Below are 47,123 nucleotides of genomic sequence, written 5' to 3'. Positions count from 1 at the left end.
TCACGCCCGTCGGCTTCAAGCGCAACTTCCTGACGCGGGATGGCGCCGATGGAACCCGCCGCCAAGCGGACCGAACCCTTCAGCCCGAACTCGGCCACACGCTGGTCCAGATGCGGTTTGTACGTCTCCAGCAGACGGGCAAGGTCCACCACCGCCAGGCTCCCGGAATAGGACATGCTGTAGCCGCACATGAGTTGCTTGAATACAGGGCAGTAACAATCCGGATACCAAGGCAGATCGACCGCCACGTCCCGCAGGTCATGGTTCTCCATCCAGTGAACGACAAGGCCGCCCACCGCTTCGGGCTCGCCGGCCCACGCAGTCAAAAGAGCCGAACCGGGAGTCTCTTTCATGACGATATGCCCGCCCTCATCGGGCCCGCCGGCGACGTAGACGGTCTGGTGCAGCCGCTGGTACTTGAGTCGCAGCGTCTCGCGACCGGCGACGGCCAGCTTGGGATTCCTGGCCGCCTGCCGCCAGAGCAGATCCCAGTCCTCATCGCTTTCGAGATCGGCGGTGCGAACGTTGGAAGCCTTGCCCTGGAGATTTTGGTAGCCCGGAGCGCGGCTGCCCAAGCCGAAGTGGAAACCGCACGCGGTCACCTCATAGCCCCACGTCATGTACCGCCGACGGTCGCCGCCCAGCCAACTCAACGCCATCCCGTCCGCGACCATGTCGGCCGTCGCCCGGTCCATCAGTGTGGCCATCAGTCCACGCCCGCGAAGGTCCGGTAACGCGCTGACGCCGCCGATACCCCTGACAACCACCGGCTGATCGCAGATCGAAACGGAAATCGGAAAAACGCCCACGCATCCGGCGATCCGGCCGCCAAGCCGAACCACATAGTTGTGCGACATGTCCCGATCGGTCGGGCGATAGAGGTCCGGGTACAACTCCTCGAAACGGGCGTGGTCCGGCGTCTTGCTCTGAAAACAGACCAGCAACATGTCCATCAACTCGTCGAAGTCGCTCTTGGCGGCTCGTTCAACCGTCAGCGTCTCAGCCATCAGCCGTCTCCTTGCATCGAGGGTCTGGCGGGTCATTCTACTGCCGCCCGCTCGCGACCGGAAATATAAATCCATGCACGCAACGGATCGGCCGAGTATAATAAGCGTAAGGCGGAAACGACAAGCGCACGGATGAACGGACCAATCGAAACCGGAGACCAGATGGTCGATTCGCCATCCTCCATCGAGCAGGCGTTCCAAGCCATCGACAGCCAGGGGCGGCGCGTGCGGCCCGGCTGCGTGCTGATCGACCCCGACCGGATCGACCGGCGCATCAATGACCTCGCCGCCCAGATCGCCGAGACCTACACCGGGCAGGGACAGGACGAACTGGTGATCGTCGCCATCATGACCGGCGCCATGGTGTTCCTGGCCGACCTGGTCCGGGCCATCCGTCGGCCCATCCGCATGGGCATCATGATCGTCACCAACTATCCGGGCGTAGCGACCAAAGCGGTCGGCCCGCAACTCGATTACGACCTGCGGATCGACATCACGGACAAGCACGTCCTGGTGATCGACGACATCCTCGACACCGGCGGGACGCTGGCTAAGGTGACCGAGCGGATCCGTTCGCGGTCGCCGCGGTCGGTCCGAACGTGCGTGTTGCTGGAAAAGGATATTCCGGACCCGCGGGCGATCGAGGCCGATTTCGTCGGATTTCGTGTGCCCAACGAGTTCGTGATCGGCTACGGCTTGGACTACGACGGGCTCTTCCGCAACTATCCGGGCATCGCCGTGCTGGAAAGCGCAGAGCATGAAGGCTGACCACGTCAATCACAGCAACGACACGCCGGCGATGGAACCGGCGGCCAGCGCTCAGGGAGCGGCCCAGGCTCCGCCCGTCGCGACCCTGGTCGGCGTGGTGCCCGAACGGCTGCTCGATGAGGGCGAGATCGTGATCCTCGCCGTCAAACCGTCGCTGTGGTTCATCCTGTTCTCATCGGTCAAGATGGTGCTGCTCGTGCTGGGCGGGTTGCTGTTGCTGTCTCTCGTCGAACCCTACACGGGCATCAGGCTGGCCCGCCGTCCGGTCTGCCAGGTCGCCGCGGCCCTGATCGTCATCCAGGTGACCGTCGCCTTCCTGCAATGGCTCAGCCGCCTCTACGTCCTGACCAACCGGCGCGTCATGCGGATCAAGGGCGTCTTCAACGTCGACGTCTTCGAATGCGGACTGACCCGCATTCAGAACACCTTCATGACCCTGGCCATCCACGAACGGTTTTTCGGCCTTGGCACCATCCAGTTCGCCACCGCCGGCACCGGCACCATCGAAGCCGCGTGGATCAACATCAACTCGCCTCTTGAGGTCCACGAAATGGTCCGACGGGCCATCAATCAGGCCAAACGCGGTCCCGGCAACGGCCTGTAAGAAGACTTCGAACCGCCGCCACGCGAGATCCACCCGTCCCGCATACAAAAAAAGCGCCGCCGGTTGTGCCGGCGGCGCCCCATGTGGAGACCCAATCCACTTGATGCAAATCTGTTCACTCCTCAGCCCGCGCGATCGCGATCACGGAACCAGCCGGTTGCGTCGTCGCGGCTGAGGCGGTATGCCCGACGTTCAGCAGCTTCGGACCGATGTAGTGCCGCACGAACCGGAAACTCGTCCCGTCCGTGTGGCCGCCGGCATAGTCCAACCGCTCGAACGCCGGGCACCACGGAATGTTGTTGATCTTCTCGCTGTAGAGGGCCTGGGCCTCGGACGAAGCCCCGCCCGGCGCCCGCATCCCCACCAATCCCGCCGGCTCCACGAGGTACTGACCGTCGATCGTCCCGGTCACCGGAATAAACCCGGTCAGCACCGCGTCGCGAGGCGAGTAGATCACGTGCACCTTGTCCCTCACGTGCGTGAGGGCCTTGCTCATGTCGTAGCCGCTCGAGAGGCTGCTGCCCAGCAGCACCATCGTATCGATCTGCATCGCGTCGGGCAGGCTCTCGACGGCCCAGGTCGCCACGCCGGTTCCCGCCGAAAGCCCGATCACGTAGACCGGCGCGTCGGGATACCGCTGCTTGTACTCCACAATCTTGCGGGTCAGGTCCTTGGCCCGAAGCCGGGCGTTGACCCGGATGAGCTGGTCGCCCAGCGGACCCGTGAATGTCGTCCAGATGATGTTCTCGACGTCGCCGCCGAACCCGGCCTGCCGAAGTCCCTGCACGACCGTCTCGTGTCCGAACCCCAGATTGCCCGCACCGTCGAGGTAGTACGCCTTGCCGAACTGCTCGAACTGCCTGGTCCGGCTCGCCGACTGGCACCCTGCCCCAACCACCATGACCAACACTGCTACCGCCAAGGCCTTCTTCATCGCTCGATCCCCTGGACATTGGAATGTGATGATTATAGTCCCGGTCTGGGTAAATGAAACCCAAATCCTCCGATGCTCCGGGCTCGGCCGCCAAAATGCCTCCCGCGGCCCTCATCGCAATCCTCCCGGTCGTCGCGCAGCCGGCAGCACAGGTGCCTCCCGTTGCCGGTTATAGGACCGTGGTCCCCTCCTTCGCAACCAACCGAAAGCCTCCCGACGGGCCTGAAACCCGCCGTCCGACTAAGTATACGTTATAAATGTCCGGGCTGTCGAACCGACTCGATTCGGAGGGGGCGGAGAAGGATACAGACAGGCTCACGAAACCTCCCTGCACCGATTCGACGGCGACTATCGCGCCCGCAGCGCGCCAATGCCCAGCCAAAGCCCAGCCAGCAGGACCGCCATCACCATCGTGCACGGGGCGGCGGGAGTGATCGGATCTTCAGAGGCGTTCGGATCGGTCGGCGGATCCTCGCCGCCCGACGATGGCGGCTCGGGACCTTGAAGGGTAGCCGTCAACGTGGTGGCAAACTCCTCACCGAACTTGACTGAAATGGTGAAATCGTTGGGGTAAACCGTGTAGTTCTCGCGCTCGGCGTGAAGCGTGTAGACGCCCGCTCCCAGATCGGTGAAGAGAAACTCGCCGCGGCCGTCGGTGAGCAACTGAAGCGAACCCGGCTCAAGCCGGATCGTCACGTCCTCGACGCCCTGGCCCGCGCCGTCGGTCACCACGCCGCTGATCCGACCGAGGTTCACGCTGCCGTAGACAAAATCCAGCTTGCGGTTCGCCGCCTCCACCAGGATCACCGTCTGACGGTCCGGCAGATCGCTGCGGTACGCGTGCACCGTCAAAACGCCGTGGTCCTGGTCGATCGGAACCGCGTAGCCGCCGGACGACGAGGTGACGGCGTAGTAGTCGCCGGTCTCCGGCTGAATCTCGACTCCCGCCAGGCCCTCCCCTTCGCTGTACATGCCGTTGCCGTCCTCGTCGCGATAGGCCACGCCCGTCACGAAGACAATCGTCGGATCGCCCAGGCCGAACTCCTGCGTCACCACCCACGGCCCGACGCTCGTACGCGGATCGTTCTCCGAGAACACCGACAGGCCCACCTCGCGAAAGTTCGTGTACTCCCCGAGGTTCAGCAAATTCTTGCGATGGCCCAGGTCGGGCACGCCCCAGTCGATCAGGAACGCCGCCTGTGTGTGGATCATGTTTTGGGCGTAGGCGAAGACATTCTCACCGGCCCGCGAATAGTCGTAGTCGACCGCGTCAAGCCGCTCGCCCAGCGTCGTGCCGTCGTGGTCCACGTGGCCCTGGTAGTCGTAGGTCGCCATATCCCGCGAGTGGGCCAGGGCGGCCTGGGCGAGTTGCCCGTTGAAGGCCAGCGGCGGCTGGGCCGCGTAGCCGGAAAAATCAGCAATCACCTCCTGCCTGTCGACGTTGAAGTTCTCCAGGGAGTTCTGGATGTATTCATCGTTGGAGTTCAGGAAGATCAGCGCATCGGCCTGAGGATTGGCCCGACCGCGATTCACCAACTCCAGAAGATACTGCTCCATGTCCGACGGATCGCCGTGATCGTAGACCGTCGTCGCCTTCAGCGGGGCATCCAAACGCATCGAAGGCGCCGGGTGGTCCCGGGAAATCGTCACCGCCGCCGGGGCGGCCGCGGTCAGGAGGGGCAAGACGATCAACAGCGATGGAACTCTGCGAAAACTGCGGTGCATTCGTCGATGACATCCTTTGGTTGATTATACGTTCGCCGGGCGACTCCGGATCGCGATTTCGCTCCGCCTAACCGTCCGCTAACAACTTCTGCTTACAATACTCCATCGATACACCCCGGATCAGCAGCGTCTTGCGAGGATTGTTCTGCCCGGAGATGACCTGGACCTCATTCTTGCCCAGCCCCAGCCGGTCGGCGAGGAACCGGGTCAGGGCCTGATTGGCTTTCCCTTTTTCGGGAGGTGCGCTGACCGCCACCTTCAGATCGTCGCCCAGCCGCCCGACGATCTTCGTCCGGGTCGATCCGGGAACGACCTTCACCCTCACCTCGACGCCGTCAGGAACTTCTTTGAACATGCGGAATGCGGCGGCCTCACCAATGCGGCTCATCTGACAACGCATCCATTCTAACCGCCCGCCCATTAACCGGCAAGCGGGCACAGCCGTCGAGGAGCGGCGACAAAAGCCTTCCGCCCGGTGTGGATGGGGAGATAAAATAGGACAAGAAGACAACGCCGTTGTGAAGGAGCACATGAATGGCACGACCAAAGCCGAGGCGAGGACTGATGGTGTTGGCGGTACTGCTGCTGGGACTCGCGGCGTCGCTGGTTCAGACCGGCTGTGCGAGAGTCCGCATCGAGCGGCAGGGCGAGGTCCGCATCAACTCCGAGGATGCACAGGACGACACTCGCGACGAATAGACGCCGATCGGTCCGCCGGGCCTCAACGGCCGAGTTGGCGGCTCTTTTGGGCGGCGGCCTTGACCGCCTCGACAAAAGCTCGTTTGACGCCGTCGGCTTCGAGCACCTCGAACGCCGCCTCGGTCGTGCCGCCCGGTGACGTGACTCGCCGGCGCAGTTCCTCCGGTTCGGCCTGGGTCTGGAGTACCATGCGCCCGGCGCCGAGGCACGTCTGCGCCGCCAACCGCACGGCTTCGCTGCGCGGCAGGCCCATGTCCACTCCCGCCTGGACCATCGCCTCGATCACGTAGAAGAAGTACGCCGGACCCGACCCGCTGACGGCGGTGATCGCGTCGATCCGACTCTCCGGCACGATCACGGTCAGACCGGAGGCGGCGAAGATGCGGCTGACCTGGGCCACGTGCTCGTCAGTGGCGGTCGCGCCCTTGACGATGGCGGTCATTCCGCAGCCGACGAACAGCGGCGTGTTCGGCATCACGCGGACAATCGGCGCCGACTTGCCCACGCCCGTCTGAATAAACGACGTGGAAAATCCCGCCGCGATCGAAACGATCAATTGATCGGACGAGACGCTCGAACGAATCTCGTCGAGCACCTCAGCGAACTGCTGGGGCTTGACCGCCAGGATCACCATGTCGCTCCCTGCGGTCACCGAGGCGTTGTCCTGGGCCAGCGACACCTTCAACTCGTCGCGGAAAACGCGCCGGCGCTTCTCCGACACGTCGTACGCCACGATCTGGTCGGCTTTGTGAACGCCCGCCTGGACCACCGCGCGGCAGATCGCCTCAGCCATGTTGCCCGCACCGACAAACCCGAGCCTAAACCTGCGCATCTCCGGCGGCCCTCACCGATTCCTGGGGTTGTTCCTGGATGTCCGCAACGGGCGGCTCCGCCGGTGCCTCGGCCGACGGCGACGCTGAGGCCTTCGGCTCGGACTTCGGCGGCTGCTTCTTGGCCTCGCCCGACTTCTTCGGAGGCGGAGCGGCCTTGGCCGGCACCAGAATCAAAACCATCCGCCGCCCTTCCAGACGGCTCTCCCGCTCCACCTTGCCCACGTCCTGAAGGCTCTCGGCGATCTCGCGAAAGATCTCGTGCCCGATGTTCTCGTGAAGCCGCTCCCGGCCTCGGAAGAGCATGGTGAACTGCACCTTGTGCCCTTCATCCAGGAACTGCCGGGCCCGATTGGTCTTGATCTCCTGATCGTGCCGGTCGGTCTTCGGCCGAATCCGAAGCTCCTTCAACTCGATCACGTGCTGTTTCTTTCGCGCCTCGTGCTCTTTCTTCTGCTGCTGATAACGGTACTTGTCGAAATCCAGGATTCGACAGACCGGGGGATTCTCCTTCGGCGCCACCTCCACCAGGTCCAGCCCGTCCTGCCGGGCGATCCGCAACGCCTCCTGGGTCGCAAGCACCCCCAATTGCTGCCCTTCAGCACCGATGACCCGAACGTTCGGGATTCGGATTTCCTCATTCACTCGCATCTTCTGGATAATGGTCAAATCCTCCGATTACACAATGGCCCGCCGACGCGGCAGACCGGTTGAACGTTCCCCACAACACCGAATTGAACCCGATGACCTGCGGTCATAATGCTTTCGTCTTGATCTCGTCGGTTACCGCGGCAACGAAGCCCTCCAGATCCTGCTGACCCACGTCGCCCGCCTTGCGCGACCGGACCGAGACCTGACCCGCCTCCTGCTCCCGCGCGCCCACGATCAGCATGTACGGCGCCTTCTGCATCGTCGCCCGCCGGATCTTGGCCCCGATCTTGTCGTCGGAGTCGTCCAGTTCGACCCGCACCGACGCATCGAACAGCCGCTGGTACACCTGCCGGCCGTACGCGTTGAACTTCTCGCTGACCGGCATCACCACCACCTGCACCGGTGCCAGCCAGATCGGAAACGCCCCGGCGTAGTGCTCGACCAGCCCGCCCACGAACCGTTCCATCGAGCCCAGCAGGGCCCGGTGGATCATCACCGGCACGTGCTCGCGGTTGTCGGCCCCGATGTACGTGCAGCCGAACCGACGCGGCAGGTTCAAATCCACCTGCACCGTCGGACCCTGCCATTCGCGACCGAGGCTGTCCACCAGCAGCATCTGTATCTTGGGTCCGTAAAATACTCCCCCGCCTTCCTCGACTCCATATGGTATTCTACGCTTATCGAGCACCGCCCGCAAAGCCGCCGTCGATTTTTCCCACTCCTCATCTGTCCCGATGCTCTTCTCCGGCCGCGTGGCCAGCTCGACCTTGTACTGGTAGCCGAAGGTCCGCATCATAAAATCTACAAATTCGTAGATCTTCTCGATCTCGTCGGTGAGCTGCTCCAGCGAGCAGAACACGTGGGCGTCGTCCTGGGTAAACCCGCGCACCCGAAGCATCCCGTGCAGCGTCCCGCTGGGCTCGTAGCGGTAGACCGTCCCCAGCTCGCAGTACCGCAGCGGCAGATCGCGGTAGCTTCGGGTCTGACTCTTGAATATCTCCAGGTGGCCCGGGCAATTCATCGGCTTGACCCGGAAGTTCTGCCCCTCGATGTCCATCGGTGAGTACATCATCTCGCCGTAGGCCTCCAGGTGCCCGGAGGTCTGGTAAATCCGCTCGTGGGCGATATGCGGGGTGTAAAGGATCTTATAGCCGTGCTTGATGTGCTCGTCGATCCAGAACCGCTCGATCGTCTGGCGAATGATCGCTCCATTCGGGTGCCAGAGGATCAGACCCGGCCCAACAAGATCGCTTATCGAATACAAATCAAGCTGCTTGCCAAGCACCCGATGGTCACGACGTTCAGCCTCCGCGATCCGCTCCAGATGCTTGTCCAGGTTCTCCTGCTCAAAATAGGCAACACCGTAAATCCTTGTCAGCATCTTATTTGCGGCATCACCCCGCCAGTAGGCCCCCGCCACGCTCAGCAGCTTGAAGACCTTGAGCATCGCGCTATGCGGTACGTGCGGACCGCGACACAGGTCGAGGAACTGGCCGTGCCGGTACAGGCTGACCTCACGAACCCCCTCGTTGCGGACCAGGTCATCGATCAACTCGACCTTATAGCCCTGTCCGATCTTCTCGAACTCAGCCTTGGCCTGATCGACCGGCACCTCGTGCCGCACGAAAGCCTCCCGCTTCTGGGCCAGCTTGTGCATCCGCTTTTCGATCTTGGCCAAGTCTTCCGTCCCGACCGGCTCGGGCAGATCGAAGTCGTAGTAAAAGCCGTACTTGAAATCCTCAATTAAGGCTGGACCAATCGTGTATTGGACCTTTTCGCCATAGAGATCGCGAACTGCCTGGGCCAGAAGGTGGGCCGTGCTGTGGCGCAGGATTTCCAGGGCCACCGGATCGCTGTCCGTGCCGAAGACCGGGCGGACCTCGCCGTCCCCGGGCGTCGGAGCGTTCAGGTCAACCACCCGGCCGTCGGTCTTCAGGCCGATCACCCGATCCGCAAGATCAGGACACTCTTCCTTCACGATTTCCACAATCTGGTCGGGCCCTTGGGCTTCGCGGACCCGCCCGTCGTCGAAACGCAGCTTTACCACTATTGGAACCTATCAAAAATGCTGTTGTCTGAACCTGTTTACGATATTATAACCTCATTGCGCGAGAAGACTCAAGCGCGGATTGCCGTAAAACTAAGGTTACTATACAGTTATTGAGGAAAGTGTCAATGTACAGGTACCTGGCGGCCCTGACCTTCGCGGTCGTGTTCAACGCCTCAGCCAACCTGCTGCTGAAGTTCGCCGCCCGCGACCTGCTGAGCGAAGGCCGTTTCTTTGATCGCGGAGCGCTTGCGGCGATCAAAACGGCTCTGTCCTCGCCAACGCTGCTGCTGGGTCTGATCCTCTTCGCCCTCAACGTGCCGCTCTACTTCTACGCCCTCGGACGGTTCAAGGTGTCGCTGGCCTATCCGATCATGATCGGCGGCGGTTTCGCTATCATTGTATCGGTTGCCTCCTTTTCGCGGCTGAACGAAAGGTTATCGCCCTGGCAGTGGCTGGGGGTGGGGCTGATCGTGCTCGGAGTGATCGTGGTGGCCCGGACGCTCGACTAGCGGCGAGGAGTTCTTGGCCGGTTGCGGACGCGAGGGTACAATGCGGCGCGGGCGAGCGCCTCGTCGCCGATCCATACTGACAAAGGAGTTGATTCGATGAAATACCGTCTGCTGGGAAATCTGCTGCTGGGCGTCTCGTCGATGCTGGGTCTGGCCGGCTGCACCGGCCTGGGCGGGGCGACCTCCGAGTTTCAGTCCGAGATGATCACGTTTCTGACCTCCGTCCTGGGCTCGACGGTAGTCTCGTTCCTGATCAGCGCGATCGCGCCCGCCCAGGGCCAGTAGGCGCGGTCCGGCGGACGCGCCCGCGCCGAAGCATCGTTGCGTCTCCAACAAAAACCGGCCCCGAAGCGGTTGACGCTTCGGGGCCTTGTCGTTGAGATCCTGATTTTTCGCAGCCGACCGGACGAGGCGAGGGCTATTCGTGCTCTTCGAGCATCTCTTCCTCTTCGCCCGGGTTGCTGAGCTTGGCGCCGTCCACGAAACCCATCAGCTTCCTGGCGCGCACCGGGTGCTGAAGCTTCTTAAGCGCCTTGGCTTCCACCTGCCGGACCCGCTCGCGGGTCACCTTGAAGATCTTGCCGACCTCTTCGAGGGTGTAGGTGTACCCGTCGCCGATTCCGTACCGCAGCTTGATGATTTCCCGCTCGCGATAGGTCAGCGACTTGAGCACGGCTTCGATCTTGTCCTTGAGCATCTCCTGGGTCGCCGATTCGACCGGGCTCTCGGCCGTCTCGTCCTCGATGAAATCGCCGAAATAGCTGTCTTCGCTGTCGCCGACGGGCCGATCCAGACTGATCGGGTGACGTGAAATTTTCATCACCCGACGGGCTTCGACCACGGGCATCTTCGCTTCCTTGGCGATTTCGTCGATCGTGGGCTCCCGGCCGAGCTCCTGCAGAAGCTGCTTCGAGACGTTCCGCAGCTTCGACATGGTCTCGATCATGTGCACCGGGATCCGGATCGTCCGGGCGTGATCGGCGATGGCCCGCGTGATCGCCTGGCGGATCCACCACGTCGCGTACGTGCTGAACTTGTATCCGCGGCGATACTCGTACTTGTCCACCGCCCGCATCAGGCCCGTGTTGCCCTCCTGGATGATGTCCAGGAAGGACAGGCCGCGATTGCGGTACTTCTTGGCAATCGAGACGACCAACCGCAGGTTTCCACCCGACAGCAACTGCTTGGCCGTTTCGTACTCGTGGTAGACGCGGTCGAGCTGGCTGACCTTGCGGGTCAGGTCTTCCGGAGTCTCCAGCACCAGCCGCATCATCCCCTCGAGCTCCTCCTTCATCACCTCGATGTCTTCCGGCAACAGGTCCTTGTCGTCCTTCGCGTCGTCGATGCGCTTCTGCAGATCGACCATCTTCAGGGCGAGATTCTCAAGCCGGCGCATCAGCGGAACCACCTTGCTGGTCCGCAGGCCCAGTTCCTCGATCAGCGTGACCGCCTTGCGGCGGCCCGCCGCGATCCGCTTGCGGAGCCGGTCCCGCTGAACCGCGGAAATCCGCGGAACGTTCAGCTTGTCCCAGTCCTCCAGGTTCCGCCCGAGAATGGACCGGACCGTCTTGAGATTCTCCGGCAGACGCTTGTTGACCGACTCCTTGTCCAGCGTCTCGGCGCTCGAGGTCTTCATCGTCCGGTCGAACGGCAGATCCCCGCTCTCCACCTGCTGGAGGATGCGGGTCGCCTGGTCCAGACAGTAGTCGCTCTCGAGCACCTTGCGGCGGAACGCCATCCGCGTCAGCTCGATCTTCTTGGCGAGGCGGATTTCCTCCTCGCGGCTCAGCAGCGGGATCTCCCCCATCTGGGTCAGATACATGCGAACCGGATCGTCGATCCGACGGTTCGAGGCCTCGGCCAATTCCTCGTCGAGGTTGAAGTCTTCGTCGAGACCCTCTTCCATCTCCGCTTCGGCCGGCGCGGCGCCGGCCTGTTCGCCGCGAAGACGGCGCTGGGCCTCGTCGTCGTCGACGAGGTCGATTCCCGTCTCGTCCAGTTGCATCAGGATCGCATCCAACTGCTCCGGGCTGGCGTCGATGAGCGTCTCGCTGATCGCCTCGTACGTCAGGTAGCCGGCCTGCCGGCCCTTGGTCAACATCGACTCAATGACCGGATCCTGCTGCTCCAAACGGCTGTTCTCGGTTTTCGCCATGGCGTCTCTCCTCATAACCGGTTTTGTCTCTCTGACGGGCGGACTCGATCCGCACGCTCTCCGCCGCGGTCCGACCCTACGTCGGCCGCATTGTCCGGGCGGTCCGGCACTCCTCCGTCGCCGAACAACCCTTCGCACACGTTCTCGTCCTGTCCGTCATTGGGACCTCTTTGCAGTCCTCTGACCACTCTATATCACCTGCTCGGCCCGCTTCAAAAGCAGACCGTTACTCCCGGATTCCCTAGTCCACCATCGGCCCGGCCGTGCGCCGGAACGGAACCGACATGTTCTTCTGCAGGACCGCCAGACGCCGGTCCATCTCTTCCTCGCTCAGCTCGTTCTCCAGCCCCGCCGCAAGCTGCGAGGCCTGCTGATCCCGCCGCCACTCCTCGATGCACCGCAGCGACTCTTCCACCGTCGCCGCGAAGTTTCCCCGATCCATGCCCAACCGGTGCAACTCGGTGATCACGTTCGAGAGGGCCACGTCCTCGACCGTCGCAATCAGCTCGGCCAGCGAGAACTCGCCCCACTCCTCCCACGCCCGCCACAGGTGGCGGTAGACCTCCCGCAGCATCGGCGGCTCGACCGCGTCCGGGTCGACCAGCTCGCGAACCTCGCCGACGTATCCCGGCTCGCAGACCAGCACCTCAGCCAGTTCCTTGAGGGCCGCCTCCGCCGAGTTCTGCGGAACCGGCAGTCCGACCTGCACCGGCTCCTGCCGTTCCTGCCGCGAGTGGCCCGACTGCCGGCGGAAGCCCTGAAGCCCCTTGGCCAACTCGGCCACCGGGACCGACAGCATGCCCGCCAGACGGCTGAGCACCATGCTCCGCTGGATCGCGTCGACCTTGCCCGCCGGATCGCAGACCGCGATCGTCCGCAGCAGTTCCTCGATGGCGGTCCGGCGCTCGCGCGATGTGGCCGATACGTCGTACCGCCGCCGCAACTGCTGCCACTTGTAGTCCAGGGCGTCAGCCGCTGCGGCCACCGCGTGCGAAAACGCCTCGGGCCCGTCGCCGAGCACCAGGTCGCAGGGATCCTTGCCTTCGGGAAGCTGGGCCACCTTCACGTCGATGCCCATGGTCAGGAACAACGCCAGAGCCCGGTCGGCCGCCTTCTCGCCCGCCCGATCGCCGTCGAAAATCAGCACGATCTGATCGGCGTAGCGCCGGAGCACCATCACGTGCTCTTCGGTCAGCGCCGTGCCCAGCGTGGCCACCACGTTGCGGATACCGCCCTGGTGGCAGGCCATCACGTCGGTGTAGCCCTCGACCACCACGACCTGCTTGGACTCCTGGATCACCGAACGGCCCTGAAGGATCCCGAACGCGCTGCGGCTCTTGTGAAAAACCGGCGTTTCCGGGGTGTTCAGGTACTTCGGCTCGTCGTCGCCCATGGTCCGTCCGCCGAAGGCGATCACGTTGCCTGTGGCGTCGTGGATGGGAAACAGAACGCGGTTCCGGAAAAGATCGGAGAAACTATTGCCTCTTGTCAACGCCAGGCCCGCCGCGCCAAGCACCGCGGGGGCGACACCCGCCCGACCCGCCGCTTCCAACAGCGACCGGCCGTCCGGCGGAGCGAAACCCAGAGCAAACTGCTCGCAGATTTCCCGCCCCAACTTGCGGCCAGCCAGGTAGTTACGCGCCGGCTCCCCCGTGGGAGTCTTCCACAGAATGCGGCTGTACACCTCGGCCGCCCACGCGTTGGCCTTGTAGATTTCGGTTTTCGAAGGGCCCTGTCCGGTCTTGACCGTGCCCTTGAGCGACTCCAACTGGATATTCGCCCGACGGGCCAGCAGTTCCAGGGCTTCCTTGAACTCGATGTTAAAGATCTGCTGAACGAACTTGATCGCGTCCCCCCCCGCCCCACAGCCGAAGCACTTGAAAATCTGCCGCTCCGGATTGACATTGAAACTGGGGGTTTTTTCCTTATGAAAGGGACAAAGTCCGATAAAGTTGCGACCTCGGGGCTTCAGGGCCACGTGCTCGCCGACCACATCGACGATGTCGTTGGCATGAACGACACTTTGTACAAGATGAAAAAATCCCTGTCCGCTCAACGATGGCTCCATCAGCCGTACTGAGCTAGAGTGTTGCAAGCTCTTGCTGGTAAAGGATTTCAGTGCACCGCGCTTCGGTGTGGCGCCCGTGAAGCCCTATAAGTATACATCCAAAAAAATGGGCGGGCAAATGCCCGGCCGCCGATTCCGGGAGATTCCGCTCCGAATGACGCGGAACTGGCACCTTCTTTAGTTGCTGATTGTGGGTTTTCAATGCTGGAACCGTAGCGAAAACAACGGCCTGGTCGTTCTGCAGATCTATTTGCCGATCAACAACTTACGCTCCTGCGGCGATGCGTGCCCCGAAGTGTTACCGGCTCCTGTTTAATGGTACCATATAATTCTATTCCTTCCGGTCAACCGCCGCGGTAAAAGTTCGCGCGGATTCGTTGCGTTTTTTTACTCGCCGTCTCATGAGGCTCTCGGGATCGTTCAACCGGTCGGCTCCTGGCGGTGATGGCTCGGGCGGCTTACCGTTTTGTCGTACGCACTGCCGGCGACGGCTGGGCCGCCCGCCGGGCGATCCGAAACGCGGGGTGGCAAATCGCGCCGGACCGCTATATTCTATGCATCCGGCGACCAGATGAGGGTGTTTCGATGCCGGGCGCATCGGGAAAAAAGCAGGTTCAGGACCGGGCGATTTGTCTGGCCCGGCGGGATTTCTCCGAAAGCTCGCTGGTGCTGGTGCTCCTGTGCCGGGTTTACGGTAAGGTCTCGGTGCTGGCCAAGGGCGCCCGGCGGCCCAAGAGTCCGCTGGCCATCGACCTGCTGGACTCCGGCCAGGCCACGCTGATCATCCACCCGGAAGGCATGGGCCTGCTCACCACGTTCGCCGCCGATCGTCCCCTTCCACAACTCCGCGCCGACCTGGACAAGCTGAACGTCAGCCTCTACATCGCTGAGATCATCAATCTGGCCACCAAGGAGCTGGCCCCCGCTGAGGAACTCTTCGATCTGCTCACCCGCTCGCTGGAGGAAGTGGCCCGAACCGAATCGCGGCGGGAACTCGGCACGCTGCTGGTCCGATCCGCCACCAAGGTCCTCTCCTGGGCTGGGTACGAGCCGCAGCTCCAGCGCTGCGTCAACTGCTCGCGGGTGATGGGCCCGACCGACCGGCTGTTCTTCACCCCGTCCGGGGGCGGACTGCTCTGCCGCGACTGCGAGCCGGCGGTGGTGGACAAGATCGGCATCGAGAACCGCGCCTGGTACTACCTGATCGGCAAGGTCCACGACCCGATCTCGGCGGGCAAGGCGTTCGATGTCATCAACGCCATGCTCCGCGAACACCTCTACCGCTCGCCGCGGATGTATCCGCACTGCCGCAAGCTGTTTTCACCAGATCCGGATACTGCTCGCCAGAGCGGACGAGACGTTCCCCAGCCGCGAAACAACCAGGAGTAACTCCCGATGTTCGAACGGTTTATGTTCGGTGCGCAGTATTTCCGGGTGATCCCGCCCAGCCGGGAATGGCCGGGCGACTTCGCGCGGATGCGCGAGATCGGGATCAATACGGTCAAGATCGAAGCGGTCTGGAGCCAGATTGAGGTCCGTAGCGGCCAGTACCGCTGGGAAACGACGGATGGCCTTCTGGACGAGGCGCAGCGGGCGGGCCTGAAACTACTGATGACGCTGCCGTTCGAGTCGGTGCCGGACTGCGTGTTCCGGGCGCACAACCCGAAGATCGTGGAACTGGACCGCCGCGAACGCCCTGTGGCCCGGTGGTTCGGCGGGGTCTGGCGAAACGCCTGCTGCTGGGACCATCCGGAGCTGCGAAACGCGGTCGAGCGGTTCGTGACGGCGATCGTCGAACGCTACCGGTCGCACCCAGCCCTGGTCTGCTGGGACGTTTTTCAGGAAGTCGATATCGCCGCCTGCGCCTGCGAGCACACCGCTGCGGCCTACCGCGACTGGCTGGCCCATCGTTTCCAGTCGATCGAGGAACTCAATGAGACGTTTGGAGAAAACTACGGCGGATTCGACGAGGTCGAGCCGCCCTACACCAAACCACTGGAGGGCCAGGCCTACCTGGCCTACTGCCGCTTTCTGGCCGATCGCCTGGCCGACCGGGCGGGATGGCTGCACGGGCTGGCCAAATCGCGGGACGCGGCACACCCGGTGATCGTCCACACCCACTCGGGAACCCTGAACTCCAACGGCCCAGCCGTCCACGACGACTGGCTGGTGGCGGCCAAGGTCGATTTTCTCGGCACGTCCACGCACGAACTGCTCTACCAGCCGGCGCACGAACAGGTGCGGCTATTCTCACAACACGTGACAAATCTGGAGGTAACCCGCTCGGCCAACCGCGGCAAGGGCTACTGGTGGGTCTCGGAACTCGCCGCGGGAACCGGCTGCATGGGAGGCAAGATTCAGCGCCGGCTCAACGAGGGCGAACTGACGTTCAACCTCTGGACCGCCCTGGCCCATGGCGCCAAGGGAATCTATCTCTGGCAGTTCCGTCCGGAACGAATGCTCTGGCAGGAGACCCCGCGAGGATGGGGACTCACCGATCTGGACGGCGAAGAGACCTATCGGACCCAGGAGGTGCGGGCCTTTACCCGAGCCGCCGCCGAAAACGAGCGATTCCTGATGGCAATGCAGCCGCCTGCCGCCGAGGTCGGCCTGCTCTACTGCCCGGATTCCCAGAACCTCTCGCACGCCCTCGGCGCGTTCCGTTACGCCGATGCGTTCTTCGGCGGATTCCAGATCCTCTGGACGCACAACGTCGCCCTCGACGTCGTGCGATTCCCGGGGCACCTGGCCGCTTACCGCACGATCTACGCTCCCATGCCCGCTCTGATCGACGAGCCCATGATCGAGGCCATTCGCCGGTTCGTCCGCGACGGAGGCACGTTCATCGCCGATGGCGGACTGGCCCGCTACACCGCCTCCGGCTGGCTCTCGCCCAAAACGCCGGGAGCCGGGCTGGCTGAGGAACTCGGCGTCCGCGAAACGGACCTTGCCATGATTGCCGATCCGGTAACCCTTCGCACCGCCGCCGGCGACGTGATCGGTGGACAGGAGCGATCGTGGCTCGATCCGGGCGAGCACGAGGTCCTGGCTCGATTCGAGACCGGACACGCCGCCGCGGTGCGATGCCGGTATGGCCGGGGGAACTTCATTCTCATCGGAACCAGCCTGGCCAGCGCCTCGGGTCCGGCAATCGATCCGGAACCGGGCAGGCGGTGCCTGGAGCTGTTCGGCATACGGCCCGAACTGATCACCGAACCGGCGGGCCAGGTGACCGGACGCATTCTGGAGGCTGGGGATAAGCGGGTGCTGTTCCTGTTCAACCACAGCCGTGAAACAGTCTGTGCCCGCGCTGCGCGCGAGGGCGGTTTCTCATCCGCCCGGTCGCTGGTCGGACCAACCGGACGGGCCGATAGCGACGGAACCATCCGCGTTGAGCTGCCGGCCAAAGGCGTGTGCCTGCTGAAACTGTGACGCCAGTGCGCGTCGGGGGGCAAAACCGGGCCATATGGGGGACATACATTCTACAAAATCGTACATTGCCGCGGTCGATCTACGATTTTGTAGCCGACCCCCGGGGCGCGCCAAACACCCATATGCACTGCAACCGACTGCCGAACCAATACTTGCGCATTTGCCGCAGTTTTGGCATGGCGATTGCATAGAAACACCCCAAGCGCAGCGGACGCCAAAGTTGTGCCTGGGCTGCGTAGCGATGGAATCAACGTGCGAACGCGTTTTTCGACAAGGAGATGAATATGTCAAGTCGTGAGCCGCTCAACTGCAAGAACGCCGACGATGTCCTCAAGGCGGTCAAGGACCGGAACGTCAAGTTCGTCCGCCTCTGGTTTACCGACATCCTCGGGTTCCTCAAGAGTTTCGCCATCACCACCGACGAGCTGACCGAGGCCCTCGAGGACGGCATGGGGTTCGACGGGTCCAGCATCCAGGGCTACGCCCGGATCGATGAGAGCGACATGATCGCCATGCCCGATCCGACGACCTTCCAGATCCTGCCCTGGCGGTCGGAAAATGGAGACATCGCGGTCGGCCGCATGTTCTGCGACGTGCGCATGCCCGGCGGCGAGCCCTACGTGGGCGACCCGCGCGGCTGCCTCAAGCGCATGCTCAAGAAGGCCGGCGAGATGGGCTACACCCACTTCTACGTGGGCCCGGAACTCGAGTACTTCTACTTCAAGGACGCAGCCGGCACGGTCACCCTCGACGCCGGCGGCTATTTCGACCTGACCCCCCTGGACGTGGCCAGCGATCTGCGGCGGCACACCGTGCTGTCCCTCCAGGCGATGGGAATCCCGGTGGAGTACTCGCACCACGAGGTCGCCCCGTCGCAGCATGAGATCGACCTGCGGTACAGCGATGCCATTTCGATGGCCGACAACGCGATGACCTACCGCCTGGTGGTCAAGGAAATCGCCCTCAAGCACGGAGTCTACGCCACCTTCATGCCCAAGCCCCTCTTCGGACAAAACGGCAGCGGCATGCACGTCCACCAGTCGCTGTTCAAGGGCGGCCAGAACGCCTTCTTCGACAAGCAGGACAAGCTCAACCTCTCGGCCGACGCCAGGCACTACATCGCCGGCGTCCTGAGGCACGCTCCGGAAATCTGCCTGGTGACCAACCAGTGGGTCAACTCGTTCAAACGCCTGGTGCCCGGCTACGAGGCCCCCGTCTACATCAGTTGGGCCCGCCGCAACCGCTCGGCCCTCGTCCGCGTCCCGCTGTACAAGCCGGGCAAGGAGAAGGCCACCCGCATCGAACTGCGGTTCCCCGATCCCTCCTGCAACCCCTACCTGGCGTTCGCGGTCATGCTCGCCGCTGGCCTCAAGGGCATCGAGGGCAAGTACGACCTGATGCCGCCGACCGAAGAGGATATCTTCGAAATGACCCCCGAACGCCGGATCGAAAAGGGCATCGACTCGCTGCCCGGTTCCCTCGGCGAGGCCATCGCCATCGCGGAGCGCTCCGAACTGCTCAAGGAGGCCCTCGGCGACCATATCTTCACCAAGCTGATCGACAACAAGAAGATCGAGTGGGATAACTACCGGACCTACGTGACCAACTACGAACTGGACCGTTATCTCCCGATCCTCTGACGACTCTAGAGCAGGTGCGGCTCGCGACGGCCCACCGTACCGGTTTCGGGCGGTGGGCTGTCCGCTTTTACCGGTCCGGCGGCCGCCGCATCGGCCCATGCAACTTGATCGGCCGCTCGACTATGCCGATACCCAACAAGGGATTACGAACGCAGCGGCGGCCGTTCCGTGCCACGCCCAAAGGACCGGTAAACTGAATCTTCACATTGAAATTTGTCCAGTACCACCTTACAATGAGGATTTATCCCTGAACTTGAGGAGGTTGGATCATGTCAGCGAACGAATCGGCCCGGAAACCCGAAACGGGCGACGCGGGTTCCGAGGAGTCGGTCGGACTGGCCATTCTTGACGAAATCCGCGACCGCGCCAGGGCCAATCGCCAGACCATCACCCTGGCCGAACCCGAAGACGAACGGGTCCTCCAGGCCGCCGACTACGTCCTTCGCGACGGCATGGCCGAAATCATCCTCCTGGGCGACCCCGAGCAGCTTCTGCGCCGGGCCGCCGAGATGAACCTGAATCTGCAGCGGGCGACGATCATCGATCCGCACCGCAGCGGTCTGCAGGACTGGTTCGCCCAGAACTACTTCGAGCGACGGCGGCACAAAGGCGTGACCGAGGAACAGGCCCGCCAGGTCATCACCGACTCGCTGTTTTTCGGGGCTTCGCTGGTGCGGGCGGGCATCGCCGACGGCATGGTCGCCGGTTCCATCAGCCCCACGCCCAAGGTCATCCAGTCATCACTCCAGTGCGTCGGCGTCGCCGAGGGACTCAAGACCGTCTCCAGCTTCTTCCTGATGGTGACCCCTTGCACCGAATTCGGCGTCAACGGATCGATGATCTACGCGGACAGCGGCTGCGTGCCCGATCCGACCGCTGAGCAACTTGTCGATATCGCGATCGCCTCGGCCCAGCACTGCCAACTGCTGCTCCAGAGCGAGCCGCTGATCGCCTTCCTGAGCTTCTCCACCTACGGCTCAGCCAAGCACCCCCTGGTGGACAAGGTCATCCAGGCGGTCGAGCTCTTCCGCCAGCGCGACACCGGGTACAAAGCCGACGGCGAACTCCAACTCGACGCGGCGATCGTTCCTTCCGTCGCCTCGCGCAAGGCCAAGGACTCGCCGATCGCGGGCCGGGCCAACGTGCTGATCTTCCCGGACCTCAACGCCGGCAACATCGGATACAAGCTGACCGAACGTTTCGCCCGCGGACGGGCCATCGGCCCGATCCTCCAGGGCCTCGACATGCCGATCAACGACCTGTCGCGCGGATGCCGATGGCAGGACATCGTGGACGCGGTGGCGATCACCGCCCTTCAGGCCCAGGACAAGAAGGCCCGGCATTCATGGGCCGACCACGAATCGCTCCGCGAACGCGACATCCAGACCCAGGCGGCCGCCGAGGCCTAGCCCGGCGTCCCATTTCCCCGGAGAACATGCGCCGATGAAGATTCTCGTAATCAACTGCGGAAGCTCTTCCGTCAAGTACCGTCTCTTCGATGTCAATACCGACTCGCGCGAACTGGCCAAAGGCCTGATCGAGCGGATCGGCACAGACAAGGCCGAATCCGAGCACAAGGCGGGCGAGGTCTCAGCCAAGGAAACCGCCCCCATCCGCGACTACCGGACCGGCATCGCCAAGATCGCCGAGTTCCTCAAGGGCGCCGGCGTCCTTCAGGACGATCTGGCCGCGGTGGGCCATCGCGTGGTCCACGGCGGCGAGGAGTTCCGCGACAGCGTGGTCATCGACCAGACCGTCATCGACCAGATCGACCGCTGCTCGCAACTCGCCCCGCTGCACAACCCAGCCAACCTCGCGGGCATCAAGGCCTGCCAGGAGATATTCCCGGACATTCCGCAGGTGGCCGTCTTCGACACCGCCTTCTTCCACACGCTGCCTCCCGCGTCGTACCTCTACGCCGTGCCCTACTCGTGGTACGAGGAGCACCGGGTCCGGCGGTACGGCTTCCACGGCACCAGCCACCGCTACGTCTCGGAGCAGGCGGCCCAGTTGCTGGGCAAACCGCTGGCTGAGTGCAACCTGATCACCATGCACCTGGGCAACGGCTGCTCGATGGCCGCCGTCCGCCAGGGCCAAGCCATCGACACCACGATGGGCCTCACCCCGCTCGAAGGGCTGGTGATGGGCACGCGATGCGGCGACATCGACACCGCCATCGTCTTCCACATGCTCGGCGTCGCCGGCATGAGCGTTGACAGTATTCGCCAGGCCCTGGAAAAACAGAGCGGGCTGCTCGGAATCTCCGGCGTCTCGCGCGACATGCGCGACGTGACCGCCGCCGCCGAAAAGGGTAGCGATCGGGCCGGACTGGCCCTGGAAATCTTCGCCCGCCGGGTCCGCAAGTACCTCGGCGCCTACATGGTCGAGGTCGGCCAGGCCGACGCACTCGTTTTCACCGGCGGCGTCGGCGAAAACGCCTGGCACATGCGCGAGATGATCCTGCGGGACATGGAGCACCTCGGCATCGTCCTCGACGAGAACCGCAACCGCCAGCTCAAGAACGTGCCCGCCGGCCAGTCGATCAGCGACCCGCGCGGCGAAGTGGAAATCCTGGTGATCCCGACCAACGAGGAACTCGCCATCGCCCGCGACAGCCACCGCCTCGTAGCCAACGCCAGCCCCAGCGACGCGGGAGTTTCATGAGGCCGGACGGTGAAACTCAAGGTCGATCAGCAAGCTGACGCCCTCTACCTCTCTCTGGATGACTCTCAGATCGTGGAGGCAGAGGAAGTCTCGCCGGGGATCGTCGTGGATTTCAACGACCGTAACGAGGTGGTAGGCGTCGAAATCCTGCATCTCTCTAAACGCTCGGAACAACTGAACCTTCGGAAACTGACCTTCGAAACAAGTTGAGGGCGAATGCAGTACCGACGTGCCCTGCGAGAAGGGCGCTCACTTCCTGGGGGTTCCGTGCAGGTAGTGGTCACAGTTCTCCGTCATATCAGAAGGCAGGTTCCATAGCCCCAACCATGTCCTTCAGCCGCTGGGAAAGGGTCTGCCCTTCTGCCGACTCGACCGCTTCGATCCGAACCCGCACCCCGGCGGGCTCGGTCGCACCTCCCGCCGGAAACGGCAATTGGAATCGCCCGCGCGGACAGATACAATACAACCGCAAACCTTGGTCCATCTGGGATGAGAACTGCACATGGCGGCATTGACGGTGTATCCCGAATATGGCGAGTTCAGCCGGTTGGCACAGGGCGGAGTCAACGTGGTTCCGGTCTTCGCCCAGGTCCTCTCGGACAACCTCACGCCGGTCAGCGCCTACGCCCGGCTGGCGGCTCAGAGCTCGCATTCGTTCCTGCTCGAGAGCGTGGTCGGAGGCGAGAAGATCGCACGGTATTCGTTCCTCTCCGTCGACCCGATCCTGGTCTTCGACGCCCGCGGCCGGGAGGTCCAGATCAGCGAGGGCGACCGGGCCCGGCGGCTGGAAACCGCCGACCCGGTGGCGGAGCTGGAAAACCTCCTGCGGCCGTACCGGGCCGTCCACCTGCCCGAGCTGCCGCGGTTCCTCGGCGGCGTGGTCGGCTACGCCGGCTACGACATGATCCGCTACTACGAGCGCCTGCCGCAAACGCCGCATGACGATCGCGGGCTGCCCGACCTGCTCTTTGGCCTCTATCCGGACATGGTCGTCTTCGACCACGTGACCAAGACGATCAAGGTGGTCAGCAACGCGATGATCGCCGACGACCCCAAACGGGCCTACATCCAGGCGTGCGGCCGAATCGAGCGCATCCTCGACCGCCTCGCCGCCCCGCTGCCGCTGCCGCTTCAGCCGGTCAACCTGGACTCCGATCCGTCCCCGCGGTTCACCAGCAATTTCAAACGCGGCGACTTCGAAGCCGCCGTCGACCGCTGCAAGGAATACATCAAAGCCGGCGACATCTTCCAGGTCGTCCTCTCGCAACGCCTCACCGTCGACACCGAGGCCGACCCGTTCAGCATCTACCGGGCCCTGCGGGTGATCAACCCCTCGCCCTTCATGTTCCACCTCAAGAGCCCGCAATGCACGCTGGTCGGGGCCAGCCCCGAGATCATGTGCCGCGTCGAGGACCGCATCGTGACCAACCGGCCGCTCGCCGGCACACGCCGTCGCGGCAGGACGGAAGACGAGGACAAGGCCCTCGAAACCGAACTCCTGGCCGACCCAAAGGAGCGGGCTGAGCACATCATGCTCGTCGATCTGGGCCGCAACGACGTCGGCAAGGTCTGCGAACTCGGTTCGGTCAAGCTCGACGACGTCATGGCCGTCGAACGCTACAGCCATGTGATGCACATCAGCTCCAACGTCCAGGGCACGCTCGCCCCGGACCGCACCGCGTTCGACGCCCTCCGGGCCACCCTTCCGGTCGGCACGGTCAGCGGCGCGCCGAAGGTCCGCGCCATGGAGATCATCGACGAGTTCGAACCGACCAAACGCGGACCCTACGCCGGAGCCGTCGGATACGTCGATTTCTCCGGCAACATGGACACCTGCATCGCCCTGCGAACACTGGTCCTGCAGGGCCGCAAAGCCTACGTCCAGGTCGGAGCCGGACTCGTCGCCGACAGCGTGCCCGAAAACGAATACCAGGAAACCATCAACAAGGCCAAAGGCCAACTCAAAGCCATCGAAACCGCCGAAAAGTACCTCAAGGGATAGCTGTGGACGAACGGGAAACGATAAGGTTGACCGCACCGTTTGATGCTGAAACGGCCGTCACGCTGCGCGCCGGTCAGCGGGTGCTGCTGTCCGGCCGCGTGCTGACCGCCCGGGACGCCGCCCATCAGCGCCTCTGCGAACGGCTCGATCAGCACCAGCCGCTGCCGGTCGACCTGACCGACCAGGTCATCTACTTCGTCGGCCCGACACCCGCCCGGCCGGGTAGCCCCATCGGCTCCGCCGGCCCGACCACCAGTTCACGCATGGACAGCTTCACGCCTCGCCTCCTCGAAATCGGCCTTCGGGCCACCATCGGCAAGGGCTACCGCAGCCAAACCGTCCGCGACGCCCTTCGCCGCCATCAAGCCGTCCATTTTTCCGCCGCCGGCGGTCTCGGAGCCCTGCTGGCCCGCTGCATCAAGAACGCCCGGCTCCTGGCCTACGAAGACCTCGGAACCGAGGCCATCCGGGAATTGATCGTCGAGGATCTGCCCCTGATCGTCGCCTACGACGCCCACGGAGCCGGGGCCTACCCCTTCGAACCGCAGAAGGCCTGACCCATGAAGCGACGGACGCGATTCATCCTGCTGCTCCTGCCGTTCCCCCTGATCGTCGTGGCGCTGGCCTTCTGCTGGTCGCTGTTTCACGTACCCGACTGGTATCATCCCGTCGCCGTGCCGCCCGACGCCGGCCAGGAGATCCGCGACGAACTGACCGAACTTACCCGTGTCTTCAACAACAGCATGCAACAGCCGGCCCCTTTCGAGTTTGTCCTCTCCCAGGACCAGGTCAACCGCCTGATCAGCGGCCGGGCCATGATCGATCCCCGATTTGCCGATCTGCTGCCCCACGAGCTGTCGCAGCCGGCCGTCGCCTGGCAGGATGGCTGCTTCAAGGCTGGGGCCATCGTGCAGTTCCACGGCGCCCCGATGCTGGCGAGCCTCTCCGCCCGCATCCATCTTGACCCGAATAACATAGAAATTCATGGTTTACAAGTACGCGTCGGCGCCTGGCCCGTTCCCCAATCGCTGATCCAGGAGCACGTGGAGCAAGTCCTCTCCAAACCCCTTCAGAACCTCGTTGTTCCCAACCGCTTCCGTTATCCCAACAGCGACTACGATGTGCGGGTCGAGCAAATCCGGATGGACGAGGGAAATCTTGTCTTGACGATCCAGCCGATTCCGCGGTAATATAATAGACGTTCGTATCCCCCGCCTGGTTCTCTGGGAACCAATGCCTTTAACCCCTGCTTGACAGAAATCAAGCACACGAACCCAAAAATCGAGTATAATAAGGTCGGAAAAGGAGACGATTACCGGACCTGCCAAGTTGCACGGGGCAACCAAGTCAGGCGGTAGTCGGACGAGGCGAAGGGTCGGGCAATACGTCGGTCTGTCAGTAGTGGCGCTGGGCCTATCTAACCGGCCGACGAATTTTTCCGATAAGAGAAACCTTTTCCGGGTGAGAACGTAAAATCCATACCGGTCGTAAAAAACATAGTGAAATCGGAATCGTTGGGTGGGAAAGCAGAGAGGGCAGGCCCCGGAGGCCGTCATATACAGAAACGAGGTGGGCAATGATAGCAGTCGTAGAAGACAAATATAAAGGGGTGAAGACCCTGGAGCCCGAGAAGAGCCCCGACAGGGTGCTCAAGCGGGCTACCGATAGGCTCAGCGAGGAGCAGGTGGCGATCATCGATCAGATGCTGCGCGAGCCGGTCCAGTTCGTGGACAACCCGATGTTCCACGACCGGTCCGCCGCCAAGGAACTGGAAGAGGACATCCTGGCCGGAACGCCGGAGATGCCCCACGCCCAGGCCAAGCTGATCCCCATCGAGCTCTTCGATGAGATGGACAAGGCGGTCACCAGCTTCCAGTCACTGACCCAGCAGGAAGAGTCACGCCTGTTCCTGAAAATCAACTATTGCCGCTTCAAAATCTTCAAAATCCTGAAGAACCAGAAGGGCAAGGCGTTGACCCTGACCGCGTCGCGCGAACTGCTGGAGTGGAAGGGCCACGAGCTCCACATCCGCTCGCTGCTGACCCAGGCCAACATCCCGCTGGTGCTGGCCATGGCCAAACGAACGCGGCCAACCGGCGTCGATTTCTCCGAACTCATCAGCGAGGGCAATATGGCCCTCCTGAGGAGCATCGACAAGTTCGACTGCGCCCGGGGCTTTAAGTTCAGCACCTACGCGTGCCGGGCAATCCTCAAGAGCTTCTCCCGGGCCTCCCTGAAGATGTCCCGGTATCGCGGGCGGTTCCCGGTCGAGTTCGACCCGGACCTCGAACGCGGCGACGTGATGGAAACCCGCCGCGAGGACACCGAGGGCCACTGCGTCGACCGTATCCGCGACGTGCTCAGCGAACAGAGTGAAGCCCTCAGCGACATCGAACGTCAAGTCCTGAGGGCCCGCTTCGCCATCCGCGAGGATGAGGACGAAAGCGGCGGACCGATGACGCTCGAAGAGGTCGGCAGGATCATCGGCGTGACCAAGGAACGCGTCCGCCAGATCCAGAACAAAGCTCTGGCCAAACTTCGAGTGGAATTGGAGGAAACCGTTCTTGCCTCATGACACTCAAGAGGATAGAATGTCCAGACAAAGCGGTAATCAAAGAAATTTTCAGGAGCAAATGGGCCGCCGCTAACGTATACTTAAATAGGGTGAGAAGACCAAAGGCAGTAGCCGATTTGGGTCACTGAATTTCACTAACCCATGTTGCCCCGCTGCCTCAGTGCTGTCGCAGTGAGTTCCCCCCTCACTGCGGCAGCCATTTTTTTACCCGCGGCGAGTCCGATCTGCCCGCTGGAAAACCGGTCCGACAGGCCGTACCATCACGAGTCGGACAATGTGCAGGTTGTTGAGGCCACACGCGACGATGCCCGAACCTTTCGACCAGACAATCATCGACTTTCTGATTTCGCCGACTGGCAAAGAGGCCGTCGAGCTGGGCCAACGGCTTGACCCGACCCGTCCAGCCGACGTGGCGAAACTGCGAACCATCTGCACCCTGGAACAGGCCCGGGCCGTACTCGAACTGGTCGATTTGCGGCGGCGGGCCAAAGCCAAGTTTTCCCGCGCCGAGTCGATGCTGTTCGATCGGGTGGGCTTCGAGCAATCCACCAGCGAACAAATCGCCCTCTACAAGGCCAAACGGTTCGAACGCATCGAACCACAGGCCCCGATTCTCGACCTCGGCTGTGGGATCGGAGGCGATGCGATCGGCCTGACCGCCGTGGCCGAGGTGCAAGCGATCGAGCGCTCGGCGGCCCGCCTGCGCATGGCCGAACACAACCTGGAGGTCTACGGCCGGCGCGACCGGTGCCGCTTCATCGGCCGGGACGTCCGCGAGGTCCCGCTGACGGGACCAGCCTTCCATCTGGACCCCGACCGTCGCTCCGCGGGCCGACGGACGGTCCGGCTGGAGGAGTACGAACCGGGGATCGAGCTCACCTCCGCCATCCTGCGCGCGGTGCCGACCGGAGCGATCAAGCTCTCGCCCGCCCTCAACTACCACGACCTGCCGTGGCCCGGCGAAATCGAGATGATCAGCGAAGCCGGCGAGTGCAAACAACTGGTGCTCTGGACGGGCGAACTCGCCGAGACCACGCTGCGAGCCACCGTCCTGCCGCAGAACGTCTCGCTGACCGACCGCCAGGAGCCGCGCTACGAGGTCTCGCCGATCGGCCGGTATCTCTACGATCCGGACGGCGGCGTCGTACGGCTGCGACTACTGCCGCAACTGGCGGGCCTGCTGGATTTGGATTTCCTCGCGCCCGGCCAGGTCGTCCTCACGTCCGACAGCCGCGTCTCGAGCCCACTGGCCGAATGCTTCGAGGTCGAGGAGACTATCCCCTTCCACCAGCCGAAGCTGCGAAAGCTCCTGCGGACCCGAGGCGTCGGAACCGTCACCGTCAAACCCCGCGGCGCGAAGGTGGACGTCGACCGCCTCGCCCGCGACCTCTCAGCCAAACAAGGCGACCCCCGCTGCGTCTTCCTCCTGCGCCTCGAAAAACAAGTCCTCGCCGTGGTAACCCGTCGCTTGAGCCTTGACCAAGCCCAGGATTGATGTGCAGAGAGCCGCTCGCAGAAAAACGCCGGGTCAGCGCAGGATCTTCTTGAACTTGGCCTTCAGAAGTTCCAACGCACTCTCGGAAAGCGGCGGATCGTCCACCAGGCGGACGGGAATCTTCTTCGTCGGCGTGCCCTCTTCGCCTGCCGCCTCGTGGAGCTTGGCCCAGACCACGTTGAGCGCCCGGTCATAGCCGGTGTTCGGGACGTTGCGGACTTCCAGTTCGTCGATGTCCGCCGCTGTAGCGCGGCTGGCGTCCTCGTCCCACAACAGCACGTACAGCCGATCGCCGTCACTGAACGTGCGCTGATCGCGGGCCCACTTGCCGCCGATCACACCGATGACCAGCGCGACGCCCGGCTCCAGGTTCTCAGCCAGGCCGCACTTGCGGCAGGTCACCAGGCGAAACGGCTTAAACAGCAGACGGTTCAACTCCGGCCCGCTCAAAGCCGACTTGTCCATCGCCCGCCGGACCGCATACGTAAGGCGCTTGCCGAACGAAAACCGCGACGGCCATCGCACCGCCCGGGTCAAACACTCGCGGCAGAAGACATTCGGCCACGCGTCAATATACCGCCCGTTCCGCTCGCGGATGCCCAGCAGCGCCTCGACGGTCAAATGCAGATACTGGCGGTCGGCGTCCAGGTGTTCGAGGATATGCGGTACCGCCGCCGGCTCCCCCAACTCGCCTAATCCGCGAACCGCGGCGTAACGCACCTGCGGTTCATCCTCAAGCCGCCCGATCAGGGCGTCGAGGGCCTTCGGATCGCCTATCCGCCCCAGAACCTCCGCGGTCAGAGCGCGAACGTAAGGCGACTCCGCCTCCAGGCGGTTAATCAACTTGGGGATCATGCGGCGGGCCCTGGGGCTCTGGTGCCACTGCGGATCGATCTGCTCCAGCACCCCGGCCGCTAGTTCCCGCACCTCGCGGTCCTCATCCGACAGCCGGGCCACCAGCGGCGCGATCGCCTCGACTGCTTTGAGACGACCCAACGCCAACGCGCAGCCGTGGCGGTGCGTCCAGTTGTCGGTCTCCAGCGCCTGAACCAACTGCGGAATGATCCGCCGGTCGCCGATCCGCGCCAACGCCTCCACCGTCGACTCGCGAACCCGCGTATCCACGTCGCCAAGCTGGGCCACCAGATGTCGCACGACCCGCGGATCGCGAATCCGCCCCAACGCCGTTGCCGCGGCAAACCGCACCTCGTCGTTCCGGTCGGAAAGGGCCGGCACCAGATGCTCGACCGCCTCCGCCGCTTTCAACTCGCCCAACGTCATCGCGCAGCCGCGGCGGTGCTGCCAGCTTTCGTCCTTGAGCCCCTTGACCAGGACGGGAATCAGCGTCCGGTCGTTGATCTGACCCAGCGCCACCGCGGCGGCCTGCCGAACAGACTCATCGGTATCGGAAAGCCGCTCCAGAAGCACCCCAACCGCACGCGAATCACCGATCTGACCCAATGCCTGGGCCACCTCGCGGCGAAAAACCGGATCGTCGTCATCAAACCGGCCGATCAGGACATCGAGCGCGTCCGCCGCGCGAATTTCGCCCAGCTTGCGGATGGCCTGGTAACGGGCTTCCGGATCGACATTGTCGAGCCGCTGGACAATTCTCGCGACGACCCTGTGCATCGTTCCCTCGACGACAGTGTACCGCCGTTCCCGGCACGAAATCAAGCACCCGCGCAAAGCGCCGCGCAACGCGGCGGGAAACGAGCACGCCCGTTCGGCACATCACCGGCTGCGACCTGATCCTACCGGCCCAATTCGGGCGTTTCAGGCCTGGTCGCCGCGACCACCACGCTGTTGGCCTGGCTGGTCCGCCCCAGGTACATCACCGCCAGCAGGATCAGCACCACCGGGTAAACCACGTACTTGACGATCAGCGACGCGAAGGTCAGCCAGTCGCCCGGGTTGCTCCCGCGGTACGCGTAGAACAGGTCCTGGAAGTTCAACACCCCCACCGGCATATACACCGTCCCCGACAACGCCTGCTCCCACGGCAGCAGCAGCCACAACGCCGCTCCGACCACATAGAAAAATGCGCTCGTGGCAAACCCGCTCCCGGGCAAACCGCCCGCCACCAGCACCATCACGCCCAACAACGCGCAAGCCGTCATGAACACCGCGCCCAGAATGGCGAGAATTCCGGCAACGAACATGATGACGGTAAAAATCTGCCGCCACTGCTGGGCCGAGTTGATCTCCTCCTGCGTCGGCATCGCCTCGTCGCTGAACGCCTCGACAAAAGCGGCCGCGGGCCCGGTGGTCGGAGCCGTAAACGGCCTCGTCGAAGGAACCATCCCCGGCGTCAGCGGCGGACAACCATACAACGCCGCCGGATGCTTCAGCGCGTCCACCGGACCGCCCAGCAGAACCCACAGGAACACGACAACATTGGCCACCATCGCGCCGATCAGAAAGACGCTGAAAAACGTCCGACCCCGATAGAGAATCTTCCAGGAATCGACAAAACCGACGACCGCTTTGGATCCGTTCATCACAAGCCTCCAAAACCCCAAGGGCTGCAACGTGAATTGCAGTGAAGTTTAATCGCCCGCCGCCACCACTTCAAACGATTTCCGGGCCTGGTCCACCGTGAATTCAATGTCCGCGTCACGGTGGGCCAGCGAGACGAACATGGCCTCAAACGCCGACGGGGCCAGATACACCCCTCGTTCCAGCATCGAGTGGAAAAACACCGCGTAACGTCCCGCGTCGCACCGCTGCACGTCGTCGTAGTTCCTGACCGGTCCGTCCGTGAAAAACACGGTCATCATGCTTCCGACGCGGTTGATCGTCACTGGCACGCCCGTTTCCCTCGCCGCCTCAGCCAGCCCCTCTTCGAGAGCCGCCGACAACCTCTCCAGCCTTTCATAGTTCGTCGGCGTCGCCAGGGCTTCCAGCGTGGCCAGTCCCGCCGCCACCGCCAGCGGATTGCCCGACAGCGTACCCGCCTGATACACCGGACCAAGCGGGGCAAGCTGCTCCATGATCTCGCGCCGACCGCCGTACGCCCCAACCGGCAACCCGCCGCCGATGATCTTGCCCAAACACGTCAAATCCGCACTGACGTTGTAAACCTGCTGAGCCCCGCCCGGAGCCAGACGAAAACCCGTGATGACCTCATCGAGAACCAGAAGGGCGCCACGGTCGCTGCAAAGCCGCCGAAGCGCCTTAAGATACCCCTGGGCCGGAGGCACCACCCCCATATTCCCCGCCACCGGCTCGACCAGAACCGCGGCGATCTGATCCGGAAACCGCCGGAACGCCTCAGCCACCGCCTCCGAATCGTTGTACGGCACCACCACCGTCAGTTGCGCCATCTCCTCCGGAATGCCCGCCGAACCGGCCAATCCCAGCGTCGCCACGCCCGATCCCGCCTGCACCAGAAGCTGATCGACGTGGCCGTGATAGCACCCAGCCGCCTTGACGATCTTCGAACGTTTGGTAAACCCGCGCGCCAACCGGATCGCCGACGCCACCGCCTCCGTCCCGCTGTTGACCAGCCGCACCAGCTCAATGCCGTCGAAGCTCTTGCAGATCAGACCCGCCAGCTTCGTCTCCGCCTCGGTCGGAGCCCCGAACGATGTGCCACGCGCCGCCGCCTTGACGACCGCCGCAACCACCGTCTCCTCCGCGTGCCCAAGCACCAGCGGCCCCCACGACCCGACGTAATCGACGTACTCGTTGCCGTCGACGTCGATTATCCTGGCCCCCTGCCCCTTCTGGATGAATCGCGGTCCGCCGCCGACCGACTTGAAGCTCCGCACCGGCGAGTTGACTCCGCCCGGCATGTACCGGCACGCCTGCTCGTACGCCTGATCGCTCTTAGCCGTCTCCATGCCGTCATTGATACATCCGCCCGCATCGTGGAGCAATAAGCATCTCTAAAAAATTCTTGATCTTTGCCCCCGCCGCTGGTATTGGATAGCTATGGATCAGCGCAGGTTATCCACGGGGTGGGAAGGCGAATGCATCCGGGCCCGGTCGGACGTCCGTCGCCCGGAGATACAGCATCTTTGGTGACAGGATCTTGCCATGAATCAAATCAACGCCGTTGCCTGTCCTCACGCTGAGTCGGCCCTGCTCTCGGGCGATCTGGCCGAACTGCTGACACGCGAGTGGTTGATCTCCAACAATCTCGGTGGCTACGCCTCCTCGACCGTGATCAACTGCAACACCCGCCGCTACCACGGCCTGCTTGTGCCCGCGACCATCCCGCCGGTCGGACGGATCATGGCCATCAACAACGTCCTGGAACGCCTGATCATCGACGGCCGCGAGTTCCAGATCAGCAGCTTCGAGTTCAACGGGGCCGTCCATCCCGATGGCTTCCAATACCAGACGTCGTTCCACCGCCAGGTCGAAGAGGACCTCCAAAGCGTCACCGCCGTCTTCCAGGTCGACGGCGTGACCATCATCCGAACGCTCTGGCTCTTCGCCGATCACAATACCGCGCTGATCTACTGGCTGGCCGTCGACTCCCAGGGCGCCCGGCCGCTGCGATTCTTCGTCCACCCGCTGGTCTCGCTCCGCGATTTCCACTCGCTTCGCCGGCGATCAGCCGCCAACGTCTTCGACACCCGCCAAGCCAGCCAGTCGCTGCACATCCGCGTGCCGGTCCTCGGCGAAAAATCGCGCAAGGCCCACCACCTCTACCTGCACCCGACCGGCCTGCGAGGCCCGGTCGAGGCGAGTTTCCACGCCATGCCCGACTGGTGGTACAACTTCCGCTACCGCGTCGAAGCCGAACGCGGCCAGGACTGCGGCGAAGACCTCTTCATGCCCGGCCACTACGAACTGGCCGGCCGCGGCCGCGTGGGCTTCGGGTTGTGGCTCGATACGCACGGCTTGGACTTCCAGCAGCTCGACAAGCTCCTGACCAAAGTGAACGCGCATTTGCAATCAGGGCAGAACCAGTTCACGCTGGTCGACGAAGTCACTTCGCCTCTGGTCCCGCCGGCCACCAGCACCGCCGACAATCCGCTCGGCGAGCCGGTCGAAGTGACTCTTCGCAAGGCGGCCCGCCAGTTCGTCGTCCGCCGGGACGACCTGGCGGGCAAGCCCGGCTGGTCCATCCTCGCCGGATTCCACTGGTTCGGCGACTGGGGCCGCGACACGTTCATCGCCCTGCCGGGCCTGCTGCTGGAAACCGGACGCTACGAACAGGCCGCCGGCGTGCTGCGGGTCTTCGGCTCCGCCCAATCGCCCGACGGCCTGATCCCCAACCGGTTCGACGACTACGGCGGCGAGCCCCACTACAACAGCGTCGACGCCTCGCTCTGGTACGTCTACGCCGCCGACTGCTATCTGCGGGCCACCAACGACGTGGAACTGTGGAACGGACTGCTCGAAAAGGTCTGTATCAAGGTCGTCGAGTCGTTCCTGGCCGGATCGAGCTTCGACACCAAAGCCGATCCGGATGACATGCTGCTGTGGGCGGGCAACGAGAACACCCAGATCACCTGGATGGACGCCCGCTTCGGATCGATCGTCTTTACGCCACGATGGGGCAAACCCGTCGAAATCAACGCCCTCTGGTACAACGCCCTGCGAATCCTGGCCGAACGGCTCAACCAGAGCAACCCCGAGCAGGCCGCCCGCTACGCCCAACTCGCCGACCGGGCCCGCGAGAGCTTCCGCGAAACCTTCTGGAACCGCGACGGGCAGTACCTCTTCGACTGCGTGCGAGGCGACTACCGCGACCCAGCCATCCGGCCCAACCAGATCTTCGCGGTCAGCCTCCGCGAATCGCCGCTGAGACCCGACCAGCAGCTTGCCGTCGTCGAATGCTGCCGACGACACCTGCTGACCCCCTTCGGCCTGCGCTCGCTGGCCCCGGGCGACCCGTCCTACCACGGGTTCTACGCCGGCGACCCCTTCCAGCGCGACAGCGCCTATCATCAGGGCACGGTCTGGGCGTGGCTGATCGGGCCGTTCGTCGAGGCCTACCTCAAGACCAACGACTATTCCTACGGGGCCGCCTCCACCGTCAGGGACATGATCAAACCGCTGCTCGACCACCTCTACCAGGCCGGCGTCGGCAGTGTCAGTGAAATCTTCGACGGCGACGCCCCGCACACCCCCCGCGGCTGCATCGCCCAGGCATGGTCGGTCGCCCAGCTCATCCAGGCCCAACTCCTGATCAACCAGTGTCTGGAGAATCAGGCGCCCAGCGCCCGCCGCAACGCCCGCAGGACGACCACCTGATCGCGCATCAATCGTCCGACTCGAGGTCCACTCGCAACACCGTCTGGCCCGTCGGCGTGTAGTTGGCGCTCACCTTGAACCGGTCGAACCGCCGGCCCGCCAGTTCGATCGCCCCGCGAAGCAGATTCAGCGTCTTGCCCGTGACCGTCGCCTGCGGACTCACGTCGATCACCACCTGGCGAAGCACGTTCTGACGCCGCACCGTGACCGTCAGGCGATCCTGGCCCGCGCGCTCGGCGATCAACGCCCGCAGGTGCTCATCCGGATCCCCGGCGTTCAGGCTCGTCTCATCAACCGCCACGATCACGTCGCCCGGCATCAACACGCCCCACGCCGGATAGCCCGGCGCCACCGCCGCCACCGATATCTCATCGCGTCCGCTCTGCGGGTCCTTGACCGTCGTCTTCAGAATGCCCAGCACGATCTGCGGATCGCCGCCCTTCGGCTGGGTGGCCGCCGGTTCAACCGCCTCCGCCTGCCCAGCCGGTCCGCCCATGATCGCCGTCAATCGCGGCAGGTCCATGCCCAGGAACCAGTCCGCCACCGTCGTGGCCGGCATGATATCGGCCGTCTGCCCCTCGCTCGTGCCGGAGTACAGGTCGATCATCTCCGCCAACCACGTCCGATCGGTCGTCAGCACCAGGTAGTCGTCCAGGATGCACCACGAAATCTCCCGGCTGTGGGCGATCGGTAGAAACTCCGGCCATATCCGCCGGCCGGACAGGAAACTGACGGGAATCCGGCGGATCACCACCCCGCGATAGCTCAGGCTGTTCACCGCCGCGTCATCCGACGCCCGCGGCGAGGTGAAGCTGCGAAGCAGCGCCGTTATCTGCCGGACCGTCTGCTCCGCCACCACCGGGGCCGCCAGCCGCACCAGCATCGCCACCGACGCCTCGGACGCATCGGCCGGACTCGTCGCCGCCGGCTGCGTCGTCACCGACGGGGTCTGCGAGCGGACCAGGAACACCAGCTCCGAACCCACCGACTCCAGAAACCGCTGACGCGCGTGCGGGTCCGGCAGCAAAATCTCCAGCATCGCCAGATACTCCCGCACCGTCGAACGGCCCTGATCGCTGGTCATCGAAAACATGCTCTGGTACCACTGCGACGGTTCGATCGCCGTCGCGTAGACCATGGCCAGCCGCTCCTGGCGGAACAACCGCAAAACCGGCGGCTCAAACTCCAGCGGCTGTTGCGGCCACAACGAGAAATCCACCTGCTTGGGATGAACGGTGAGCCGCAGCCGAAGATCGTCGCCCGCGGCCTGTCCGCCGACCGTCAGGTACTCGATCCGCTCCAGCCCGCGCAGCAGGCGGAACCTGCCGCCCTCATCCGAAGCCTCCTCCTTCGGCTCGGTCCCAAGCGCCACAAAGATCAACTGACTGTCCGAATCGACGTGGCGGTTGGCCTCGCGAAACGCCAAGCGGCTCCACAGGCTTCGATCGTTGGCCCCTTCCGCCAACGCCACCATGCCGTAGTACATGCCCGTGTCGCCCGTCTCGCCCACCGTGCCGACGATCAACCGATCGCCCGCCACCGCCGCCCGCAGACCCTCCGACGACAGCTTGTACCGCCGGATGGCGTCGCCGTCCTTCGCCTCGATCAGCTCCGCCTTGCCGCGCTCCAGCAGTTCCTGAATCGCTCCTTCGCTCGGCGCCTCACAGATCAACCCGAACTGGTCCGGCAAGTCCGGCCCGCCCCACGCCACCGCCGCCCGTTGACCCATGATCCCGGTTAGAAGATCGCGTCCCTTCAGGCCGAAAATGCCTTCGAACATTCCGCTCAGCCGTTCCGCCCCCGACAGCAGCGCCGCTCCCGCCTTCCGCACCTGGCCAGACGCACCCTCGACGTTCTCGGAAGCCTCGCAGACCATCGCCACCAGGCCCGCCAGGTCACGGACCTCCAGGTACACTCCCGTCCAGGCCGGAGCCAACCCCGCCAGCTTCGCCGCCGATGCCGGCTGGGTCGTCGCTGACGCCGCGACCGGATCGTTGGCCGGAGCACTGCTGGTTGAAACCGTGGTAGTCGGAGCACTCGCCGTTGAGGTCGCTGGCAAACTGGTCGATTGGGCAAAAGCGGGCGAAGCAAACACGGCGACCGCCGCCGACAATGCAGCGATCGTCAGCAATGCCGGAAATGACGAAGCCGGTACACCACGATCCATCAGATCAGCTCGTAGTTCCCCTCGACCGGCGCCGGCTCCATCCGCAGCGGTTCTCCCCCGAATTCCCGCGTCGGCTGAACCGGAAGCGCCAGGCTCGGCCGGAACATCGCCTTGCCCGTGATCTGATTCAACAGGGTCTCCCGCATTCGGTCGAACGCGAAGCCCGGAAGGTGCTGAAGCTGACGGATCGCGTCGTCCGCATCCCGCAGCGTCGAGGTCAGCCACTGGCGAAGCTCCTGCTCCATGCGGCTCTGGGTCTGGGCGTCCAGCGAGGCCATCGGCGCCGCTGTGCCCTTCCTGAGGCTCTCGCCGAGATCCTGGCGGCTGAACGTCACGCCTCGAACCTGCGGCTCCGGACGAAGCACGCCGGCTGGAAGCGACGCAAACGCCTCCGGCGACGCGCCGTCCCTCAGCCCCACCGGCGGAAGGCCCTCGCTCGCCATCGTCGGCTGCTCCACGATCGCCATCCGATCGGCCGAAACGCCCGCCGACCGATCCGGCCCGGCCAGCACCAGCAACGACGCCACCGTCACCACCAGCGCCGCCGCCGCCGCCGCCGCCGTCGCGATCCCGTACCACCGGCGACGCGTCCCTTGCATCCGATCCAGCTCGCCCAAAACCCGATCCGTGAAATGCGACGACAGCTCCGGCTCATCCGGAGCCGGCTCGCAGACGATCTCCCCCACCGCCGACATCATCGCCATCAGGTGGCCGCACTGCTCGCACTCCACCAGGTGCGACTCGAATTCGAGCTTCAGGCTCCCCTTCAACTCCCCGTCAAGGTACCTGTCCAGAAAATGTTCGAAGTGTTCGCACTTCACAGCCCTTAGGCTCCCAAATACATCAAATCCTGATCATCCACTCCCAACCGCTCCAATCGAACCCGCAAACGCTGACGCGCACGGTGCATGTGACTCTTGACCGTCGCCACCGGCATCCCCAGCGAATCGGCAATGTCCTTGCACGACAGCCCTTCGCGATAGAACATCAGCAGCGATGCCTTCTGCACCGGATTGAGCCGATCCACTTCCTGCCAGATGATCTGCCGGAGCTGAGTCGCCTGCTCGCTCTGGAGCACCCTCTCCTGAGGAGTCTGCTGCTCCCGCACCGCCGGCGCGTTCGAAAGGTCCGCCACCACGTCCTTCCGATGGCTCCGCGCACGCATCTGGTTCAGCGCCAACCGGTATCCGATCGTAAACAACCACGTCGAGAAACGATACTCGCGCTTGAAACTCGCCAACGCACGAAACGCCCGCAAAAACGTCTCCTGGCAGACCTCCTCCGCCATGTCCGTGTCACGCACGATCCGCCAGATGAACGTATGCAGCCGCTGCTTGTGAAGATCCACCAGCCGACGGCCCGCTCCGCGGTCGCCACGCTTGGCCCGGTCGATCAGATCGAGCTCTTCCTGCTTCTCGATACGGTCGCCATCCGCGCTGTCAGCCGTTCTGTCGCGTTGTATGAGTTTCAGCATCGCTAAATTTTTACCCTTCATACTGCGCTCGGTTGCAAATGAGGCCTTGGCTGATAATATCATGACTATGGCTCACACACAAGAAAACAAATACGCTAAATCACCAACAATCATAAACAAAAAGGCCCGCTTTAATTACGAGGTCCTGGAGACCGTCGAGGCCGGCATCATCCTGCTCGGCACCGAGGTCAAGTCCGCCCGCGAGGGCAAGGTCTCCCTCGACGAGGCCTATATTCGATTCATCGGCGAGACCCCATGCCTGGTTGGAGCCAACATCGCGGAATACGAGAAGGCCTCCCACACCACGCATGAGCCCCTCCGCCGACGCCCGCTGCTGCTCCACAAGCGGGAATCCCGCCGCCTGCTGACCCGGGTCAAGGAAAAGGGACTCACCCTGGTCCCCCTCAAATTCTACTTTAATGCCCGCGGCTATGCCAAACTCCTCGTCGGACTCGCCCGCGGCAAAGCCCTCCACGATAAGCGCAAGTCCATTCGCGACCGCGATATGCAGCGAGATATGGACCGCCAGATGCGCAAGTTCCGATAACCGCGCCCAGCCCATAAAAAATCCCACCCGCAATGGGTGGGATTAATGGCTTCCAGACGGTAAACGACCCGGCCTACAGGTCGTTGGCCTCGGCTGTGAATTCCTTCCAGCTCAGGCCCACATTCAACTTCACGTCCCGGTATTCATACTTGCCCAGCAACCGGTTGTGAGCGTCGTAGCAGTATGTCGCCACCGGAACCAGCCACTCCTGATCCACGTGAACCACCAGCTTCTGATCGGGATACTCCGGCTTGTCCGGCAGCTTCCGCTCCAGCACAAATGTCTTGCGGTCGTCGATCTGGCCCTCGCCCTTGTACGTCAGCTTCAGATCGCCCGCCTTCTCAGCCCTGGTGTTGGTCTCGTGAATCAGGTCCAGAGCGTTGCCGAAACCGAACTGGTCCAGCCGCCTGCGGGAAACCTTCGCCGAGTCCGGGCTGTTGACGCCACGCTTCACGTGCGTCGGAACAAACCAGCCCAATACCCCCGCCGGCTTGACCAGGGCCTTATCGCCGTGCCGGCCCTTGACGTACAATACATGGTCCACCAGACTCGGGTTCTTGACCCACTGCATGAATACCGCGAACGGACCCTCGCGGAACTTGACCTCGATGTGCTGCTCCTTGGTCAGTTTGCCCTGCACCAACTCCTGCTTGACGAACAGGCAGGTGTAGTCGCGGATCTGACGCTGATAATTCTTAAGAGCAAACGCCAGAAACTCCTGCGGCAACGACTGGGCCAGGGCCATCCGCTCCTGGACGATCTGCCGCTCTTCAACCGGAATCTGAATGGCGGCATGGGCTTCTTCGGCCAAGGCGGGTGAACGGGACATCAAAACCGTGCACAGGATGGCAACGGCGATCAACGCTGGCGGATATCGCATAATCTCCCCTTCCGGCTCTCTTTCCCAATTTGTACGGCGAACCGTACACAGAAGGCCTGTCTATCGATTCCTATCGTCCAAAGCGGCTGGCTACCTTTAAGGTGAGCATACGGCGCGTGTCAATACTCTTCCCGTGCCTCCATTCGAGGCATATAGCGTCTATTCTGGCAAAATGCCCACAAAAGTCAAGGGAAACTCCCTTGAGCCCAAGCCGGCTATTAGTTATGCTTATTAATACACAGAATAAGAAGCTATTCCTCTTCTTCTTCTTTGGGCTTGTACTGCTTGATGATTTCCTGCTGGATGTTCGGCGGAACCGGTTCGTAGTGCGAAAACTCCATCGTGTAGCTGCCCTGCCCGCCGGTCACCGACCGCAGCTGCGAGTTGTACTGGGCAACCTCCGACAGCGGCACCTGGGCCCGGATCACCGTCATGCCGCCTGGCATCACGTCCTGCCCGCCGATCCGGCCGCGCCGGCCCGACAGGTCGCCCGTGATATCGCCCACGTACTGGGAAGGCACAGTAACCTCAATATTGACAACAGGTTCCAGAAGAACCGGCTTGGCCTTGGCGATCGCGTCCTTCATCGCCAGCTTGCCCGCAATCCGGAACGCGATTTCCTTGCTGTCGACCGGGTGGTGCTTGCCGTCATACACCCGCACCCGAACGTCCTGCATCGGACAGCCGGCCACCACGCCGCTTTCCATCAGGTCGCGAACACCCTTCTCGATCGCGGGCAGGTACTGACCGGGAATCGCCCCGCCGAAGATCTCGTCGAGGAATTCGAAGCCCGTGTTCCGCTCCATCGGCTCGACCTTCAGGTACACCTCGCCGAACTGACCGGCCCCGCCGGTCTGCTTCTTGTGGCGATAATGCCCCTCGGCGTACGCGCTGATGGTCTCGCGGTACGGAATCTTCGGGATCTTGGTGCTGACCTCGAGCTTGAACCGACGGGCCATTCGCTCCAGGATGACCCGCAGGTGCAGGTCCCCGATGCCCGAAACGACCAGTTCGTTGGTCTGCCGGTCCCGGGTCACCTTGAACGTCAGATCCTCTTCGGAAAGCCGCGCCAACGCGCCGCTGATCTTCTGCTCGTCCCCGCGGCTCTTGGGCTCGATCGCCTGCGAGTACATGGGAACCGGGACATTCGGCATCGGCAGCCGGCCCGGCGTGCCCACCTGCACCACGTCGCCGATCTGCAACTCCTCGATCTTGGCTACCGCGAACATCTGTCCGGCGGTCATTTCGCTCACGTCGGCCAGCTCCTGTCCCTTGACGCGGTAAAGATGCCCGGCGCGGGTCCCGCGCTTCTCTTCGTTGATCTGGAAGCTGGTGTCCGGCCTGACCGTCCCGCTGAACAGGCGGATGATCGAGTACTTGATGTTGCTGCGGGGGTCCGAGTAGATTTTGAAAACCTGGCCCACCAGCGGCCCGCTCGCGTCGGCCGACAGCTCCTTCTCCTTGGCCTGCTCGCCTTCGCCGCTTACCAGTTTGCGGGCGGGCGCCTCAGCCGGGCTGGGGCACGCTTCGACCATGAAGTCCATCAGCAGATCCACGCCGATTTCGTTGGTGGCCGAGGTGAAGAGGATCGGCACCAGCGTGCCGGCCAGAACCGCCTTCTTGAGGGCTTTGGCCGTCTCCTCAGCGGAGATCTCTTCGCCGCCGAGATACCGCTCCATCATCGCCTCGTCACTCTCGACGATCGCCTCGGTCAACGCCAGTTTGGCCGATTCCAGGTCGTCGAAGTCCGTGTCGCCCTGACCGGTCAGGCACGGGATCACCTTCGAGCCGCTATCCGCCGGCAGGTTGTACGGCAGCAGATTCTTGCCGAAGGTCTCCTGAAGACCCTTGACCAGTCCGGCCAGGTCCAGGTTCTCGGCGTCGATCTTGTTGATCACCACGAACCGCGGCAGCCCCACCTCAGCCGAAGCCGCCATCATCCGCCGCGTGTTGACCTCGATTCCCGCCGCCGCTGAGACCACCACCGCCGCCACGTCCGCCCCCATCAGCCCGATCAGCGCCTGGCCGATGAAATCAGGATAGCCGGGCGTGTCGATCACGTTAACCTGTACGCCCTTGTGGTCAAAATGCACCACGCTCGAATCGATCGAGTGCTGGCGCTCCTTCTCCAGGTCCTCAAAGTCGCTGACCGTGTTCTTGCCGTCGATGGACCCCATCCGCTGGATGGCCCCGGCCTTCTGCAGCATCGCCTCGGCCAACATCGTCTTGCCCGCGCCGCCGTGGCCGGTTAGCACAACGTTGCGAATATTCCCAACGGTTCCTGGCATCATAACCTCCAAGTCGCAAAAACCCGTGCATTCCCTTGTGAAAGTCCACTTCTGCTGACGATTTCTCACCTGAAGTAAACTTATTACTATATCGAGCCGGCGACCCCAAGACAAGTCCGGATCGATCGGGAGCGAAAAATTCCCCCCACAGACCGGCCGGCCGGAGCGATGGACGCGATTGCTGCTCGCCGCCGATCGCCGACCTGATCGCCCACGACGAGTACTGGCGGACAATGACCCGCGCAGCCCTGGCCCCGGTCGTCGGGTCCGTCCGCGACCTGTACGAAAACCGGTAGCCGCGGCCTGGAAGGCATTGGACGCCGGGAGTCGGTCGTGCGGATCGGGAGACGAAGGGAAGTCCGCTGGAAGCAGCGGAACTATACGCGCTTGGCTGGCGTGTGCTTGACCTGTTCGATCTGCGCCTGGTCGTAGAACCGCTGAATGTCTTCGGCATGCACCTCAGCCGGAATCAGCGACGTCGCCGCCGCGCTGGCCACTGCCAGACCGTACCGGTAGCTGTCCTTCACATCCCGCCCGGTCAGCAGACCCGCCAGAAAACCGCCCAGCATCGCATCGCCGCACCCGACCGTATTCTTAACCTCGGCCGGGTCCATCGGCACGTGCCCCCGAATATTAACGCCATTGCCAAAAATGTAGCCTCCCTCGGCCCCACACGTCACCAGCGAGTACTGCACCATCTCTTTGAGTATGTCCGCCGCCCGCAGAACCTGCTCGCACGTGCGAATCTCAGCCCCCAGCATCTCGGAAAGCTCCAAGAGGTTCGGTTTGACCAGAAACAGCTTCAGCGGGCTGCAGCCGCGCAGCACCGACCCGCCGCTGTCCACGCACACCCGGGCCCCCTGCATCTGGCATATCTGCAGCAGCTCGATAAACTCCTCAATGCCAATGCCTTCCGGCAACGATCCCGAAAAACAGACCACCACGTCCTTCCGCGCGATCAGCCCCAGTTTCTTGCGGAGCTTGCCCAAACTGGCTGCGTCCACGTGAAACCCCCGGTCGCGGATGTGCGTCTCGATCTTGCTGACCGGGTCCACAATCGTGATGTTCTCGCGGGTCTGGCCCTCGATGGCGAACAGCTCGCACGCGAGATTCTCCCGGCTGAGCGTCTTTTCGAAGTAGTCCTGCTGCCCCCGGCCGATGAATCCCGTCACGGCCGTCGGCACCTTCAGCAGATTCAGCACCCGCGCCAGGTTCACCGCTTTGCCCGCAGCCCGGCGGAAGATCTGCCGGCCCACCTGGTGGGCTCCGATCGCGAAATTCGGCACCTCAATGCCCCGGTCGATGGCCGGGTTCAACGACACCGCGATGACTTGAGCCTGCTGTTTTCCCATCGCCGTATTATAAGGGGATAAACTTTCCAGCGGCAATCGTCGATTATTCCTCTATGGGCGAAGCCGCGATTTGTGCCGCATTTGATTATTGGACCTCGCCACGGTAAGATAAACGCCTTACACTCGTTGACCAATGGGAGATAAATTCTCATGGCCGTTTCATCGCGGATCATGATCCAGAAAGTCGCTGAGGTGACGATCGTCGATTTCATCGACGCCGCCATCATGGACGTCCTGCAGATCCAGCAGATCGGCCAGGAACTATACGAACTGGTCGACCAGCAGGACCGCCGGTACATCCTGCTGGACTTCTCCAACGTCAAGTTCCTCTCCAGCCAGACCCTCGGCATCATGCTCAACCTCCACAAGAAACTCGCCGGTCGAAAGGGCTGGATGGGAGTCTGCGGCCTGAAAAAAGACCTGCACAAGATCTTCAAGCTGACCCGCCTGGACCGGATCTTCAACTTCTATGAGACGCAGCAGGAGGCTTTGCGAACGGTGCGAATCAAATGAGGTAAACGGCTTCGGGAATCAGCGGAGGCACGGACATGGCGGCCGACACGTCGAGGGATGGGGTGGCGTTTGATACGGAAAGCGGCGTGACCGTGGCGACCCTGGGGTCCGCCGAAATCACCACCATGCCCCACGCCATTGACCTGCTCGCCCCCTTCGAGCAGGAAATCCAAAGCCACAGGCCCAAGAAACTCCTCATCGACCTGCGGCACGTCGCCTTCGTCTCCACCACCGCCATCAACATGCTCCTGGTCGTCCTGAAGCGCGTCCGAACCTACGGCGGCGACGTGTACCTGACCAACCTCAACGCCGCCGTTCGACAAGTCTTCGAAACCATGCGGCTCACCGAAATCTTCCAAATCTACCCCGACCGCCAAACCTCCCTCGACCGGATCACCGGCCAGGCGTAGGCCGAGTAGGGCGGGAGGTTCTCGCCGAAGGCGAGGTTCACCCGCCATCTCCCGTCCTCAATCCCCCTTCCATGAGGACGTGCGTTTTTAGCTGACCAGTGTGAGGAAGCCCCAGCCGGCGACGAGCTGTTAGCCACGAGGGTGTCGTTGCGGATGCCCGCAGGCTGACGGTTAAACCTAGTCCCCTATGAAGTAATCGCTGTCGATCTTCTTGGTTTCATACGCTGTTACGGGAGTGACCCCGACGTTGTGGTCGATCATGAACTGAGCCAACTGCTCGCCGTCGATGAGGACGATCTTCGAATCGATCCTCGAAACGTACTCCTGGGCCTCACGAGTGAAGTCAGAGGTTGTAATAAAGACCCCTTTCCTCGCACGATGGCCTTGAAGAGCGCCAGCAAATTTCTGAATCTCCGGACGGCCTATCGTCGCATGCCATCGCTTGGCTTGAACGTAGATTACATCGAGACCCAAGCGGTCTTCATTGATGATACCGTCTATCCCCTCGTCCCCGCTTCGACCGATGGCCCTGCCGGCTTCTTTTCGGGAACCGCCGTAGCCCATCCTGACCAAGACGTCGATGACGAGCCGCTCAAAGAAGGAAGGAGTACATTCCTTCACGGATTTCAGGAGCTCAGCCGACAGATCTTCGCGTAGCCTCTGATATGCGGATTCGAGCATCTCGCCGGGGGTCTGTAGAGTCTCTCCTTCGGACGTGTCTCCGCCCTGTTCACGTTCGCGGTGCTTTGATCTGAACTCCACGAACTCGGGGAACTGATCGAGAAACCTGACATCTATTCTGACTGGCTTCTGGGACAGGACTTCTCGGCCACGATCAGTTATCCGGAAATGCCCGCGACGCGGGGCCTCCAGGAGCCCCGCCTTAGTCAGGTAGGACCGCGCCCAATGAACACGATTGTCAAACTTCGGCTGTTGCCCGCTTGGCAAGAGTTCACTTCTCTCCGCCTCCGTAAGTTCCAACTCATTGGATAGGCCCTCAATCGCCTCTCGTAAGGAATGATCGTTTCCATCGTCGGCGAGTCTGAGCAAGGGAAGCATGATCGACTGGTAATCGGGTATGGCCACGTATGCTTCTCCTTCTGTCAGAGCTTAGCTGTTCTTGGACCGATCGGCACAGAGTTCAGGACCTTTATCTCCTAAGACGTGACCCACCTTGGAATCAGCGTGCACGAAATGATCCTCGTGCCGCAAATGCCACGCCAAGGTCATAGGCTACCGGCTTGCATGCTGATGTCAAGAACGAAGAGACGCAAGCTTCGCAGCCTTCGTCTCTCCGATGCAAAGCGAGAAAGGACCCGCCCCCTCTGGAATGCCAGATACTCCTGGCGTGTTCGCTCAAATCTCCAGATTCTTCAGCCGCTGCTCGCGGTCGTAGGTCTGCAGTGCTTCCACCAGTTCACCGAGGTCGCCCATCATGATCCGGTCCAAACTGTAGAGGTCCAGGCCGATGCGGTGGTCGGTGACGCGGTTCTGCGGGTAGTTGTAGGTGCGGATCCGCTGCGAGCGGTCGCCCGAGCCGACCATGAGGCTCCGCTGCTTGTCGCGCTCGGCCTTCTTCTCGGCCTGGTATTTCTCGAAGACGCGAAGCTTCAGAATTCGCCAGGCCTTGGCGCGGTTCTTGTGCTGCGAGCGCTCGTCCCGCATCGAAACCACGATGCCGGTCGCAATATGTTCGAGGCGGATGGCTGAGGCGACCTTGTTGACGTTCTGACCGCCGGGCCCGCCGGCTCGCGAAACGCTCTCGACCACCTCGTCCGGCTTGATGTCGATATCGACCTCTTCCGGTTCGGGCAGGACGGCGACGGTGGCGGCGGAGGTGTGGATCCGCCCCTGGGCCTCGGTCTCGGGCACCCGCTGAACGCGATGCCCGCCGCCCTCGTAGCCGAACACGGAGTATACGGCGGCTCCCTTGATGTTGAGGATTACCTCGCGAAAACCGCCCATCTCGGACTCCGAGGCGTCGAGGACCTCGGTCTTGAAGTTCAGCTTCTCAGCGTAGCGGAGATACATTTCCAGCAGGTTGCCCGCGAACAGCGCCGCCTCGGCCCCGCCGGTGCCCGCCCGGATCTCCATGATCACGCTGTCGTACGCCATGTCTTCCGAGGTCACCAGGGCCGATTTGATCTGGTCCATGATCTGATCGCGCTGCGGCGAGAGCTGGTCGATCTCCTCGCGGGCCATCTCACGCAGCTCAGCGTCCTGGCCGCCGTCGGCGGCGATGACCCTGGCCTCGTTGATCTGCCGGTCCACCTTCTGGTATTGGCGGAAGGGAGTCACCAGGTGCTCCAGCCGTCCCCGCTCCTTGGCCAGCTCGACCAGGCGCATGGCCGACTTGGCCGTCTCGGGGTCGTTCATCTGCCCCTCGATCTGGTCGAACCGCTGGGCGATCTCCCCGAGCTTGTTGAGCAGCCTTTCCTCAACCGTCAGTGTCGTCATCGTCTTGCACTCCACCTGGCTCCACGCCGCTCACAGGTTATAGGACGTCGCGGCAGAACCGCCACTTATTGAATATCGACAGGATTTCTATGTGTCGCCATAAAAAAACTTCAGCCGTCCGAGGCCGCGTTGACGTACGCAGGCTGGGACGGCTGAAGTGATGGTTTGGAGCTAAGCCTTTTCCTGGGCCGCTTCTTCGGTCTTGCCCTTCCGTTGGGCCCAATTGTACTTCCGCTGGAACTTCTCGACCCGACCGGCGGTATCGACGTACTTCTGCTTACCCGTGTAGAACGGGTGGCACGCCGAGCAGATCTCGCAGTGGATGCTCTTGGCCGTCGAGCGGGTCTTAAACGAGTTGCCGCACCCGCAGGTCACCGTCGTCTCTTCGTATTTGGGATGGATGTCCTTCTTCATGATTCGCTACCTTCCGAACGTGTTTTTGACCCGAAAACAAATAAGTATATTGCCCGCAAGCTCCGGATGCAAGGGCCAGTCATAAATTTCCAGGACACCGGATAAAGGGGACATTCTACTTTTTCTACAAAACAGAAAAGTAGAATGTCCCCTTTATCTCTCTTCAGGCCTCGGCGACCGGGTGGATCGGGGCCAGGTCCAGCACGATCTTCTTGACCCCCGCCGAATGGAACCGGATGCCCGCCGTGTACCGGCTCCCGCTGAGGTAGATCTCCTCGATCACGCCGTAGCCGAACTTCTCGTGGTAGATCCGCTGGCCGCTGCGGTACGAGCATTTCGGCAGCGCCGCCGCGGCCGTGCTCGCGCCGTTTTCCGTCCGTTTGGGATTGATCACGAACTGGAAGTTCCTCGCCGGCCGCGAGAACGACGAGAGATCCAGCCCCTTGACCACCTTCGGATCGATCTCGCGGATGAACCGCGACGGCACCGACCGCCGATAGCTGCCCCTCGTCGCCCGCCGATGGGCGCAGCAGATGTGCAGCCGCTGCTTCGCCCGCGTCATGGCGACGAAAAACAACCGCCGCTCCTCCTCCACCCCGT

Annotated in this window: 42 protein-coding genes; 20 read left to right on the top strand and 22 right to left on the bottom strand. The window is 63.0% G+C overall.

Going from position 1 to position 47,123, the window contains the following annotated elements; genetic code table 11:
• A partial coding sequence (locus tag GXY33_04085) for a GNAT family N-acetyltransferase (protein ID NLX04308.1) occupies nt 1-1,007 on the bottom strand: 1,007 nt, incomplete at its 3' end.
• 132 nt (nt 1,008-1,139) lie between these two features.
• Here GXY33_04085 and hpt point away from each other — a divergent pair.
• Both hpt and GXY33_04075 read left to right on the top strand, forming a co-directional pair.
• Entirely contained in the window at nt 1,140-1,775 is a 636-nt protein-coding gene (gene hpt, locus GXY33_04080) for a hypoxanthine phosphoribosyltransferase (protein NLX04307.1), read from the top strand.
• Nucleotides 1,765-2,379 carry a PH domain-containing protein gene (locus GXY33_04075; protein NLX04306.1) on the top strand — a complete coding sequence of 205 codons (615 nt, stop codon included), beginning with the start codon at nt 1,765-1,767 and terminating at the stop codon, nt 2,377-2,379. Before hpt ends, GXY33_04075 begins: the two co-directional genes overlap by 11 nt.
• Nucleotides 2,380-2,494: 115 nt before the next feature.
• Here the strand turns inward: GXY33_04075 and GXY33_04070 are convergent, their stop codons facing one another.
• The 3 genes from GXY33_04070 to GXY33_04060 form a co-directional block, all read right to left on the bottom strand.
• Nucleotides 2,495-3,313 (bottom strand): hypothetical protein, encoded by an 819-nt coding sequence (locus GXY33_04070; GenBank protein ID NLX04305.1) that lies wholly within the window; start codon nt 3,311-3,313, stop codon nt 2,495-2,497.
• A 348-nt stretch (nt 3,314-3,661) separates the two neighbouring features.
• Nucleotides 3,662-5,038: a hypothetical protein gene (locus tag GXY33_04065; GenBank protein ID NLX04304.1), complete on the bottom strand. Its 1,377-nt coding sequence runs from the start codon at nt 5,036-5,038 to the stop codon at nt 3,662-3,664.
• Between the two features lie 67 nt (nt 5,039-5,105).
• On the bottom strand, nt 5,106-5,426 hold the full coding sequence (locus GXY33_04060) for a YggU family protein (protein NLX04303.1): 321 nt from the start codon (nt 5,424-5,426) through the stop codon (nt 5,106-5,108).
• A gap of 146 nt (nt 5,427-5,572) precedes the next feature.
• Between GXY33_04060 and GXY33_04055 the strand changes: the two genes are divergently transcribed.
• A complete protein-coding gene (locus tag GXY33_04055; protein NLX04302.1) occupies nt 5,573-5,737 on the top strand; it encodes a hypothetical protein in 165 nt (54 codons plus the stop codon).
• Between the two features lie 22 nt (nt 5,738-5,759).
• Here GXY33_04055 and GXY33_04050 read toward each other — a convergent pair whose 3' ends face one another.
• The 3 genes from GXY33_04050 to thrS form a co-directional block, all read right to left on the bottom strand.
• A complete protein-coding gene (locus GXY33_04050) occupies nt 5,760-6,569 on the bottom strand; it encodes a pyrroline-5-carboxylate reductase (protein NLX04301.1) in 810 nt (269 codons plus the stop codon).
• Nucleotides 6,556-7,218 (bottom strand): translation initiation factor IF-3, encoded by a 663-nt coding sequence (locus GXY33_04045; GenBank protein NLX04300.1) that lies wholly within the window; start codon nt 7,216-7,218, stop codon nt 6,556-6,558. Before GXY33_04045 ends, GXY33_04050 begins: the two co-directional genes overlap by 14 nt.
• 103 nt (nt 7,219-7,321) lie before the next feature.
• Complete coding sequence (gene thrS, locus GXY33_04040; protein NLX04299.1) at nt 7,322-9,256, bottom strand: threonine--tRNA ligase; 1,935 nt, start codon at nt 9,254-9,256, stop codon at nt 7,322-7,324.
• Between the two features lie 137 nt (nt 9,257-9,393).
• On the opposite strand from thrS, the gene GXY33_04035 reads away from it, so the two are divergent.
• Together GXY33_04035 and GXY33_04030 are read left to right on the top strand one after the other, a co-directional pair.
• Nucleotides 9,394-9,777 carry a hypothetical protein gene (locus tag GXY33_04035; protein ID NLX04298.1) on the top strand — a complete coding sequence of 128 codons (384 nt, stop codon included), beginning with the start codon at nt 9,394-9,396 and terminating at the stop codon, nt 9,775-9,777.
• A 96-nt stretch (nt 9,778-9,873) separates the two neighbouring features.
• Entirely contained in the window at nt 9,874-10,062 is a 189-nt protein-coding gene (locus tag GXY33_04030; GenBank protein ID NLX04297.1) for a hypothetical protein, read from the top strand.
• A gap of 133 nt (nt 10,063-10,195) precedes the next feature.
• On the opposite strand, the gene rpoD is transcribed toward GXY33_04030, so the two are convergent.
• Together rpoD and GXY33_04020 are read right to left on the bottom strand one after the other, a co-directional pair.
• Nucleotides 10,196-11,908, bottom strand: a complete 1,713-nt coding sequence (rpoD, locus tag GXY33_04025) for an RNA polymerase sigma factor RpoD (protein ID NLX04296.1) — start codon at nt 11,906-11,908, stop codon at nt 10,196-10,198.
• A 265-nt stretch (nt 11,909-12,173) separates the two neighbouring features.
• Entirely contained in the window at nt 12,174-13,988 is a 1,815-nt protein-coding gene (locus GXY33_04020; GenBank protein ID NLX04295.1) for a DNA primase, read from the bottom strand.
• Nucleotides 13,989-14,585: 597 nt separating this feature from the next.
• Here GXY33_04020 and recO point away from each other — a divergent pair.
• The 11 genes from recO (at nt 14,586) to GXY33_03965 (ending at nt 27,808) form a co-directional block, all read left to right on the top strand.
• Complete coding sequence (gene recO, locus GXY33_04015; protein ID NLX04294.1) at nt 14,586-15,389, top strand: DNA repair protein RecO; 804 nt, start codon at nt 14,586-14,588, stop codon at nt 15,387-15,389.
• A 6-nt stretch (nt 15,390-15,395) separates the two neighbouring features.
• Complete coding sequence (locus tag GXY33_04010) at nt 15,396-17,432, top strand: hypothetical protein (protein NLX04293.1); 2,037 nt, start codon at nt 15,396-15,398, stop codon at nt 17,430-17,432.
• 284 nt (nt 17,433-17,716) lie between these two features.
• Complete coding sequence (locus GXY33_04005) at nt 17,717-19,072, top strand: glutamine synthetase (protein ID NLX04292.1); 1,356 nt, start codon at nt 17,717-17,719, stop codon at nt 19,070-19,072.
• A 335-nt stretch (nt 19,073-19,407) separates the two neighbouring features.
• The gene (gene pta / locus GXY33_04000; GenBank protein NLX04291.1) at nt 19,408-20,481 is read left to right on the top strand and encodes a phosphate acetyltransferase; all 1,074 of its coding nucleotides are present in this window, start codon (nt 19,408-19,410) and stop codon (nt 20,479-20,481) included.
• Nucleotides 20,482-20,515: 34 nt separating this feature from the next.
• Nucleotides 20,516-21,736 carry an acetate kinase gene (locus tag GXY33_03995; GenBank protein NLX04290.1) on the top strand — a complete coding sequence of 407 codons (1,221 nt, stop codon included), beginning with the start codon at nt 20,516-20,518 and terminating at the stop codon, nt 21,734-21,736.
• Nucleotides 21,737-21,745: 9 nt separating this feature from the next.
• Nucleotides 21,746-21,946 carry a DUF2283 domain-containing protein gene (locus tag GXY33_03990; protein NLX04289.1) on the top strand — a complete coding sequence of 67 codons (201 nt, stop codon included), beginning with the start codon at nt 21,746-21,748 and terminating at the stop codon, nt 21,944-21,946.
• A gap of 292 nt (nt 21,947-22,238) precedes the next feature.
• On the top strand, nt 22,239-23,738 hold the full coding sequence (gene trpE / locus GXY33_03985; GenBank protein NLX04288.1) for an anthranilate synthase component I: 1,500 nt from the start codon (nt 22,239-22,241) through the stop codon (nt 23,736-23,738).
• On the top strand, nt 23,735-24,295 hold the full coding sequence (locus GXY33_03980) for a TRZ/ATZ family protein (protein ID NLX04287.1): 561 nt from the start codon (nt 23,735-23,737) through the stop codon (nt 24,293-24,295). The genes trpE and GXY33_03980 overlap by 4 nt, the downstream gene beginning before the upstream one ends.
• A gap of 3 nt (nt 24,296-24,298) precedes the next feature.
• Nucleotides 24,299-24,928, top strand: a complete 630-nt coding sequence (locus tag GXY33_03975; GenBank protein NLX04286.1) for a hypothetical protein — start codon at nt 24,299-24,301, stop codon at nt 24,926-24,928.
• 386 nt (nt 24,929-25,314) lie between these two features.
• The gene (locus GXY33_03970; protein ID NLX04285.1) at nt 25,315-26,313 is read left to right on the top strand and encodes a sigma-70 family RNA polymerase sigma factor; all 999 of its coding nucleotides are present in this window, start codon (nt 25,315-25,317) and stop codon (nt 26,311-26,313) included.
• Between the two features lie 274 nt (nt 26,314-26,587).
• A complete protein-coding gene (locus tag GXY33_03965; GenBank protein NLX04284.1) occupies nt 26,588-27,808 on the top strand; it encodes a hypothetical protein in 1,221 nt (406 codons plus the stop codon).
• Between the two features lie 33 nt (nt 27,809-27,841).
• Here GXY33_03965 and GXY33_03960 read toward each other — a convergent pair whose 3' ends face one another.
• From GXY33_03960 to hemL, 3 genes are all read right to left on the bottom strand, one after another.
• A complete protein-coding gene (locus tag GXY33_03960) occupies nt 27,842-29,440 on the bottom strand; it encodes a hypothetical protein (protein ID NLX04283.1) in 1,599 nt (532 codons plus the stop codon).
• 122 nt (nt 29,441-29,562) lie between these two features.
• Nucleotides 29,563-30,309 (bottom strand): hypothetical protein, encoded by a 747-nt coding sequence (locus GXY33_03955; protein NLX04282.1) that lies wholly within the window; start codon nt 30,307-30,309, stop codon nt 29,563-29,565.
• A 48-nt stretch (nt 30,310-30,357) separates the two neighbouring features.
• Complete coding sequence (gene hemL / locus GXY33_03950; protein ID NLX04281.1) at nt 30,358-31,653, bottom strand: glutamate-1-semialdehyde 2,1-aminomutase; 1,296 nt, start codon at nt 31,651-31,653, stop codon at nt 30,358-30,360.
• 196 nt (nt 31,654-31,849) lie between these two features.
• On the opposite strand from hemL, the gene GXY33_03945 reads away from it, so the two are divergent.
• On the top strand, nt 31,850-34,021 hold the full coding sequence (locus tag GXY33_03945; GenBank protein NLX04280.1) for a hypothetical protein: 2,172 nt from the start codon (nt 31,850-31,852) through the stop codon (nt 34,019-34,021).
• Nucleotides 34,022-34,028: 7 nt separating this feature from the next.
• Here the strand turns inward: GXY33_03945 and GXY33_03940 are convergent, their stop codons facing one another.
• From GXY33_03940 to GXY33_03930, 3 genes are read right to left on the bottom strand one after another with little or no spacing between them, the layout of a single operon-like run.
• The gene (locus GXY33_03940) at nt 34,029-36,188 is read right to left on the bottom strand and encodes a hypothetical protein (GenBank protein ID NLX04279.1); all 2,160 of its coding nucleotides are present in this window, start codon (nt 36,186-36,188) and stop codon (nt 34,029-34,031) included.
• Entirely contained in the window at nt 36,188-37,009 is an 822-nt protein-coding gene (locus GXY33_03935; protein NLX04278.1) for a hypothetical protein, read from the bottom strand. Before GXY33_03935 ends, GXY33_03940 begins: the two co-directional genes overlap by 1 nt.
• Before the next feature lie 5 nt (nt 37,010-37,014).
• Nucleotides 37,015-37,662, bottom strand: coding sequence for a sigma-70 family RNA polymerase sigma factor (locus GXY33_03930; GenBank protein ID NLX04277.1), 648 nt, complete (start codon nt 37,660-37,662; stop codon nt 37,015-37,017).
• A 67-nt stretch (nt 37,663-37,729) separates the two neighbouring features.
• On the opposite strand from GXY33_03930, the gene smpB reads away from it, so the two are divergent.
• A complete protein-coding gene (gene smpB, locus GXY33_03925) occupies nt 37,730-38,209 on the top strand; it encodes an SsrA-binding protein SmpB (GenBank protein NLX04276.1) in 480 nt (159 codons plus the stop codon).
• 73 nt (nt 38,210-38,282) lie between these two features.
• Here smpB and GXY33_03920 read toward each other — a convergent pair whose 3' ends face one another.
• The 3 genes from GXY33_03920 to GXY33_03910 form a co-directional block, all read right to left on the bottom strand.
• Nucleotides 38,283-39,089, bottom strand: a complete 807-nt coding sequence (locus GXY33_03920; protein NLX04275.1) for a DUF1571 domain-containing protein — start codon at nt 39,087-39,089, stop codon at nt 38,283-38,285.
• Nucleotides 39,090-39,340: 251 nt separating this feature from the next.
• Nucleotides 39,341-41,377, bottom strand: a complete 2,037-nt coding sequence (locus tag GXY33_03915; protein NLX04274.1) for an elongation factor G — start codon at nt 41,375-41,377, stop codon at nt 39,341-39,343.
• A 377-nt stretch (nt 41,378-41,754) separates the two neighbouring features.
• On the bottom strand, nt 41,755-42,729 hold the full coding sequence (locus GXY33_03910; GenBank protein ID NLX04273.1) for a hexose kinase: 975 nt from the start codon (nt 42,727-42,729) through the stop codon (nt 41,755-41,757).
• A gap of 150 nt (nt 42,730-42,879) precedes the next feature.
• Here GXY33_03910 and GXY33_03905 point away from each other — a divergent pair, with 150 nt between their 5' ends.
• Together GXY33_03905 and GXY33_03900 are read left to right on the top strand one after the other, a co-directional pair.
• A complete protein-coding gene (locus tag GXY33_03905; protein NLX04272.1) occupies nt 42,880-43,242 on the top strand; it encodes an STAS domain-containing protein in 363 nt (120 codons plus the stop codon).
• Between the two features lie 35 nt (nt 43,243-43,277).
• The gene (locus tag GXY33_03900) at nt 43,278-43,652 is read left to right on the top strand and encodes an STAS domain-containing protein (GenBank protein NLX04271.1); all 375 of its coding nucleotides are present in this window, start codon (nt 43,278-43,280) and stop codon (nt 43,650-43,652) included.
• Between the two features lie 177 nt (nt 43,653-43,829).
• Here the strand turns inward: GXY33_03900 and GXY33_03895 are convergent, their stop codons facing one another.
• From GXY33_03895 to GXY33_03880, 4 genes are all read right to left on the bottom strand, one after another.
• Entirely contained in the window at nt 43,830-44,738 is a 909-nt protein-coding gene (locus tag GXY33_03895; GenBank protein ID NLX04270.1) for a restriction endonuclease, read from the bottom strand.
• 270 nt (nt 44,739-45,008) lie between these two features.
• Nucleotides 45,009-46,109 (bottom strand): peptide chain release factor 1, encoded by a 1,101-nt coding sequence (gene prfA, locus GXY33_03890; GenBank protein ID NLX04269.1) that lies wholly within the window; start codon nt 46,107-46,109, stop codon nt 45,009-45,011.
• Nucleotides 46,110-46,280: 171 nt separating this feature from the next.
• Nucleotides 46,281-46,523 carry a 50S ribosomal protein L31 gene (rpmE, locus tag GXY33_03885; protein ID NLX04268.1) on the bottom strand — a complete coding sequence of 81 codons (243 nt, stop codon included), beginning with the start codon at nt 46,521-46,523 and terminating at the stop codon, nt 46,281-46,283.
• A 163-nt stretch (nt 46,524-46,686) separates the two neighbouring features.
• On the bottom strand, nt 46,687-47,123 hold a 437-nt coding region (locus GXY33_03880), incomplete at its 5' end, for a hypothetical protein (GenBank protein NLX04267.1).

Source organism: Phycisphaerae bacterium, assembly GCA_012729815.1.
Classification (GTDB): Bacteria; Planctomycetota; Phycisphaerae; order JAAYCJ01; family JAAYCJ01; genus JAAYCJ01.
Note: the sequence above shows the minus strand (reverse complement) of the source record. Positions and strands in the feature narration are given on the sequence as shown.

What these genes read in the sequence shown, in the direction of transcription:
- hpt (NLX04307.1), top strand. Translation starts at nt 1,140, where the DNA reads ATGAACGGACCAATCGAAACCGGAGACCAGATGGTCGATTCGCCATCC.
- GXY33_04075 (NLX04306.1), top strand. Translation starts at nt 1,765, where the DNA reads ATGAAGGCTGACCACGTCAATCACAGCAACGACACGCCGGCGATGGAA.
- GXY33_04070 (NLX04305.1), bottom strand. Translation starts at nt 3,313, where the DNA reads ATGAAGAAGGCCTTGGCGGTAGCAGTGTTGGTCATGGTGGTTGGGGCA.
- GXY33_04065 (NLX04304.1), bottom strand. Translation starts at nt 5,038, where the DNA reads ATGCACCGCAGTTTTCGCAGAGTTCCATCGCTGTTGATCGTCTTGCCC.
- GXY33_04060 (NLX04303.1), bottom strand. Translation starts at nt 5,426, where the DNA reads ATGAGCCGCATTGGTGAGGCCGCCGCATTCCGCATGTTCAAAGAAGTT.
- GXY33_04055 (NLX04302.1), top strand. Translation starts at nt 5,573, where the DNA reads ATGGCACGACCAAAGCCGAGGCGAGGACTGATGGTGTTGGCGGTACTG.
- GXY33_04050 (NLX04301.1), bottom strand. Translation starts at nt 6,569, where the DNA reads ATGCGCAGGTTTAGGCTCGGGTTTGTCGGTGCGGGCAACATGGCTGAG.
- GXY33_04045 (NLX04300.1), bottom strand. Translation starts at nt 7,218, where the DNA reads ATGCGAGTGAATGAGGAAATCCGAATCCCGAACGTTCGGGTCATCGGT.
- GXY33_04035 (NLX04298.1), top strand. Translation starts at nt 9,394, where the DNA reads ATGTACAGGTACCTGGCGGCCCTGACCTTCGCGGTCGTGTTCAACGCC.
- GXY33_04030 (NLX04297.1), top strand. Translation starts at nt 9,874, where the DNA reads ATGAAATACCGTCTGCTGGGAAATCTGCTGCTGGGCGTCTCGTCGATG.
- recO (NLX04294.1), top strand. Translation starts at nt 14,586, where the DNA reads ATGCCGGGCGCATCGGGAAAAAAGCAGGTTCAGGACCGGGCGATTTGT.
- GXY33_04010 (NLX04293.1), top strand. Translation starts at nt 15,396, where the DNA reads ATGTTCGAACGGTTTATGTTCGGTGCGCAGTATTTCCGGGTGATCCCG.
- GXY33_04005 (NLX04292.1), top strand. Translation starts at nt 17,717, where the DNA reads ATGTCAAGTCGTGAGCCGCTCAACTGCAAGAACGCCGACGATGTCCTC.
- GXY33_03995 (NLX04290.1), top strand. Translation starts at nt 20,516, where the DNA reads ATGAAGATTCTCGTAATCAACTGCGGAAGCTCTTCCGTCAAGTACCGT.
- trpE (NLX04288.1), top strand. Translation starts at nt 22,239, where the DNA reads ATGGCGGCATTGACGGTGTATCCCGAATATGGCGAGTTCAGCCGGTTG.
- GXY33_03975 (NLX04286.1), top strand. Translation starts at nt 24,299, where the DNA reads ATGAAGCGACGGACGCGATTCATCCTGCTGCTCCTGCCGTTCCCCCTG.
- GXY33_03970 (NLX04285.1), top strand. Translation starts at nt 25,315, where the DNA reads ATGATAGCAGTCGTAGAAGACAAATATAAAGGGGTGAAGACCCTGGAG.
- GXY33_03965 (NLX04284.1), top strand. Translation starts at nt 26,588, where the DNA reads ATGTGCAGGTTGTTGAGGCCACACGCGACGATGCCCGAACCTTTCGAC.
- GXY33_03960 (NLX04283.1), bottom strand. Translation starts at nt 29,440, where the DNA reads ATGCACAGGGTCGTCGCGAGAATTGTCCAGCGGCTCGACAATGTCGAT.
- GXY33_03955 (NLX04282.1), bottom strand. Translation starts at nt 30,309, where the DNA reads ATGAACGGATCCAAAGCGGTCGTCGGTTTTGTCGATTCCTGGAAGATT.
- hemL (NLX04281.1), bottom strand. Translation starts at nt 31,653, where the DNA reads ATGGAGACGGCTAAGAGCGATCAGGCGTACGAGCAGGCGTGCCGGTAC.
- GXY33_03945 (NLX04280.1), top strand. Translation starts at nt 31,850, where the DNA reads ATGAATCAAATCAACGCCGTTGCCTGTCCTCACGCTGAGTCGGCCCTG.
- GXY33_03940 (NLX04279.1), bottom strand. Translation starts at nt 36,188, where the DNA reads ATGGATCGTGGTGTACCGGCTTCGTCATTTCCGGCATTGCTGACGATC.
- GXY33_03930 (NLX04277.1), bottom strand. Translation starts at nt 37,662, where the DNA reads ATGCTGAAACTCATACAACGCGACAGAACGGCTGACAGCGCGGATGGC.
- smpB (NLX04276.1), top strand. Translation starts at nt 37,730, where the DNA reads ATGGCTCACACACAAGAAAACAAATACGCTAAATCACCAACAATCATA.
- GXY33_03920 (NLX04275.1), bottom strand. Translation starts at nt 39,089, where the DNA reads ATGCGATATCCGCCAGCGTTGATCGCCGTTGCCATCCTGTGCACGGTT.
- GXY33_03915 (NLX04274.1), bottom strand. Translation starts at nt 41,377, where the DNA reads ATGCCAGGAACCGTTGGGAATATTCGCAACGTTGTGCTAACCGGCCAC.
- GXY33_03910 (NLX04273.1), bottom strand. Translation starts at nt 42,729, where the DNA reads ATGGGAAAACAGCAGGCTCAAGTCATCGCGGTGTCGTTGAACCCGGCC.
- GXY33_03905 (NLX04272.1), top strand. Translation starts at nt 42,880, where the DNA reads ATGGCCGTTTCATCGCGGATCATGATCCAGAAAGTCGCTGAGGTGACG.
- GXY33_03900 (NLX04271.1), top strand. Translation starts at nt 43,278, where the DNA reads ATGGCGGCCGACACGTCGAGGGATGGGGTGGCGTTTGATACGGAAAGC.
- prfA (NLX04269.1), bottom strand. Translation starts at nt 46,109, where the DNA reads ATGACGACACTGACGGTTGAGGAAAGGCTGCTCAACAAGCTCGGGGAG.
- rpmE (NLX04268.1), bottom strand. Translation starts at nt 46,523, where the DNA reads ATGAAGAAGGACATCCATCCCAAATACGAAGAGACGACGGTGACCTGC.